Genomic DNA, 57,671 nt, shown 5'->3' with positions numbered 1-57,671 from the left:
TTAATAGTATCACATTTGGCAATTCTATAGCTAGTTAATCACAAATTTTGCTGTACTGCCATCATCACCACGTGTGACCTCTAAGTGGGCAGGTATCCGCGTCTTTAATTCAGGTACATGGGAGATCATGCCGATAAGGCGCCCCGATGATTGTAGTTGTACCAATGTTTCCATAGCGAGCTCCAATGTATCAGGGTCAAGTGTACCAAACCCTTCATCAATGAACATCGTATCCATATGAATACCTCCGGCATAACTTTGAATCACATCGGCAAGACCTAAGGCAAGTGCCATAGAGGCCAAGAATGTTTCTCCCCCTGACAAGGTATTCGCAGGTCTAGATTGTCCTGTGAAAGCGTCCATTACGGCCAAATCAAGGCCTTGCTTACCACGGCCGCCACCGGTATAGTCTGAACGCTCCAAAGAGTAACGGCTACGGCTCATCTTTTGAAGACGTAAATTAGCTGCATAAACAACCTCATCTAAAATGGCCCCCAATACATAGCGCTCAAAGGTGACATTTTTAAAACCTTGTTCCCCTCCATTAGCGAGATCATTTAATCGACTTAAGAAGGCTACCTTCTCTCGGGCCTCACCCATAGCCGATTCAATTTCCTCTAATGAAGCAAGTGTAGTTTCTATATGCTGTGTTTCTTTATCCCAAGCCGCTAAATGGCCCACCAATGTATCACGACGTTCTACCGCTGCATCATATACTTCATCCGAAACAGTATCGCTAGGTTTAACCACAGCCTCCGTAGTCTTTAGTGCCGCATCATATACAGCTTGTGCTGTACTAAAGGCCTCTTCCAAGTCATATAACTTAGATTTAAAATCCTCTAACGCATTAAAGTCACTCAATGCTTCTACAAAATCAATTTCACTTAACGATATAGATTGTAATGACTGTATATATTCCCCATGGAGAAAATCAAGATTCTTTTGTTCTTCTTTTACTTGAGAAGATAAGATTTCTAGTCGACCTCGTTTAGCACTTAGCTGCCCTCGAGCCTCCTCTAATTGTTTTGTAGTCACTGTTAACTGCGCATCATACTCTTTAATTTCTGATGCTAAGAATGTCACTTGCTTACGCCACAACTCTATATCCGTAGTAGGCAACGACTCTGATAAGGAATCTATTTTTGCTTGTACAGAACTGATACTAATCTCTAGTTCATGCAATGCTTTAAGCAATTCATTATGCGCAAGTTCTGATTTATCCAACGTATCCTTAGCGGTGCTTAACCTACGCTCCGCATCAGAAATAGTCTTGCCTAGCTGTTCAGATTCACCACGTAACGTTTTGAATCGTTCCATTTGAGATAACAGAACTTGTTGAAGCGATACAAAGTTTTCCTTAGAAAAACCATCTATAGAGGACTGAAGAATCGAAACTTGTGCGTCCATATGGTTAGATAATTCATGCATCCGCCCCACTAACGCATCCCTTTGACCAACTTCATTTGCTTGTTGTTGTAACGCTTTATCACGAATACCTCGAGCAGCTTCAACCTCATCCTTAGTAGGATATAATTCTGGCTTAGTTGCTAAATGAGGATGTTCTATAGATCCACATACTGGGCAAGGCTCATCTTCTTTCACGAAAGGAACCAGTTCATACGCGCGCCCTTCTTGCATTAAATGCTCTAGTCGCTCTAACTGTACCTTCGCCTCTTTCACTGTTTTATCAAGAGCTGCTAAGGTCTCATCCTTAATGTCGATTTCTTTTTGAACCTGACTAATTTCTTCTACCAACTCAGAATATCTGTGCACATGATTAAGCTGTTCTTGAATAACAGGAACCTGCTCCAGTAATGTACTATTCTCTTGTAAGCGTTTACGTAACCCCTCAACATCTACTTCTATCTGTTTGATGAGCTGGCGTTGTATCTCTAGGTCCGCTTCACTTTTTTTACTATCCAATTGTTTTACATTACCACGTAGTGTAAACATCTTTTTTTTCAACAATTCTAACTCATCAAACTTTTCAGACTGTTGTTGGAGTTGAGCCAAAGTAGTCCTCTTAGATTGTATCGTTTCAGCTTGAGATTCTAACGCTTCATGAACCTCTATACAGTTAGTCTCATGTTGAGTAGCAGTGTCCACACTTTTTTCTGCATCGGACAGTGCCCGTTCTAATGTTGTTAAACTAGACTGTTTATCAATGTATTGTTGATACAATGCATGGACTGGAGATAAGGAATTGAGGAATTGAACCTTTTCACGCAATTGTGTGCGCTCAAGTTCTTTAGCTTTTACCAAGTCCAATTTAGATGTAGCCTCTACAAGAGATTGTTGCGCTTGATTATATAGGGCCCACTCCTTACGCAAGGCATTAAATTGTTCCACCTCATTAACAGCCCTATCTCGTTCTACTACAAGTACATTACGATGTGGTACTCGATTAGATAACAGTTCACGTACATGTTCGACAGTTAGCACTGGAGTCTCTTCATCATGAGGAATAGACTGTATCAACGCCGTTTGTTTCATCAAATTTTCTTCAATGCCAGCTTTTTCGTCATCATAAGCTGATTTAAGAGCATCTTGTAGTTTACGATATAACTCTGTTCGAAAGAGCGTATGTAATAATTCCTCCCGTTCATTTGTAGAGGCGACAAGGAGTTTTCTGAATTCCCCTTGTGGCAATAGAACCACTTGTAAAAATTGATCCTTACGAAAACCTATGATGCGTTGAATCGTATCGCGAATGGCAGCCGCAGAGGTAGCGATAACCTTCCACTCACCAGCTTTCATTTCATAGACAGTGGCACTAGCGTTCTGTTCGCGCATACCTGTACCGCGTTTTTTGGCTACCATCTGTTTTGGTAATCTTTCAACACGGTATTGAGCATCTCCGATAGCAAAGGAAAAATCTACACGCGTCATCCGCTCAGGTTCAGCAAAATCACTGCGAATAGCATCAGTTTTACGCGCTTCTCCGCTAGGCTCACCATATAAAGCGTACACCATAGCATCTAAAATGGATGTTTTCCCTGCTCCTGTGGGACCGGAGATAAGGAACATAGAATGATTCTCTAATTCGCTAAAGTCCAAGGTAACCAAATCTCGATATGGACCAAAGGCTTCTATAGTTAAAGATATAGGCTTCATCTAGTCCTCCTTTAAAATTCGATCCCATACAGAGTTGATATATTGTTGCTCACGCTCTGTTAAGGGGTTCTTCCACACGGTTTCAGCAAACTGATTAAATAATTGACGTTCATTTAGCTCTTTGAATACGACGTCGCCCATGTCCGCCACAGGTGTTGCTATGCGACCGGCTAATTCAATGGTCATACATCTATAGTAGACCTGACGCAACTTAGCCATGCCATCCATGATAGGCATCGTATCTAACAGACGAGCCTGTACATAATCATCCTTATGTTTCGTTTGGAGAGCTGTATTATTTAAAAGGTCCTCAAAATAACCTTCCAAGATGACTACATCTCGCTTTGCCTCTACAGGGATTGTACTAATATCTACCTTCCCCTTTGTATCCATATCAATAATAGTAAAAGATTTCTTCTGCCCATGTTCATCAAAGGAATACTTCAATGGCGATCCGCTATAGCGAATATGGTCTGCCCCCATCCGTTGCGGTCCATGTAAATGTCCAAGAGCTGTATAGTGAAAGTTTTTAAAAACGTGAGGGCTCACCTGTTCACTACCACCTACAGACAATGTTCGTTCCGAACCACCTACTTCGCCGCCCATTACAAAGGCGTGACTGATGGCAATGCTACGCATCTGTTTTGGCACTTGTTTATATAGATAATCACTCCAAGCCTGATACATTTGGTCATAATTATGTAAATTAAGTGCGACCGCTTCTTGATCCTTATCATCTACATAGGAAAATAAAGTATCATCAATCATATCCGTATCAACTGGTTTTGATTCACTGGAGTTCAGTCCCAAAGCGTCACCTATACGACGAGGTTCGCTAAACGGCATAGGACAAATGGCCACCCTACCATCAAAGCCTTCAAATTCAAAGGGTTGTAATGCATGATGAGGGGAGCCCCAAATATGAATGCCCGATTCACTTAGCATAGACCGTCCCACTTCAAGGCGTTCCGCTCCATCGTGGTTTCCACTCACTACAAATAGAGGAACCTTATAATCCATAGCGAGACGAGTAATGATAGAGTCCCATAATTCAATAGCTTCAATGGGTGGTACCGCCCGATCAAATACATCCCCTGCCAGCAAAATACCATCGATTTTTTCTTCTTTCAAAATAGTAAAGAACTGATGCTCCAACACATGAGCTTGGTCATCTGTTAAGTACTGACCATAAAAAATACGCCCTAAATGCCAATCAGCAGTATGTAAAAAACGCATTTCATCCCCCTTTCCAGTTCTCCCTATACCTTATATATTTAGTTTATACCAATTATTATATAACTCAATTTATTTTGCTTGATTATTGATTATCTACGATAGAGCGCAACATAGCAATTTCTTTTGCATAGCCATCTAATTCATTTGGCGTTTCCAAATAGAACGGCAAATTCGTCAGTTTAGGATGTGTCACAATACGAGCAATTGCATCGATACCGATATGACCTTCCCCAATTTTTTCATGACGGTCTTTGTGTGCTCCCATAGGATTTTTTGAATCATTCAAGTGAATCGCTTTCAAACGGTCGAGACCAACAATACGATCGAACTCGTCGATGACACCATCTAAATTATTAACGATGTCATAACCACCTTCGTGAATATGGCAAGTATCTACACAAACACCCATGTACTCTTTTAATTTTACACCGTCAATAATACGAGCAATTTCTTCAAAACGAGAGCCAATTTCCGTGCCCTTACCAGCCATAACCTCTAAAAGAACCGTTGTTTTCATGCCTGGGAATAAGATTTCATTCAAGCACTCCACGATGTATTCGATGCCTTGGTCAACACCTTGCTTTACATGACTGCCGGGATGAAAGTTATACATCTGGCCGGGTAAATATTCCATGCGTTCTAAGTCTTCTGTCATGGCTTGTTTTGCAAAAGCGCGCAAATCCTCCTTAGCTGCACACGGATTATACGTGTAAGGCGCGTGAGCTAACAAGGTACCAAAGTTATGTTCTTTCATATACGCACTAAGGCTATTCATGTCCTCCACATCGAGAGCACGCATGCTACCACCGCGCGGATTGCGCGTAAAGTATTGGAATGTATTGCCCCCAATTTTAGTGGCTTCCTTTCCCATATGTAAATACCCTTTTGATATAGATAAATGAGCTCCTATTGTAAACATTATATATCCTTTCAACTCTATATGACTCAAAAACCCCCTGCATGAGTATACGCAGGGGGCATCTGTTAGTGACTTTCTTTTTTTGCACATTCTGGGCATACGCCTTCGAATGTAATTTGTTGTCCTGTAATTTGATAAGCACTAGCTTTTCCAGCAATATCAGCAATAGCATGTAGATCGACATTCATCATATCTTCTACCTTGTTACAACGAACACAGCGAATATGAGCATGAGCTGTTGTATCCCAATCATAATGTGCGCGTTCATCGCCCACTTCCAATACCTTAACAAGGCCAATTTTTTCAAAAATCTCCATTGTTTTGTATACAGTTGCTAAACTCATGCTTGGATGTGTAGGACGCAAGCTATGATAAATCATCTCTGCTGTTGGGTGATTGTGATGACCACGCAAAGCATCATAAATTGCAATTCGTTGAGGGGTTACCTTAAACCCTTCGCTTCGCAAAATTTGTGCGATATCCATAATAATCTACCTTTCTCCACTTGGAAACATATCGGTACTCTATGGTCCATTTTCAAACAATAATTATTATTTATTGTACCATTCCAGTAGATTTTAAGCAATAAAAAACGTGGATTTATACAATCCACGTTTCTCATAACTCAGATTTACTATTAATCTGTATTAAACCAAATTCACACTATAATTAGTCTTTAAAATATGGTTTAAATCCTTCACCTTGATGACGTGGTTTACGATTCGCTTTAGGACGTTCACTACGACGGTCATCACGGCGACGGCTATCACGACGCTCACCTCTACGTTCATCGCGATTGCGACGAGGACGATCATCACGACGACGATCTCCGTCGCGGCGGCGTTCCCCATCTCTGCGACGGTCTCCATCACGGCGACGACGATCACCACGACCACCTTCACGGCGACGACGTACGCGTAAAGGTTTTTCTTCTGTAATATTTACAGGTGTTGTATCTGGCTCTTTTGTTAACAATTTAAGTGCTGCTGCAATCAATGTAACGGAATCAGTATCATTCAACAACTCTTCTGCATTCACCTTAAATGGTGCCAACTCTTCTGTATTACCAGCCATTTCAATTAAGCTTTCAACAGCAAGGCGTTGTTGACCTTCTAGAACTTCGCCCAAAGATGGAGCACGACGTTTCGCAATTTTACGTTTTGTTAAACGTTCAATAGCATGAAGGTGTTCAATTTCACGAGGGATAACAAATGTATAGGCTTCGCCTGCCTTACCTGCACGACCTGTACGACCCACACGGTGCGTATAGCTTTCAGGATCTTGTGGCAAATCATAGTTATATACATGAGATACGCCGGAAATATCAAGGCCACGAGCAGCCACATCAGTAGCTACAAGAATGTCAATTGTACCTTCTCGGAATTGACGAATTACACTATCACGTTTTTGTTGTGATAAATCACCATGGATACCTTCCGCCATATAGCCACGTTTTTTAAGAGCTTCTGTTACTTCATCAACACGACGTTTCGTACGTGTAAAGATGATAGCCAACTCTGGCGCTTGTAAGTCGAACAAACGGCACAACACGTCAAATTTTTGACGGTCTTGTACCTCGATATAGTATTGTTCGATAAGATCCATCGTTACTTGCGTAGGTTTCATACGAATCAACGTTGGCTCTGTAAGGTATGTTTCTGCTAACTCGCGAATCGCCTTAGGCATTGTTGCAGAGAATAGCAATGTTTGGTGATCTTCTGGGATAGCCCCTAAAATTTTGTTGATGTCATCTACAAAGCCCATGTTTAACATTTCATCAGCTTCGTCAAGAACGACAATCTTAACGTCTTCAAATTTAATAGAACCGCGGTCCATATGGTCCATCAATCGGCCTGGTGTGGCAACAATGATTTGCGGATTCTTTTTCAATGCACGGAATTGACGGTTAATATCTTGGCCACCATAGATAGGTAATGCCGTAATATCCGTATACTGAGCCATTTTATTAAGCTCTTCTGCTACTTGAATAGCTAATTCTCGTGTAGGGGACAAAATCACTACTTGAACGTGACGATTACTGCCGTCTACGCGTTCCAATACAGGTAGGCCAAAGGCCGCTGTCTTACCAGTACCTGTTTGAGCTTGACCGATCATGTCTTTACCGCTCATGGCAACTGGGATAGCTTCCTGTTGAATTGGCGTAGGCTCTTCAAAGCCCATATCGTTTAACGCACGTAGAACAGGTTCGCTAATCATTAATTGTTCAAATTTTTCTAACATCTAAATGTGTTTCCTCCTATCGCGCACGAATTATGCGCGTTAGAATAGTATATCATATTTCGAGAGTGAGCGCTATAAGAGTAATTACGAATCTAAACTAAATAGGCTTTCTGCTCCCCCTTAACTGTTCTATTAGAACAATTCCACCTGAAACACACAAGAAAACAATATATGATAAATGAATAGGAGTATACAAGCATTCAACAAGAACAACCCATATAATTAATAATAATTTAGCAATCCATTTTGTTGTTATTCTATTCGCTATCATAAATATAGATAAGTTGATAATTATTTTAATGATTATCGCAGCGATTATAACGATTGACGTAAATTCTTCTCTATAATCTGTCAATTCATATAAAGGATATAATAAATAACTCAAAAGAGCGCTAAGTATTATTAAGAACCAAATATTAAGTCCCTTTAAAAGGTTAGATTTACTATAGTAAAATATGCCAACTAATAAAAAGAGCAAAATACTAAGTAATATCCCTATAATTAATAGATAATCTAGGTGAATCATGGTGTATACGGTCCTCTCAAAACAACACGATTTCGTATGGCTCCAATTATAACATATAGTATACTTTTACGGACAATAGACTTGTTACGTACAAAAGAGACACCTCATTTGAGATACCTCTTTATTATAGTTTATTAGAGAGTTATATGGTATTAATCAACTATATGAGTAAACATATAATTTAGGTATAATATAATTAAAATAATGTACTCCAAAATTCCGCTAATAAATTAAACAATGCCTGTAAAGTAATTATGATTTACTGGGCTTTCTAAAGTAGTATAAAAGGAATATACAATGAAACTATTTGCCCTAAAACGATTTATATTATTGCCGCTGATTATCGTCTCACTCATACTAACAACGGGTTGTCATCTCCTCTCACATTATAGTGAGGATGAGGTACAACAATATATAAATAAGAACTATCCTAATCTAACCTATCACCTAGAATCACGATGGGGCAATACATGGCAAGTCACCTTTGACAAATATCCACAAATGCCCATTGAAATATCTGAAGGCATACACACCTCTGCACCTGTAGTGCCACAAGTCGACCGAGTACTGATAACCAATATTCCATTAATAACCGCATTCCCATTAATGAAAAACTATCTAACAACAGAAGAATTATCCTATGCTACATACGATACATCTACTTTGTATATTGAAATGCCAATTCCTTATTCAGCCATAGAAAACCATGATGTAACAAATTTTTACAATCGAATGGATCAATTCTGCAAAGAATATGCTGCAACATATCCAGATTTCAAAGAAAAAATATATATTAGAGTCATCATAAAACCATCTGATGGTTCTGATGCACCGGAAGAGTACAGAAAAATATTCCGCTTATCCCAATATTAATAAAGAAATTATGTTAAGTATAATACTATTGTAATGAATACGCCTTTATAATCGAAGGAGATCCATTGAAATGAAAATACAGCATAAAGCCTTTACAACTATGGTGTTTCTCGCTATACTACTCACCACATCTGGATGCCACCTATTCACACACTATTCTACTGAGGAAGTAAAAGAATATATATCTCAAAACTACCCTCATATGCCTTACACCATAGAAAAACACATTAACCACACCTGGACCGCAACCTTCGACGCCTATCCAAATCTACCTATTTTAATACAGGAAGAAAATGTAAATTACGATGGTGGCGGCCTCCCTATTACAGATAAATTCATTTATACAAATATTCCGTTGGTAACCATATACCCTTTATTTCAAAAATATCTCACCGATGAAGAATTAAACTATGTATCTTATAGGAGATACCTTTTCGGAGAAGATGCTTGGAGTTTCAGCCTCACTATTCCATATGATGCGGTCCACAATCATGATATTCAAAACCTCTTTCTTCGCATCAATCAACTTTGTGCGGAATGTAAAAATATGTATCCTCAGTTCAACACAACAATGCATATTCGTGTAGAGGTAAAATCAGCTGATGGTTCACCTACCCTGCCAGAACATTTAAAAATATTTAACGTCAACAAAATTAAATAGTGCTTTAAAAGGTTTTCATAAAACGATGGCTTCTCTTTCATTTAATATACATATGTCTGATTATAATAATCAGTATATATATTCATTTTAATTTGGAGAGAGAGGAAATTATGAACGGAATCAATTGGACACATCTATTAACACTCACCTTGTCCCCAGAAAAAGGTAGCAATGAACTCAAAAACACGGGCAACCTTAGTGAAGCCCTACCAATGGGTATTATTACATATGTAGCAATGGCAATATTAACCTATATCTTAGCTTGCATTACAACAAGTATTGTAGGCTATAAATTCTTTACCATTTTTTCATTCACTACCTTATTGGGTCTTATATTTAAAGGACTTTTGAAAGCTATCATTCCTGCTCTACTAGCAAGCTATATCTTTAATTTTTACTGTCAGCGTACATATCCTACAGTAAACGTAAACTTACCAGATACAATTAAACAATTCATGTATGGTGTAAGTGTATATGCTCTACTTGTGTTAGTTCAAAATATCGTGCTCATGCCGTTCATGATAGGTATCTATACTGCCACATTCCCATATGGTCTAGTAAGAACAGTTATATTCATCTTAAATGTTTTAGTATATGGGTGGACCGCATTTACTTTATTAAAACTATGTATTGCAGAATACAATATGTCTGCACGCGATACAGCAATAACCTTAGTAGTTAGTATCGTTCCACTCATCGTAATCAACTACATCATAAAAAATGTCTTCTAATGCTATGGAAACAAAATTATAATGAATAACTCGAAAGGGGCTGTAACAGAATCCGGTTTTACCGTATTCTAGTTGCAGCCTCTTTAAAATATAAGAAACACAAAAAATTGGGGTTATAGGACAAAATGTATTGGTAAAAAACACAAACCTTGATCTTACTGCCCCCAATAAGGTTATAACTTCTTGTGAATGATACTCTAAGAATGTACTAAAATGATGATATAAAAAAGTATAATTTTGATTTCATCACTGACAATATAATTAAGGTGGTAATCATATGTAATACACATATGATATTAACCGTGTATTTACCATAACATCATTATTGGAACAACAATAAAACACCTATGATTAATAAGTTTTATAATCTTATATAGGCTTTAGTTTTGAAGATACACCCCATATTGTATTACGAGCTGAAAGACATGTATAAATAAGGATGTAATATAATCTTTATCTATGTTAGAGTAATTAATAGTTAAATATGTCTAAATACACAATAGAGGCATGTTTATCCATTTCTAATAAACACACCTCTATTCGATTAGATAAATAACTATTAATATAACTCAGCCAAGAAAATAATAGCAAACACCCACAATACAACGCCATATGTCATATTTGTTTTTACTTTATCAAGACTTACCTTTCCATTCTGTAACAATTTTCCCGTCATACTATAAGGGATCATCGGCCCTGGAACCAATACTGTAATGTAAAACTCTAGGCTTTGAGCTGTATATTCTACACCATTTAATAGATACTTAACATCATATCCATAAATAACTGTGAAATTAGGAAGTTCTTTAATAATTCTAGGCTTAACTGACAAAATCTCTACAGAAATACCTTTTCGACGACACCAGAAACGATATGTAATAAAATATGTCCCCCAAATCATAAGAACGATTGCCACGCAAAACTGCCATGGATTAACAAACATTATTTCTCTTCCCTTCTAAAGTTGATTTTGATATCCTACGAATTTAACCATGGTTTGATTTACAGATATATGTGCACCAGCTTCAATACCAATAACATGTAAAGTATAACCACCTACAGCAGCACTCAGCCATTGTTCTAGCGAAGAGTCATAATCTGCTATTAGCTTATCTTTTCTATGAGCAGTTCATTGGTCATTGTAGCTTTATCACCAGAACCATTGAATATCTTTGCAATTAAATGTCCTCCTTGAGCTTCACCTATCATTAATTCTTATAATCCTCCTAAAGAAATCATATCCACCATTTATATAATCACCTATTGATAATTCCTTATCTTTAAAGTATGGCGAAACTGGAAAATAACCCCAAACAACACCTAATCCCCCACATATATTACGGCCACCATCTCCACCTTTATAGGAAAATCCCTCAGCATCATATACAATTTCTCTGCAGTATGGATCATCACCGATAATCAATCCAAAAAAGTTTTCCTTTTCTAATGTATACTCTCCATCATTATCCATCCATTCCATATGTTTTAAATTCATAGAGAAATCTATATTATTCCCCCAAGGAAAAATGGTTCTACACCCCTTGCCAGATAAATACTCCCATTCTCTTTGTGTAGGAAGAGAGTATCCATTATCTTTTATGTTTTGTAACAGTTTCTTAAATGTGGTGACTTCATAATATTTGCCACACCAATTGCTATCATCTGTTTTATATAAGCAAACTGTGTTATGAACCATAACTTCAGAAAGGCCTTTTATCTCCGCTTTTTTAATCATATTTTGCCACTCTTTATTTTGTATAAGTTCCTCATCGGAAATAGGTATCCAACAGGTTTCACTATACGTTTTTTGTACTAAAAGCGGATGTATTATAAATTCACCCTCTTGGGTAAAATTATGCGTAAGATAATTTTCTATGTTAGATATTATTGCCTCATCTGCCAGTGCTTCGCTAATCTTAGTTAAAATATCCTCTTCACTATAAATTTCATCTTCGTAACCATCTAAAAATACGTAGGCAAGATCCATTAAGCTTTCTTTATCAAAAATATCTTGCAACTTTTTATTGTCAAAATTAAGACCGAGCCTAACGGTATCCCCAGGAACAAATACAAAATCTATGCCATCATATGAACGATATATTGCCGTATAGGTGGATTTACCAAATGCATCAAATTCATCAAAACATAGTAACTCTAAATTATATATTTTTCCGATTTGACTTAATAATTCTTCCTTATCCTTAATAGATAATAAATCATATTGGGGATTATACAGTTTTTTGATGAGAATATGATTCATTGTCTCTCCAGTTTCTTCTACAGTACCTCTTATATGACCTTAATTATAACATATGGTATACATCCATATATAAAAGACTGTCCTCAAGCTATGCCAAAAAAGGCACCTCTTCGAGGTGCCTTCTTATCAAATATAAGTAAAAGGAAAAGCTATTAAATTATTAATCTAAATCATAAAACCCAGATGGTTTATCACTTAAGTTTACAATGATGTTTTTCATTTGAGTGTAGTGCTCAAGGATAACTTTGTGAGTTTCACGGCCGATACCAGATTGTTTGTAACCACCGAATGGTGCGCCTGCTGGGATGGAGTTATATGTATTAACCCACATACGACCTGTTTCGATGGCTCGAGCTACTCGGATAGCTCGGTTAAGGTTTTGTGTAAATACGCCACCGCCAAGGCCGTATAAGCTATCATTAGCTTGTTCGATTACTTCGTCTTCACTATGGAATTTGATGACAACAGCTACTGGACCAAAGATTTCTTCGCGAGCTACGCGCATATCGTTGGTAGCATCTACGATGAGTGTCGGTCTTACGAAACAGCCTTTACCAAGTTCGCCATCGGTAATGCGTTCGCCACCGGCCACAACACGAGCGCCCTCTTCTTTAGCAAGTTCTACGTAGCTAAGCACTTTCTTAACTTGTGCTTCGTAAATTAAGGATCCCAATTGTGTAGATTCATCCCAAGGAAGTCCTACTTTCACCTTATCAAACAATGCGGACAGTTCAGCTACAAATTTATCATAAATTGTGTCTTGTACAAAAATACGAGAACCAGCGCAACATACTTGGCCTTGGTTAAATAAGATGCCAAGCAATGCCCCATCAAGAGCTTGTTTCCAGTTCGCATCGTCAAAGAAAATATTTGCTGATTTGCCACCCAATTCCAATGTAGCAGGAATCAATCGTTCAGATGCCGCTTTATATACATCGAGGCCAACTTCTGTAGAGCCTGTGAAAGCCAATTTGCTAAATCCTGGATGATCAAGGATATATTGACCAGATTTAGAACCTTTACCAGTTACGATGTTTACAACACCTGGAGGTAAAATGTCTTTCAAAATGCTACCTAGTTCTAACAAACTAAGAGATGTATGGCTAGAAGGTTTGATAACAACGGTACAACCTGCTGCAAGAGCTGGTGCCAATTTCCATGCGGCCATTAGGAATGGGAAGTTCCAAGGTACTACTTGACCAACCACGCCAATTGGTTCTCGAATAATAAGGCTCAATGTATTTTCATCAAACACCTGTGCTGAACCTTCTTCCGCGCGAAGCACACCGGCGAAGTAACGGAAATGATCCGCACCATACGGTATATCTACATTTAATGTTTCACGGATAGGTTTACCATTGTCGTAGGTTTCTACTTGCGCCAAATGTTCTTTATGAGCATCGATGGCATCTGCAATCTTTAATAAATAATCGGCCCGATCGACTTGGGATACATTTTTCCATGTTTTAAAAGCCTCAGTTGCAGCTGCTACAGCACGATCAACATCATCCTTTGTCGCCTCTGCACAAATGGCAAGTTGCTCGCCATTAGCAGGGTTATATACATTAAATTCAGCACCATCAGATGCAGGTACCCATTCATTATTGATTAATAGACCATATCTTTCGTTAATATGTAAACTCATAGTACTTCCTCCTTTAATGGATAATGACTATTAATTGTCTTCTATGGGTTCATCATACACCTAATATCTAAATACTTCAATCTGTTTTATTGTTTTCGATATAGCGATTTTATTGTATTCTCAATAGCCTTATTCTATACCAAAATCGATATGTATATAACTTTTTTCGATAAGTCTAACTATAAAAAAGGAGTCCTCTATTACCTAAAGGACGCCTTTTAATCATGTTCAATTTTGACATGTATAATTTTTTGCGAATTACCCTAACTAGATTAGGCCTTTTTCTTGTCTTTGTTTCTCAATGACTTGACGGATAATCCGATACGATTTCGTTTTACATCAACAGAGATGATCTCGGCTTCAATAATATCGCCTACAGCAAGTACATCAGAAGGATGTTGTTTCGCCGTGCATAGTTCGCTACGATGTAATAAACCATTCGTTTTTAAACCAAAATCAATAAAGGCACCAAAGTCTACTACATTATGCACCGTACCTTTAACAACTGTACCAACTTTAATATCCTCAAGACTTACTACATGTTTACGTGTCAGAGGTGCTGGTAAATCCTCACGAGGATCACGACCTGGCTTAGCAAGAGCTGCAATGATATCTCGCACAGTAGGAATACCTGCATCAAGCTTATGTGCCATCTTATCTACATCAACCAATGGTAATTTGACCTGTAATGCTTCAAGTTGGGATTTATCTTGTAAATCCTTTAATGTAAAGCCTAGCTCGCCAATGATACGTTCCGCTAATTCATAAGACTCAGGGTGAACAGATGTATTATCCAATGGATTCTTAGCACCATTTAATCGCAAAAAACCGGCACACTGAGTAAATGCTGCGGGACCTAAGCGTGGCACCTTTAATAGTTGCTTACGACTAGTAAATCCACCATTTTCTTGACGGAATGCTACAATATTTTTTGCTACCGTACCAGAAATGCCTGCAATATGTTGCAAAATCGCCGGAGATGCCGTATTAAGCTCTACCCCAACATGGTTTACAACAGATTCAACTACTTGGTCTAATGTATGAGTTAATTGCTTTTGATTTACATCATGTTGATATTGACCTACACCGATAGACTTAGGATCAATTTTAACAGATTCTGCCAATGGATCTTGTACACGACGAGCAATAGATACGGCGCCGCGAATCGTTACGTCTAAATCTGGCAATTCATCAATGGCCAATTTTGATGCAGAATATACAGATGCACCTGCTTCATTAGTAATGATGTAGTGGCAATCTAATTTTTCCTCTTCAATCATCTTAGATGCAAATTGTTCTGTTTCATACGAGGCAGTACCGTTACCAATGGACAATAAGGTAACATTGAATTTTCGAATCTTTTCCGCTAATTTCTTTTGTGCTTCTTGTTTTAGCTTTTCGCTATTCGTTAAATAGTAAGCACCATAATCGAGTACATTGCCTTGCGCATCGATAATAGCCATCTTACAACCTGTACGATACCCTGGGTCAAGGCCCATAATAACATGACCTGCCAATGGCGGTTGTAACAATAAATTTTTAAGATTTACACCAAACACCTTAATCGCTTGCTCATCTGCAGATTCGGTTAATTCATTGCGAATATCCCGTTCAAGAGCAGGGAACATCAAGCGTTTATACGCATCTGCTACGGCGCTAGCTTTCACATCACTAAAAATAGATTGTTCATTTTTAGTAATACCACGCACCATGTATTGAATATAGGACTCATCGGGTACGGTTAGGGCCAATTTAAGAGCCCCTAATTTTTCGCCTCGATTAACCGCTAAGATACGATGGGACGGCATCTGACGAACTGGTTCAGCATACTCATTATATTGAAGGAATTGGTCCTTGTGTTCATTATCTTCCACGAGTTCCGCTTGGATAAAACCTTCCTTCCACATACGCTTACGAAGAGTAGCACGGAAATCGGCACTATCGCTGACAATTTCTGCAACGATGTCCGACGCACCTTGAATGGCGTCCTCCGGTGTAGGCACTTCTTCAGAAATATATTCTCTTGCGATATCTAGAGGATTACCGGATGTGACCGTATCATTCAAAATCATATCTGCTAAAGGCTCTAGTCCTCGTTCACGGGCAATCATGGCCCGTGTCCGTTTCTTAGGTCGATATGGTAAATACAAATCCTCTAATTCTTGTAATTTTACGGCTTTCATCAAAGATGCCATCAATTCATCGGTCATCTTTTCTTGTTCCGTAATGGCATTGATGATTTCTTGACGCCGTGCTTCTAAATTGCGCAAATATTTAATGCGTTCCTCGATAGTTCGCAGTTGTTCATCTTGTAATTCACCTGTTACTTCTTTTCTGTAACGAGCGATAAACGGCACCGTATTACCTTCATCTAAGAGCGTAACCGCTGATTCTACTTGACCAGGCTTAACACCCAATTCCTTTGCAATAATGGCAAACATTGATTCCATTAGTTATGTCCTTTTCTTTCATATGTTACAAATTGATGAGGATATGTATTTTTATCATCTACCGTCCCCTCTACAACGGAGGTAATTGTGAAAGCTGATGCATCAAATTCAGGGAAATGAGCATCCCCTTCAAATTCATGGTCAACCTCCGTAATATGCATTACATCTACATACGGTAAAAAGGCTTCGTAGATTTGTGCACCACCGATAACATAGGCTACATCTATCTCTTTAGCAGCCTTTACAACAGCCTCTGGGGAGGAAAATACACGTACCCCTTCCGGTGCATTAAAACCTTTATTTTTCGTAATCACCCAATGTTCTCGATTAGGCAATAAAAAGGGCAAGCTTTCAAAGGTCTTACGGCCCATAATAATAACGTGGCCCGTCGTTTTTTCCTTAAAGAATTTCAAATCATTGGGTAAATGCCAAATCAAAGAATTATCCTTGCCGATAACGCGATGATGTGCCACCGCTACGATAAGTGCTAACATAGTATCCCCCTATACGGCTACGGTCATAGCCAATTTGCCTAAATGTTCATACCCGTCTAACACAATATCATCCGGTGTAAAATCATAAAAGTCAGTAATCTCTGAATTTACACGAATTTTTGGAGCTGGCAACGCTTGATCTCGACGAGACAATTGCTCGCGCAATGCATCCACATGATTTTCGTAAATATGTGCATTATTAATAATATGAGTAAACTTACCAGGCTTCAAACCAGTTACTTGAGCAATCATACATAAGAGCGCAGCATATTGAGCCGTATTAAATGGAACACCAAGCCCCATATCACCACTGCGTTGGATGAGCATGCAGTTTAAATAACCATTGCCCACATCCCACAATGTTTCATACGCACAAGGTTGCAAAGCCATATCAGGCAAATCCTCAATATTCCATAATGTAACAATCATGCGGCGACTATCTGGATCCTCTTTTATAGTTTTGATGAGATTATCCAATTGTTTGTATTTAGCGATTTGGTATCCATAGGCCTTGCCAATAGTCCCATCTTCGCGCATCCATTCATCCCATACATGGACATTCATATCTTGTAATTTACGCACATCATTGGACTGCATTTGCCAAATCCATAACAATTCTTTCACAGCTGTTTTGAAAGCCACAAATTTTGTAGTTAAAATTGGAAATTCCTCTTGTAAATCAAACTGCATAATTTGTTGTGGCAATTTATATGTGGCTATGCCTGTTCTATTTTGACCATATATGCCATGATCTAATATATTTTCAATAATATTGAGATATTGTGTATCTGCTAAGCTCATAGTTCCCCCTAATCATATTAGAAATCACTCAATATAGCGTTATAGAAACGCCAATTTGTTACCCCTTATATTGTGAAATGGCCTCTAAAAATGAAAGTCCATATTTCTTTAATTTTGCTTCCCCTACGCCCTTTATATTGCCAAACTCACCTAATGTTTTAGGCCGTATATTGGCTAAATCGATAAGCACCGTGTCAGGGAATATGATATACGGCGGCACGCTAAGTTGCGATGCCAATTGTTTGCGATGTTGACGTAAATGTTCAAATAGCCCACCAGAACCAGAACGGGGTACTTCGGAGCGAGAGATAGAGGCTGATTTTTTCGTTTTACGAGATGGCACGATAACCTCTTGCCTAATTTCTTCTACCTCTTTATGTCCTGCTAGAACCTCTTCTGCACCGGCGGTAACGGATAAGACCGGATATTTCCCCATAGAACTCCGCAAGTATCCAGAGGCCACAAATTGTTGTATGAGGCCCTTAATCTCCTTATCCCCTACATCCGATAAATACCCAAATACAGATAAGGCATCAAGACCTGCCCTCGTAATGCGATCAGTCCGTTCTCCGCGCACGATGGACGAAATCATAGAGGCACCATACCGCTCCTCGGTGGCGATAATGGCACGGAATATGGCCTTTGCCTCTTTCGTGACATTAACACGTTCCCCTTTTGTATTACAGGAACTACAGTTACTGCATTCGAGCCACGGAACGATTTCACCAAAATAGGCGAGCATATATTTTCTTAGGCAAGTACTACAAAAACAGTAATCAATCATGGACTGCAGTTTTCTAAGTTCTACCTGCTCACGCTGTGGTTCTAAATGACCTTGTTCAATCAAATACTTATGAACGCGCACATCTTGCCCACTATAGAGCAGAATACATTCTGCCGGTGCGCCGTCGCGTCCAGCACGGCCCGCCTCTTGATAATAGGACTCCATATTACGCGGCATTTGGTAATGCAACACATACCGCACATTACTCTTATCGATGCCCATGCCAAATGCGTTGGTAGCTACCATAACTTGTAATTGGTCGAAGGCGTATTTATTTTGCATATCTTTGCGCATCTCATCGGATAATCCGGCATGGTAATATCCAGTTTGGATTCCGGCACGCGTCAAATTATCGTAGACTCGTTCTACATCCTTGCGCGTAGAGCAATAGATGATACCATTTTCATGACTATGACGCCGCACATAATCGACTACATAATCCATGCGCTTTGGTGTGCGCACGACGGAAAACGATAAATTCGGCCTATCAAATCCTGTAACATACACATTCGCATGATCGAGACCTAATAATTTTTTAATATCATTTTCTACTGCCTTCGTAGCCGTCGCTGTGAAAGCCCCCACTACGGGACGCTTAGGCAAACTAGCTAACCAATCACCTATCAATCGATAGGAAGGTCTAAAATCATGGCCCCATTGCGAAATACAATGCGCTTCATCAACAATGACTTGAGAGATAGGCATAGAGCGTAACACATTGCAGAAAAAATTGGAACCTAATCGCTCTGGTGCAATATATAATAATTTAATATTCCCACTACGTACATCGTACATGGTCTTATTAAATTCTGTTTGCGTTAATGTACTATTGATTAAGGCAGCCGGTATATTTTGATCTACCAAGCCATCAACTTGGTCTTTCATCAAAGATATTAAGGGCGAGAATACGACGGTAAGCCCCGATTTACAAAGAGCTGGAATTTGAAAGCATATCGATTTACCTGCCCCAGTAGGCATGATGGCCACTACATCCTCGTTCTTTAATAAAGACTCTACAGGAGACTCTTGAGCGGGCCGAAAGGATGTATACCCAAAGTAGGTTTGCAGTAGTTGTAACGCTCTATCACGAGAATTAATAGCCTCCATCGGTATACCTCCTTTCCTATGTGTACAAAATTAACAATGTTATATGCCATATCAAAATGAAATATCGTGTCTATTTATTGTATCATTTTTTGAGGTATTTTTTGAATTATTTTCATATAATACTGTTTAGTAATTTTAACAATATCATCAATATTTACCAATAAATTATATGATTTACATATCCTATAGAATGGCAATTTATGATACAATAATTAGTATATATTTTAACGTGGTGAACAACCCTAAGGAGGTTTTATATAGGCATGACACACAACAACATAATGATCATAATCGCCTTTGCCTTGTATTTAGGACTGATGATGTACATCGGTGTCTACTACTATCGCAAATCGAACAGTATTGGGGACTATATACTAGGCGGTAGACAGCTGGGACCGTGGATTACGGCACTCAGTGCAGAAGCATCAGACATGAGTGGTTGGATGCTCATGGGTGTACCAGGTCTTGCCTATACTACAGGTATTTCCGGTGTATGGATTGCCGTAGGGCTTACCTTGGGCACCTGGGCCAACTGGCGGTTCGTATCCCGTAGATTGCGTAACCATACGGAGGTAGCTAGCGACAGCTTAACATTGCCGGATTATTTGAAAAATCGTTTCCACGATCAATCCCATTCGGTAGCTGTTATTTCCGCATTGTTCATCTTAATTTTCTTCCTCATCTACACATCGTCTGGATTTGTAGCAGGGGGTAAATTATTTAATACCATCTTCGGTTTGGACTATACGGTATCCCTCTTTATTACGGCGGGCATTGTAGTATTCTACACATTCCTCGGTGGTTTCCTCGCCGTATCGTGGACGGATTGTATTCAAGGTGCGTTGATGTTCTTCGCCATCTTAGCTGTACCTATTACGGCGGCTATGTACTTAGGTGGTCCTATTGATACGATGCAACTCATTCAAAGCGAATTTCCTCAAGGCTTAAACCTTTGGGGTGATACAAGTGATATGTTTGCCCTTGTTATCGGCATCATCTCATCCCTTGGTTGGGGGCTTGGCTACTTCGGTCAGCCACATATCCTAGTTCGCTTCATGGCGATTTCCGATGCAAAGGAACTAAAAAAATCTACCAATATTGCTATGGTTTGGGTTATCCTTTCCTTATTAGCTGCTATTTTCGTAGGCCTCATCGGTCACGTATATATGCTACCAGAAAAATTGGTTGGTACAGATGCAGAAACGATATTCCTCGTTATGACGGAACGTTTATTTACGCCATTTATGGCTGGCCTTATCTGGTCTGCTGTACTTGCAGCTATCATGAGTACTGCATCTGCTCAACTATTAGTAACAGCCTCTGCTATTGCTAATGATTTTTACGCTAATATCATTCACAAAACAGCAACCGACAAAGAACTCGTACTTGTAAGCCGTATTGTTGTATTATTGGTAGCGGCTATATCCATTTTCTTAGCATTAAATCCAGATAGCCTCATCCTTACGATGGTTGCTTACGCATGGGCTGGCTTTGGTGCCTCTTTTGGTCCTGCTATCATCTTCTCCCTATTCTGGAAACGCATGACGCGCCGTGGTTGTATTGCGGGTATCGTCGTAGGTGGTCTTACAGTTCTAATTTGGAAACAATTTGCCTTCTTTGGACTTTATGAAATCGTACCAGGATTTATCTTCTCATCTATTGCGATTTACCTTGTCAGCATTTTCGATAAATTACCACCACGTCCAGTATTAAAAGATTATAAAGAAGCAGAAAAATTGCATATTCTCTAAGAACGCATAAAAGGAGCTATTGATTTCTCAATAGCTCCTTTTTCGTAATAAAGGGCTGTTATACTTAGAGCCCTTCTTCTTATACATATTGTGATAATCCATCACGAATGGCTTCACGCACATCGAACACTAATGATGCTGGCGATAATACTTTCACACTTTGCATATATTGTAGTGCCCAATATTTGAAAGCCTCCCGATTAACATGAACACGACACTCCACCTTTTGAGGCGTCTCGTTTAAAAATGTTACATTTCCATCAAACCAATCGAGAATTTGGTTAACGATACTGCGTTTTGCTTCAAATACTACCGTTACTGATTCACCACCAAACATATAGATATGTTCCTTCATGTATCTATCTACATCAAAGGTATTTTGATTGTGATAGCCTTGGATTTCCCGCAATGGCTTACGGCGAATATCCAATAACTTAATGTTACCAATTCGATCTACACGTAGTGTAGACATATCATCATGGTTATCGTGGTTACCTACCAAGTAGTAGAGTCCTCGACTAGATACTAATTGGTAGGGATTAAAAATATAATTTCGCTCATTACCTGCATAATCAAGATTAGGATATAATTTATTATCTGTACTAGGCTGATAATAGACTAACGAAATTTTTCTCCCTTCCGTCACCGCTTTTTCAATGAGATCAATATTTAGGAATAGATCCTGACTTCTCACAAGAGAATCAGGAGTACTCTTAATTTGTTTTCCATGGGATTTAAAATAACGACCTCCCAAGGCAGATACCTTATCAATCAAGTCTTTACGCTGATTTACACTAATATGACGTGATGCTAATAGACCATCGATTAACAAATGTAACTCAGCCTCTTCAAAGGGATGAATCATATAAAAATTGGTACGACGAATCGAACCATCTGTACCTAGTGCAGATTCTTCACATTCAATATTAAAATTACCAGATTCATATAAATCATTTAGATGACGCCCTAAGGTTTTACGATCTACCGTCAATTCATATTTCTTTGCTAAGATGCTACGAATTTCCTCTTGAGATAATGTATGATTTGCATCTGTTTCATCTCGTAGGATTTCTAGTATATATACTAGTACTGCCTTTTTAGATGCCATGGAAAAACTCCTTTTACAATATACTTATACTAACTAACAACAAAATATGGCCTACTATGACCATATTATTACATGTACACAAAATCACTCATATAAAGTATATCATAAAAGTCATGTTTACTTCATGTATTTTTCATGCATTTCTTCATCTTTCCTATATCTTTTATGCAACTTAACATAACAAAATGTAATATTTATAAAATAAAAAGAAAATATTGAACATAAAAATAAAGGCCAATTCTATATATCGAGAATTAGCCTTTATCTATCCTCCATCGCACATTATTATCATATGCTACACAGGAAATACCTTTATTTAATTTTATTTTCTAAATAGCCTAATGTTTCCATGCGTTTCGTCAATTCAGCATAGAACGCTTCAGCCATAGCTGTTTGATTTTTTGCCTGACCAGCTTGTGCGCCGCCAAAGATATTCTTTTTAATCGCATTAACAATAGTAGATTTTGCCTTTGGTTTATTAAGGATTTCCATAAACATCAAATCTTCATCGGACAGATTTTCCACGGCTTCATTTTCAGAGGTAGCCCCATACATGATGTCTGTACCAGATTCAACTAAAGCTTTCACAAACTTTGTAAATCTAGCAGGTACAAAGGATTGTCCCTCCATATAGTAAGCTTTAGGATGTGGGTGTTTCAAGAAACGTAGACCACCGCGTACAATATGTTCTGCCATCGCTACATATAACGCATTAACAGCTGTTTCTAAGCTTGCATCATCGCCCTTAGCAGCATCATTAGCAGCTTTCACAATGGCTAAAGCCTCGATCATATTAAACTGGCCGCCATCCTTAATAATGGACTGGAATGTATCGCGTACGATATCATTTTCAAACATGGACAATGCTTCTTCATTGAAGAGAATTGTATAGGTAAAGTTGTTAATAATGGTTCGCATAGGTACAGAATTTACAAGTTCCGGATTTCCCATGTCGTAGGTTACAGATTCTGCATGCTTAGCCTTACATATAATAGATTTTCTAAAGGTCGTATCTAGTATAAAATCTAAATATTGCTCTTGAGCTACATGGTCATTAAGTGCGAGTTTATCTAGTGTATCCGCAATATCAGCATCAAAGCTACGTACCATAGATAAAGTTAAATCAGCATCGCATAAGTATGCCAAATTATGCGCTCCTAAATGGTCATTAAATTGATAGAAATATACAGGGTCATTGTTTGGCTCTAAATGATCGTGACCAACATAGTATTCATCTTTTTGCATAACAGAACGAAGAGCACCTAAGAATTTGCTATTTCGTTCCTTTAGATTGTCATATTTTAAAATTTGACTACCTACAATACTGCCAATCGTTTTGCCATGCAGCACCTTTTCCTTGTGATTAAACTGTGTTTTATCACGGTTGCTGAACATCATTAACTGACGTACTTCGTCCATCGTATGCCAACCTGGATAGGTATTATAAGAAATGTAGGCAATGCCATCCTCTGCTAAATGTTCATCGATAAGGCGCAACAATGCATCTTTAACACCGTCATCGACCCAAGAATATACACCATGAGCAATAATATAATCAAAGGTACCTATTTCACTACCAATAGATGCGATGTCTGATTGAATAAGGGATACATTGGTTAAACCTGCATTGGCAATCACTTCGTTGCCTTTTTCGACTTGTTCTTGTGAAAGCTCAATACCTACAAATGTTGCATCGGGATTAAATAATGCTTGGGAAATAATATTGCCACCATAGGTTGCTCCCAACTCTAATACTCTTGCAGTTTTAGGGTTAGGTGCTGAAACCCCCACAAGAGCTGCATAGGCTTCAAGAGTAGCTGGTGTGGTATATGGGAATGGCATGGATTTATAGCCTAATTCACTATAAATGGTTTGTTGTACGTCATTTGTATTCGTAGTCATAATATCCTCTATCATTAAAAACATATATTGTATAAACAATACATGAATAATACACATATATACTATCTATTATACCAAAATCATGTGTACTATACACCTATTCATAAGGATGATAGATGCAAAAGAGGCATCCTCAATGAGGATGCCTCTTGTATATGCAGTTTAGAGAAATTAATTATTTAACTTCTTCGAAACCTTTTTGTAAGCGAACATAGCTTAAGCGACGTTCTTTAGCGTCTTCTTCACATTTAGCGAATAATTCTTCTGCAGCGTCAGGAGCAGCTTTCGCCAAGGAAGCATAACGAACTTCACCTTTAAGGAAGTTTTGGAATTCGTCGTAGTTGCCTTCTTTGGAATCCAAGGAGAATGGGTTTTTACCTTCAGCTTTAAGTTGAGGGTTGTATCTGTAAAGATCCCAGTAACCACAAGCAACTGCTTTGCGTTGTTCTTCTTGAGCTTTACCCATACCAGCTTTGATACCATGGTTGATACATGGGCTGTAAGCGATGATCAAGGAAGGACCTGGATAAGCTTCAGCTTCTGTAACAGCTTTCATCAATTGGTTTTTATCTGCACCCATAGCTACTTGTGCTACGTATACATAACCATAAGACATAGCCATCATGCCAAGGTCTTTCTTCTTAGTACGTTTACCAGATGCTGCGAATTGAGCTACAGCAGCTTCATGAGTAGATTTGGAGGATTGACCACCAGTGTTGGAGTATACTTCAGTATCGAATACCCAGATGTTGATGTCTTCGCCAGAAGCTAATACATGGTCAACACCGCCGAAACCGATATCGTATGCCCAACCGTCACCACCGAAGATCCAGTGAGAACGTTTGATTAAGAATTGTTTTTTATCAAGAATTTCTTTCAATTCTGGAGTTGTAGCACCTTCAGCTTCGATTGCTGCTACCAAACGTGCGGAACGTTGACGAGTAGCTGCGCCAAGGTTAGCGAATTCAATCCATTGTTCCAATGCTTCTTTCAATTCGCCAGATGCTGTTTCAACAGCTTTCTTAGCTACTTCAAGCAATTGTTCACGGATTTTCTTAACGCCGATGTACATACCATAGCCGTATTCAGCATTATCTTCGAACAAGGAGTTTGCCCAGGAAGGACCTTGACCTTGTTGGTTAGTTGTGTATGGAGAAGCTGGCATGGAAGCACCCCAAATAGAGGAACAACCAGTAGCATTCGCAATCATCATACGATCGCCGAACAATTGAGTTAACAATTTAGCGTATGGAGTTTCACCACAACCTGCACAAGCACCGGAGAATTCGAACAATGGTTGTTCAAATTGGGAACCTTTAACAGTTTCCTTCTTCATAGGGTTTTCTTTTACAGGAAGGTTAACAGCGTAGTTCCAAGCTTCAGCTTGTTCGATTTCGGAATCGATAGAAGTCATTACTATAGCTTTGCCCTTAGGAGCTGGACAGATATCAACGCAGTTACCGCAACCCAAGCAATCTAATGGGGATACTGCGATACGGAATTGAAGGTCTTTAGCGCCCAATGCAGGGATTGTATCGAAATGTTCTGGAGCTGCAGCCACTTCTTCTTCAGTTGCCAAGATTGGACGAATTGTAGCATGTGGACATACGAAGGAACATTGGTTACATTGGATACAGTTTTCTGGCATCCATTTTGGAACGAACAATGCAGGACCGCGTTTTTCGAATTTAGCAGTACCAGCAGGTAATGTACCATCTTCGTAACCAGCGAATGTGGATACAGGAAGATCATAACCAGCTTGTGCATTGATTGGTTGTGCAATGTTTTGAACGAAAGATGGGCAGGATTCACAGCCTGGTTTAGCTTTGTGACCACCTTCATCAACAGCGTTTTTCCAGTCAGCTGGAACGTCTACTTTTACAAGAGCACCAACGCCTTGGTCGATAGCAGCGTTGTTCATGTCAACGATGTTTTGACCTTTTTTACCATAGGAAGTAACTACGGATTCTTTCAAGTATTTGATAGCGTCATCTACAGGGATGATTTCAGTCAATTTGAAGAATGCAGCTTGAGTTACCATGTTGATACGACCGCCTAAGCCGATTTCAGCAGCGATTTTCGCAGCATTGATGATGTAGAAGTTCAATTCTTTTTCTGCGATTTGACGACGTAATTTAGCAGGTAAATGTTCGTTCAATTCTTCTGGGGACCAAGTACAGTTCAATAAGAATGTACCGCCTTTTTTGATACCGCGAAGCAAGTCGTATTCATGTACGTAGGATTGACGGTGACATGCTACGAATTGAGGTTCAGTAATCAAGTAAGGTAAGTTGATTGGGTTAGTACCAAAACGAAGGTGAGACATTGTTACGCCACCAGATTTTTTGGAGTCGTAATCGAAGTATGCTTGTGCATACAAGTCAGTGTGGTCACCGATGATTTTGATAGCGGATTTGTTCGCACCTACAGTACCGTCAGAACCGAAGCCCCAGAATTTACATTCAGTCAAACCAGGAGTTTCAACTTCTACGCCTTCAGCACGATCTAAGGACAAGAATGTAACATCATCATTGATACCCAATGTGAAGAATTTCTTACCATTTTCAGCATTCAAGTTATCGAATACAGCAACGATATCTGCAGGGATAACGTCTTTGGAGCTCAAACCATAACGGCCAGCGATAACTTTGATGTTACGACCACCGTCAACTACAGCAGCTTGAACGTCTAAGAACAATGGTTCAGCCAAAGCGCCTGGTTCTTTTGTACGGTCAAGAACAGCGATGCGTTCTACAGTTTGAGGAAGAGCTTTCAACAAACGATCTGTTGCGAATGGACGGAACAAGTGAACGTTGATGAAACCAACTTTGCGACCCAATTTATTTAAGTAATTTACAGTGGATTCTACTACTTGTGCGGAGGAACCCATAGTAACGATTACGTCAGTTGCATCAGGAGCACCTACGTAGTTGAACAATTGGTAGTTAGTACCAGCCAATTTGTTGATTTCGTTCATGTAGTGTTCTACAACGTCAGGAACGTTCAAGTAGAATTTGTTGGATGCTTCACGATGTTGGAAGTAAACGTCAGGGTTTTCTGCAGTACCACGAGTTACAGGAGCATCTGGGTTCAAAGCGTTCTTACGGAATGCTTGAACTGCTTCCATATCTACTAATGGTTTTAATTCTTCATAGTCCCAGATTTGAATTTTTTGAATTTCATGGGATGTACGGAAACCGTCAAAGAAGTTGATGAACGGTACACGAGTTTTAATAGCTGTCAAGTGAGCTACTGCAGACAAGTCCATTACTTCTTGTACGGAGGATTCTGCAAGCATAGCACAGCCAGCTGCACGAGCAGCCATTACGTCTTGGTGGTCACCGAAGATAGCCAATGCATGTGCAGCTAATGCACGAGCAGCTACTTGGAATACGCCTGGAAGTAATTCACCTGCTACTTTGTATAAGTTAGGAAGCATCAATAACAAACCTTGGGAAGATGTGAAAGTTGTTGTTAATGCACCAGCTTGCAAGGAACCGTGAACAGCAGCAGCAGCGCCTGCTTCAGATTGCATTTCTACAACTTGAACAGTGTTACCGAAGATGTTTTTACGACCAGATGCAGCCCATTCGTCAATGTGTTCTGGCATTGGAGAAGATGGAGTGATTGGGTAAATCGCAGCAACTTCTGTAAAACCATAAGAAACGTGAGCAGCCGCTTGGTTGCCGTCCATAGTTTTAAATTTACGACTCATGTGATTATTGCCTCCTTAAGCATTTAGCAAAAATAGAACACTTGCTTAATCTATCATTATGTTTAGGAATAACAACCATTACAAACTTGCGTACATGAAAAAATAATGCAATAATATATATGTTATATATATTTATGGCATTATGTAGTACAAACTATTTTGTAGTGGGCACAACCATAATTCCTAATATCATAACTTGATATAGCCCTATAGACTCATTATAACGTGGCGGGCTATATCAACGCAATACATACAGCGCTTGGCGCCTTGCCAATATCGCTATCCATACTTTACTTAAAGTAATAGCTAATTGCGTTTTAGTAATAATTATTCTCATTTACAAAAATCAATTTTTAAATTAGGTTTGTAATATCTTTTATATATTAGGGGGTTAGTTATGGATTTCCACCATTTAAAATACTTCGTAGAAGTGGCTGATCAAAAGAGTTTTAGTAAAGCAGCAAGAAACTTACACATCTCACAATCCGCGATTAGCCGTACAATCAAAGCCTTAGAAGACGAACTTGGTGTTGTTCTCTTCATGCGTAATGCTAAATCCGTAGAACTCACTGATGGAGGTACCATCTTTTTAACACACGCTAAACGCGTAGTATTTATGTTTGAACATTTAAAAACAGATTTTGAAAACGAGTTTCGTTTGGAGCAAGGTTCCATCCGAATTGGTATCCCACCTATTACCGATGCACCAATCTTTGCGCAACTATTAGGTGAGTTTAAAAAGGTATACCCACAAATCGATTTAGAATTATATGAACAAGGTTCTAAGAAGGTTGAAATCAGTGTACAAGAAGGTTTGATTGATATCGGTATCATCTGTACAAAGCCAAATCCTAAGGAATTTGAATCCTTCTATCTCACATCTGACCCATTATCCGTTATCGTTCCTAAAACTAGCCCACTTGCCAAGGAACCAGAAATTCGATTGGATATGCTTTCAGAAGAATCCTTTGTACTTCACAAGGACGATTTCAATTTACATGATGAAATCATTAAAGCTTGTAAACACACAGGTTTCCAACCTCATATCGTATTCGAAACAAGCCAACGTGACCTCATGTTACAAACAGTAAGTGCCGATTTAGCCATCGCCCTATTACCATCTCGCCTCTGCCCTGAGGTAGGCGAGAACACAGAAGTAGGATCTAAGGTAGTTGTACGTCCTCTCGTTCCAGAAATCATCCATACCTTATATGTAATCTGGAAAAAAGGTCATTACCTCTCCCACGCTTCTCGCTTGTGGTTAGACTTTGTAAACTCCAAATTGCCATTACCTGGTCTACAATTGGAGGCTCATAAATAATGAACAAACCATCTGGGCTCGCAACTAAATTGCGGGCCCTTTTGAAAGCTAAAGAAACGCCCATGTGGGCCGTTATTATAGTTCTCATCATCGTCATCATCATTCAGCAAGTTCAAATATCCGAACTACAATGGCGCGTCGACGAAGATCATGATGGTTCCACCATAGATAGTGTGGCCGGACGTCTATATATTTTAGAAGGCATGGCTAATAAACATAGTGATCAAATTGAAGAACTACAAAAATATATCCGGCAATTACAAAATGATGGCGCTAGATATGATTGGGAACTAAAACAACTGGAATGGTTGCATCCAGAACTAAAGGTTATTTCTCCTGATGGAGATCCTAATCCGTTAAAATCTACAGATCTTAACCTAGACATGAATCCTGGTAATGTACCAGATGTAAAAAAATAAATAAAAGCCAGATACAATACATACTAAAAAGTATTTACATTGTATCTGGCTTTTTATTATATCTGCCTTAATCCGTTTGAACCACAGTAATAGCTTTTATCTTTTTATCAAGGGGAATGTGCCTATATAAACTGAAATTCTTATTATAGGATTTTTCCCATTCACTCACAACAGAGTAGTGCCTATGATGGAAATTACCTTTATCATCTATATAAAGAAAGAGATCTTTTTGAGCCATAACACCAAAGCCCATGGCATCCAAAGTGTACCCCTTATGAACACCATCATTTGTATTTAAATAATCTCGTAACTCTGCTTCACGAGATGTATCAACCCATCCTAATTCCAACACTCTACTAACTAACGTATCTTCAGCAGCCTTATAAGCTTTATTTGCAGCTATAAGTCCCTTATCTGGAAAACCTTGAACATCCTCTTGATATCCAAAGGCTGTCACAACTATAAGTTTTCCCGTTCCATACTGATTCTCATAAGAAATAATCGGATCTGCTACTGTAATAACTTTCTCTACAAAAGGATTCCATAATATTGAATCAATATAATGCTCTTGAGTTTTATACTCTACAATATATTTAGTCTCACCTACATCATTACCGGTCGGTTTTATTTTAACAATACCCTCATCATGAGTAAGGATACTAAAATCTACGTAATATGCTGATACATAATAACCGCCTAATATAGGCTTCAATTGACTCTGTAATTTATCTATCGTCTTATGTTGTTCTAAATCGCCAATATATTTAGCGCGTTCTAAATTCTTAACAGCTGTCTCCCATGAATCATAAGGACCTGAAACTTTAACAATGTCACGGTTGTACACTGCAATTTTCTCAAAGGCAGCTCTACCTTCACCCGTCGGATCATGTAATGATATCGCACTTACAGATACACCTAGTGTAAAAGTTGTTAATACGCTTGCTAATAATAACGTTTTATACATAGTAGCCTCTCTTTTTACTGTAGATTACATTACTCTTATTATACATAAAACAATATATTTACTAAAAGAAAAAGAGCTATATATTTATTCAATATCCGTCATAGAAAAGAATAAAAAATATAACTCTTTTTAAATTTGTATTTAATTTTTAACTTAATCTTCCTTGTGTTCCATAGATTTAGGTAATGTCAAAATCAATAGACCTGCTAGGAACATACAAGCGCCCATTACATAGTAACCGTAAGTAAAGCTACCTGTATGACCGTTGATAAAGCCAAGCATATATGGGCCGACCCAACCGCCCATATTACCGGATGAATTGATAAGGCCCATCGCACCTGCTGCAGCTGCGCCAGATAAGAATGTAGTTGGCATCGTCCACCATACGCCCATACCACCATACACGCCTACAGCCGTTAAACAGATGAATAACAAGCTAATTTCAGGTGATGGACTATGTGGTGTGGCAATAAAACCTATGGTACCAACAAATAATGTGGTCGCCACATGCCAACGTTTTTCATTGCGTTTCTCTGAGGAATAGCCACAGAAAACTTGTACTAATAAGGCAGCACTCATCGGAATGGCAATAGACCAAGCTACAACACTTGGTGGCCATCCGGATAAGCTTTTAAGCACTTGTGGCATCCAGAAACTGAACCCCCAGAACCCAATAACCCACAAGAAATAAATTAATGCTAATCGCAATACCTTTGGATCTTTCAAGGCTTGCCAAATAGTGTATTTCTTTACGGATTGTTTTTCAGCTTCTTCCTTAGCAAGCTCTTCTTTAATGTATTCTTTCTCTGCATCAGTTACCCAAGCAGCCTCTTCTGGTTTTTCTTTCATCCAGAATGCAAAAATGAAAGCAAAGATAACGGCTGGTAATGCTTCTACAATAAACAACGTACGCCATCCATGTAATCCAAAAAATGTCGTATCGAGCAATACGCCTGCTAATGGACCGCCGATAATGTTAGAGAATAATAGAGATGTAAGCATTAAGGAAATTGCCTTTGCCCGTTCTCTCGGTAAAAACCAATTAGGTATCAATAAAGAATAGATAACCGGATATAATGACGCTTCACATAAACCTAACAAGAATCGATATAAGAAGAACTCCCACTCCGTAGTCATTGTCGTCATGAGGACACATACAATGCCCCAACTAAACATGATACGCGCTACCCAATGCATCGCATTAAATCTCGATGCTAACAGAGATGCAGGGACTTCAAATAAAACATAGCCAATAAAGAATATACCTGCGCCCATACCGAATATTTCTGGTGTTAACCATGGTAAATTCTCTTTCATGGTCAAGCCTGCATAGGCGATATTTACACGGTCTAAAAAGGCAATAATAGAAACAATAAATAATGGTAGGATGACATGCAACATACGCCGCCTTGTAAAATCCTTGAAATCGATGGCCCCACTTTGAGGCTCTGGTACAGATGATGAGTTCATATGAATCCTTTCTACTTACTATATGATACGTACCATAATATATTAAAAAAACAAATGTCCTCTGTCAATGATATTATATAGAATATAGGAATAACAAATTAGAATATGTAACATACAAAAAGCACCTTATATCTGTTATGTAAAATCTCAATAAAGATTTCTAACAGTATATAAGGTGCTTTCACATACACTATTCAGATATTAGCGTCTATTACCAAAGATACGCAACAAGGATAAGAACAAGTTAATGAAATCGAGATACAAGCTAAGTGCACCAGCAATTTCAATACGATCTAAAATCGTTTCATCTTCAGATAGTGCCAATTGAGTAACGCTGTTTTTAATCATGTTCATATCAACAGCCGTAAAAATGGAAAATACCACGACCCCAATGTAGCCAAGAATCAAGCTAATTGTACTATAACTAATGGAACTAAGATATGGAATCGAAAAATACGATGCTGCCATAAATACAAGACTTACGATAATCATACCAAATATAGCAGCCACTAAGTACGGTGTTAATCCGGCTAAATTCTTCTTAGTTGTAAGGCCTACAATAGAAAAGGCAACGAAGAACGCCAATGCTCCAATCAATGCTGGTACAGTAGCTTCCATGATGCCATATGCTAACGAAACAAGTGATAAGGTAACGCCATTCAATGCACTATAGATGAAGAACATCGCATATAGGGACATAACATTGGCCTTATACGTGCGCATGCTAAACAAGAATACCACCGCTACTTCTGCAATCAATAAAATATTAAAATTGCTAGCTGCAAAGCGCGCCCATGACGGATTCATTAGCGTCGCAATACCAATACCCAATGTGGTCAATAAACCAACAACCATCCATAAAATAGAGCCCTTTAACCGTTGAGATACAATACTTTCTACCAATGCTACATCATTAGCATTTGGCGTTTGTGTCATATATGGATTCATAAGAACCTCCTTGCTATTTGTAGTTTATATAGTTTGTTATCTATCTATATATTATACTAAAAATTCTTATTCAACGCCATAAAAACACATTGTATAAAACCAAATCATAAAGAATTTGAGTCCTTCTACCTCACTAGTGACCCACTTTCTGTTATCGCTCCTAAAAAAACACTTTATAGTATGAATATATCTCTATCACAAGATAAGAAAATACTATAAAGTACTTTCATATTAATTAGTAGTAACAGGATCATAATCAGACGGCACCGGAGCAACGATACTCACAAAGACAATATCTTCCGTTCCAGTATTTTTTGCACCATGACATTCACCCTTTTTAGATACTATAACTTGTCCCTTTGTAAAAGGCACCTCGGTATCCGGCGTTGGATAAAACACCCCTGTCCCTTGCAATATAACCCATATATCATCAGAATTATGATGATAATGCTTTGGTAAGGTTTGACCAGGTTTAATAACCCAAACTGAACCACCTGTGGAATCAGTTTGATAAAATGGCGTCTTAACAGCTTTCTCCAAACTCTCAACTTTCACAAGTTCCATATCAAAAATACGTTGATTACTCATAATGTTCACACCTTTCATCGATTAACAACTAACGAGTGCCCGATGCATATTCGCCCATATTTACATCAAGCACTGCTCTCACCGGTTGAACTAGGGAATCCTCATACGGCAATGTCCATTGCACTTTTGAATCCAATTCCCCATTCTCTAGGCCGCTAATAGTATCACCATCACCAACAGGATTATCATTTTCTAAAATAAAATACAACATATTATATGCATGAATAACTACATCATCAGGATTCATGCCATGAAAGTGATACTGCACATCAGGCAAGATAAAGCTAAATATAACATACCATTCATTTATAGTATATCAAATGATTACTAGTACTACAATTATTATATAATCCATATTTCATAACAACTTAAAAGATATAACTGTTATAAATATAGCCCGATGATGGTATTCGAACCATGTTCAGCCGTAAGCTGGACGCGCAAGAATATCATCATCGGGCCCCCACAAACGTAATCCGTAGAATACCGCACCCGCTACAATCATGTAGGCGTACAACTACCGATATACTAGAGTTCGTGGTGCGGAACCGCGATAAACACTTGCTCTGTACCGCTGAAGGCGTCACCATCCCCTAGGTAAAAAATAAAACTAACGACAAAAGACCCTCTCCGTGGTCCGTAGAGGAACTTCAGGCATGTGTGAGTCCTAGGACCATGGAGAGGGTCTTTGTATTATTTAATCAGCGTGGGATGGTGATACCACCAGCGGAACCGCACAGTATCTAACCGTGCTCCACATCACCAACTCAATTATAGAGGTTTACGAACCACGTCGATGATAGAGCCATCGCGATATTCTACGATTGCGATGATGTCTTCGTCTTTGTCAGATACAGGGATATCTTGTGGTTTACCTACTAAGTCGAATGCTAATTGTTGTAATTCTTCAATTGTGAAGATAGGCAAGTTGCTATCTTTGAAACGTTCAATCAAATCAGTACGAGCTGGGTTGATTGCGATACCGTATTCAGTAACGAGTACGTCAACAGAGGAGCCTGGTGTAATTACAGTTGCTACTTTGTCGCGGATCATTGGCAAGCGGCCACGGATCAATGGGCAAGTAATAACTGTGCATTTAGCACCTGCTGCTGTATCGGAGTGACCGCCGGAAGCGCCCATTAATACACCGTTGGAGTCTGTCATTACGTTTACGTTGAAATCAAGGTCGATTTCAGTAGCACCAAGGAATACTACGTCGAGGTAGTTTGTAGTGCAGTCTGTCCATGGGTTAGCATACATGGAAGCAGACATTTCGATATGTGCAGGGTTTTTATCCAAGGATGCAGCTGCAGTAGTATCGAATGTTTGAGTATCATAGATAGCTTTGATCAAGCCTTCTTCAAGCATACCAGTCAAGATACCAGTAGCACCACCAATAGCAAAGCCACCAGCTTCACCGCGTTTGCGAAGTTTTTCAGCAATGAATTTAGCCACAGTCAATGGAGCACCACCAGCGCCCAATTGGAATACGAAGCCTTCTTTAATGATGCCAGCTTGGTCAAGGAATTCACCAGCTAGTTCAGCGATTTTAATTTGAATAGGGTTCTTAGTGAAGCCAATTGCACCAGAAGCAATACCTTCTGGGTCGCCTATGCTTTCAACAGGAACAACATAATCTACATCTGTTTGAGGGATGGCATAGTTATGTACATAGTCAACCAAGTTATCAGTGATGATAACAGTTGTATCTGCATAGTGAGAGTCAACCTTAGCATAGCCAAGTGCACCACATGCGGATTTACCCATACGACCTGTTGCATTGCCGCGAGGGTCAGCTGTAGGAGCAGCCATGAAAGCTACATCGATATGAACTTCGCCAGATTCGATAGCACGAGCACGGCCACCATGAGGACGAATGACTACAGGGCGTTTTAACACGCCAGGGTTTTGTGTTAAGAATTTACCAAGACGATCGCGAAGACCAGATGTTTCGAGCGCTGTAACAGTACCGTCTTGAATCATTTCTACCAAGAAGTCATGGCATGGAGACAAGGAAGAAGAAGCGATTGTAATATCTTTAATGCCTTTCGCTTGAACGCGTTCCATAACCATTTTCATAACATAGTCACCATTGCGCAAATGATGATGGAAGGACAATGTCATGCCATCTTTTACGCCAGCTTTTTCGATTGCTTCATCGATGGAAGCAAGAACTTTATTAGTACCAACACGACTCATATGAACAGGTTTACCTGCGCGTTTAGCCTTAGGTTCAATTGCGAATTCACCTTGATATACTTCGCGACCTTCTAGTGCTGGGATATTTGTTGGGATATCGCGACCTACTTTATTTAACATCGTATTCTGCTCCTTCCTCTAATTCAACTTTAATGCCTGCTGCACGTGCTTTATCAACTACGCGTTGTGCACGAACTACGATAGGACCATCGATCATTTTACCATCTACGGAGATTACGCCTTTATTGTTGCGCAATGCATCAGCATAGCTGTTCAATACCTTAACGGAATGAGCGATTTCTTTTTCGTCAGGAGTGAATACTTCATGGATAATTTTGATTTGGCTTGGGTGGATGCAAGATTTACCGTCATAACCCAACGCTTTAATGAATTCAACTTCTTCGCGGAAACCTTGAGGGTCTTTTACGTCAGAGAATACAGTATCGATTACGCGGATACCTGCTTCGCGTGCTGCATGAAGGATTGTTTGACGAGCGAACAACAATTCAACAGCTGGTTTATGTTTACCTGTGCGAAGGTCAGCACGGTAGTCTTCAGCGCCAAGAGCGATAGCTACTACGCGAGGGCCATGGCAGATTTCGCGAACATTGTATAAGCCACGAACAGATTCGATAGCTACGATAATGTTGATTGTACCTTCTGGCCAGCCATTAGCTTTTTCCACTTCTTCAATTTTCTTCGCTACGATTTCAACTTCAGATACGTCTTCAGTTTTAGGTAAACGAATCATATCAGGTTTTGCTGGAACGATAACATCAAGGTCATCATAACCATAAGGTGTTTGTGTAGGATGGTTGATACGAACTACAGTTTCAGCGCGGAATTTACGGGATTTCAATGCTTCTGCAGTCAAAAGACGAGCTGTGTCTTTTTCTGTAATAGGCACGGAATCTTCGATATCGATCATGATGGAGTCAGAGCCGTGGATATCAGCACTGTTAATCATTTTTGGTGTATTACCAGGAACGAACATCATGGAACGGGATAAGCGTTTTTTAGCCGCTTCTGTAAGCGGATTAGTTTTTACTTCTGGAAATGTTTTATCGTTAGCCATTATGCTTTGCTCCCCCTTTCTAATGCGCCCAACACGCGAGCTTTAATTGTATAATCCCAAGCGTTTTTATCTTGTACAGTTACTTTTACGCCATCAAAACCAGCCTCTTTCACTGTGTTCAAGATAACAGATTTAATTTGGTCGCCATATTGACGCATAACTTTGGAAGTCAATTCGATTTCGATGCCGCTAGCAATCGGTTCTACCGTAACTAATGCATCATTTTTTTCGTCGAAGCCTGCTTGCGCAGCTTTCACTAATTGTGCCATGTTACATCCTTTCACTAAAAAATATATCAAATGGCAAAGACCAGACCGTCGCGAAGTCTGGCCTAAGCCGTAAAAACAATGATGATTATAAAATTATATGGTGATTAAATCATACCGATGAAAGTCCACCAAGGAATACCTACTACAAAGAGTAAGATCCAGCTTAAGATTGCTAGGATACCACCAGCAGTCCACCATTCTTTCAAGTTATTATAACCTGCAGAGTAGATGATAGGACCAGGGGATGCACCGTAGTGAGTTACGAGGCCACCAAATGCATTTGTAGCAAGCAATACTAGACCAAACATAACAGGGTTAACACCGGCTGCCATACCTACCGTTAAGAATACAGGAAGCATGGATGCGATATATGCAGTACTAGAAGCGAATAAGTAACGAATTACAACGCTAATAGCGGAAAGAATCAATACTACTACAAGTGGAGACACATCAAGTGCCAAGTTAGTTTGCATGAATGTTGCAAGCCAAGCAAAGAATTTAGCTTTTGTTAAAGCTGTGGATAAACCAAGGATAGCACCAAACCAGATGAATGTATTCCAAACAGCTTTTGTTTGAACCATATCTTCCCAAGTGATGATACCAGATAAGAACACAACAGTCATTGCAACGAGTGCAACTGCTGTAGCACTTAAATCAATACCAATGGAAGGCAATGCCCATCCGATAAGAGCAAGAATAAATACAACAGCCAAGATTTTTTCAGACATTTTCATAGGTCCCAATTTTTCAAGGCCATCAGCAGCCAATTTCTTGTTGTCAATTTTTACTGCTTCAGGACGGTCAATCCAGTAGCCTACAAGTGGTACAAAGATCAACATGATAAGACCAGGTAATGCCAAGGCTAATGCCCATTCCCCCCAAGTCATGCTAAGGCCAGTAATTTTTGTTACGAAGTCTAAAGCTAACACATTAGGAGCCATAGCTGTTAAGAACATAAAGGACGTAATCTTTGTTACGAAGTAACCATTCATCAAGATAAAGGAACCGCCGCGTTTTGCAGTATCACCAGGGTAAGAACCGATAGATTCTGCAATGGATAAGTTAATAGGATATACGATACCAGCTGCACGTGCTGTATTAGAAGGTGTTGCTGGAGACAAGATTAAGTCAAGAAGCGCTGTTACATAGCCTAAACGCAATACTGTGGAACCGAATGCACGGATTAAGTGGTACGCTACACGGTGACCAAGACCAGTTTTACCAAAGGCAACGCTCAAGGAGAAGGCTGCAATGATCATCCACAATGCTGTGGAGCCATAACCTACCAAAATATCTTTTGCATTGTCCATGAATAATGCAGAAGCAGATAATACGGATAATAAAATAATTTGAATTGGATACGGTTTTAAAATCAAACCTAAGATACCTGCGATGTAGAAACCAAATAGGCGCCACGCTTCCGCAGAAAGCCCTGCTGGTGGAGTTGTAAACCAGAGGATAATTGGGATCAGCACGATAACGGCTAATTTTACAAGTCTTTCCATGTTTTTTCCTTTCTTATAAACATAGGCATATACTGTTCATCCTAACACTACCCAAGTAATTCGTAATACGCGACTATTACTTTATGAATTCTTGTATTTAGTATGATTTCATTATACGTTGATAATCATTTTCTGAAAAATAGATTACCTTTATAGGGGTCATAAAAATTTTTATAACTGTCATTCATACTTTTTATGCATTTTTCTCATAGATTTTTAGGTGTAAATGAAAAAAATGCATGCATACACCTCTAACAAGATGTATACATGCACTTACATGTTATGATTGATATTCTCTAAAAATACTATCGTCTACGACAGTGTGTTTTTTATAGTAATCTCGTACGTACTCGATAAATGTTTTGACAGCAATTAAATTGGCCGACTCTTTTGTGTATACCATATTGGTATCACGCGTAATATACGTTCCATCCTTACTACGCAATGGGCTAACATAAATATCTTTGTCTTTACAAGATCCAAGCCCCATATAGGTTAGGATAGACCATCCGAGTCCAGCCCGCACAAAATGACGACATGTACTCATGGAATTGACATCCATCGCCACAATGGGAGGTGCCTCGAAATGCTCAGCACACCATTTTTCAATGATATTGGCTACCGATGCATCGGTTTGGTATCGAATAAAGGGCACCTTCTCTAACGATTCTGGTGGAACTAACTCTTTGTATACCAAGCAATACGGTTCTTCCAATAGCAATTCTGAATTGCCGGATACTTCATAGCCACCACGTGCAAACGCCACCATACAATCACCGGTATTAAACATCTTTACAACTTGATGGCTGAAAGCTGTCTTAACTTGAATATGTACATCTGGATACTGTTCGCGGAACGATTTCAACAAAGCTGGTAATTCATAATCTGCAAAATTAATGGACGATGCAATCTTCAATGTACCTTGAATCTTACCAGTAGACGATGTCAATGCGTGTTCCAAGGCCTCTCTATCATGCAGCATGCGTTTGCAATAGTCATAATAGATTTCACCTTGCGGCGTCAATGCAATGCCTTCTGTCGTACGAAGCAACAAGGAGTACCCTACGCTATCCTCTAAATGACGCAGTCGATAGCTCAAAGCGGGTTGCGAAACAAATAGCTTTTCAGCCGCTTTTGTTATATTACCTTCATCCACAACGGTTACAAAGGTACGCCATTCTTTATCATCCATAGTCGTACTCCTTTTTTATGACCAACCTATTTATATTATATATTGCTTATCGTGCATTCGCAATGCCTGCAAAGACCTTGCCTCGTTCGCCATCGATGGTGACCTCTGCGCCTTCAAGCAATACGTCATGAGCATCTTTGGCGCCTAAGATGACAGGAATACCATACGTAATGCCTGCAATGGCACTATCTGATGTGTAACCATCTTCTACGGCTACAATACCGCCAGCTCGTTTAGCAATGTTCATCAACTCTGGTTCCATAGTCCCTACTACGAGGATATCACCAGATTGGAAGCTTTCATAATCATTCTTATGATTAGCTGCAATAAATACGCGACCCGTAGCGGATTTACGTAGGATACCATTACCAGATAACAACACCTTGCCTGCAATATGAACGCGAATCATATTCGTAGTACCTGTAGAACCAGAAGGTACGCCAGCGGTAACGACAACTAAATCACCAGAGTTGATGGCATTCGCCCCGAGAGCACCGGTAATCGCCTGTTTTACCATTTCATCAGAGTTGATATTTTCACAGCCCTTGATGGCTTCAACGCCCCAGCACAATTGCATGCGACGAATCGTTTCATCATGCGGTGTAATGGCGATAATTTTGCAATCTGGACGATGACGAGCCACACTAATCGCAGTATGACCAGATTCGGTACATGTCAAAATAGCTGCTGCCCCAAGATCACTCGCAACTCGCACACTAGCCAAACATACAGCCTCAGTGGTTGTCACATCATCGCTTTCCTGCGTTCTACTCTTATGATCATAAATAGCAGACTGCTCCGTTACCTCTGCAATGCGCGTCATGGTCGTAACAGCTTCCACTGGATATGCGCCATTAGCAGTCTCACCAGACAACATAATCGCATCGGTGCCATCTAAGATGGCATTGGCCACATCACTCGCTTCGGCGCGCGTAGGACGAGGGTTTTGAATCATAGATTCCAACATTTGCGTAGCCGTAATAACAGGTTTACCAAGACGATTACATTTTTCAATCATCATCTTTTGCAATACCGGTACTTCTTCGGCTGGAATTTCTACGCCCAAATCACCACGAGCAATCATAAGACCATCCGCTACATCGAGAATTTCATCAATATTATTGACTCCTTCAGCATTTTCAATTTTGGCGATAATCTTAATATCCTTTTGTTCAGATTCCAAGATGCGACGAATGGCTACCACATCCTTAGCGCGTTGCATAAAGGATGCGGCCACAAAGTCCACACCTTGTTGGCACCCAAAACGCAAATCTAATTCGTCTTGCTCGGATACAGGTGGCAAGCTAAGCGCTACGCCTGGCACGGCCACCCGTTTGCGATTGCCAATTTCACCGCTGTTTTGAACGGTCGTAATAATGTTGTTACCTTCAATAGCATCGATGGTCAATCTAACGAGGCCATCAGCTAAGAGAACCGTATCGCCAACGTGCACATCGCCTACTAAACCTTTATGGTTTACAGTACTAATGTCTTGCGTGCCTTCTACATCATCCGTAGTCAATATAAATTGTTGCCCCGCTTCGAGGAACACCTTGCCCTCTTTAAATAGACCAAGACGAACCTCTGGACCTTTTGTATCGAGCAACAATGCGATTGGTTTATTGACAATCATCGCCGCATCACGCACCATTTGCATGCGCTCTGCTTGCTCTTCATGCGAACCATGAGAGAAGTTAAAACGAGCCACATTCATACCAGCGCGCATCATATCTTCTAAGATACCGAACTTATCCGTGCCCGGACCTACGGTACATACGATTTTTGTACGTTTCATATATCCTCCTAAATTGAATATATACTATTGCACCTCTACGGAACCTTCACCTAAAACGGATTCGATACGTGCGATGATCTCATCTGTTGGTGCAAAGCATAATTGAGGTGATAAATTAATTCGTTTTCGTTGTTTATGTAAATATAATGCTGTCGGTACTTGCCCTTCTGCTTGTGAAAGTATTTCCTTCAACGCATTACTATTCTCTGGCGTATCATAGGCACCTCGAATATGGATAGCGATTTGTCGTGCATTGTTGTAATTTACCTTTAATGGTGCAATGCAATCAGCAATAATCTGCACACCCTTTTCATCCGCATCAACACGGCCTCGCACCTTAACAACCATATCGACAGCCAAAAATTGTTGGCTCTGAGCAAATACCTTCGGAAATGCCACCACTTGAGCGGAACCAGAATAATCTTCAATGCGAAGAATACTCATGACATCGCCCCGTTTTGTAGGTCTATCCCCTCTTTCAGCAATGAGACCGCCAAAGGTAATCGTTTGGCCATCAAAACGCTCTGGATTTTCAAGGAGTTGCCCCAGTTCAAAAAGGCCTTTTAATTCCTTGTTATAGCCTTGCAATGGATGGCCCGTAATATAGAATCCTGTGTAGTCCTTTTCATCCTTCAATTTATCATCTTCCGATAAATCAGGTAAATTCGGTACCGGAATCATATCGACGTCATCCGTGCTTTCACCAAAGAGACTCATAGTCCCCATGGCAGCATCCTTTTGCTGCTTAGCCCCTACAGCCTGTGCACTTTCATACATATGCAACAACTGATTGCGGTTTTCCTCAAATCCGTCCATAGCACCACAGCGAATTAGGCTTTCCAGCAAGCGTTTATTCACAACCTTACTATCTACGCGACGACAAAAATCGGTAATGCTCGTATAGAGACCATTGGCCTCACGCTCTGTAATGAGTCGATCAATAGCATTATCCCCTACATTCTTGATTCCCCCAAGGCCAAAGCGAATGGCATCACCTTGTACAGCAAAGCTACGCAAGGAATGGTTTACATCGGGACCGAGGACCTGCACATTATGTTTTTTACAGGCATTAATGTAATAGGTGAGCTTATCCATATTTTGCATAAAACTCGTCATGGTAGCGGCCATAAATTCTGGAAAATAATGCGCCTTAAGATACGCTGTTTGGTACGCAATATACGCATAGGCCGCACTATGGGATTTATTAAAGCCATAGCCGGCAAAGTAAACGAGCAAGTCAAATACTTCATTTGCAATGGACTCTTCGATGCCATTATTGATAGAACCTTGTATAAAGGATTCACGTTGCGCCTTGAGGACGGATTCCTTTTTCTTACCCATCGCACGGCGCATCAAGTCCGCTTGACCAAGGGAGAATCCCCCCATAGCAGACGCAATTTGCATAACCTGTTCTTGGTAGAGAATAACTCCGAACGTATCTTTCAAAATAGGTTCCAAAATCGGATGTAAATAGGTCACCTCTTTTTTACCATGGCGACGGTCGATAAAATCCGCCACCATGCCAGATCCCAAAGGGCCTGGGCGATAAAGTGCAACGAGAGGGATTAAATCCTCAAAATGCTCAGGTTTCAAATCCATAACAAGCTTAGTAATCCCATCGGACTCAAGTTGAAATACACCGGATGTATCGCCTTTGGTAAGGAGCTCACAAGCCGCTTTATCATCTAATGGGATAGCATCTAAATCGAGATCAATACCTCGGTTTGCCTTAATGAGCTTAAGGGCATCCCCCATAACGGTCAATGTACGGAGGCCCAAAAAGTCCATCTTCAACAGGCCTAGTTCTTCGATATTATCCTTATCATATTGAGTGACAAAGCCCTCTTCATTAGAGTTTTGTACAGGCACATGGTCATCTAGAGGGTCCGCAGAAATTACGACACCCGCCGCATGGGTAGATGAGTTACGCGCAATGCCCTCTAGCTTTTGGCCAAAATCAAATAACTCTTTTACATTAGGGTCTGTATCATATAAGGCTTTTAAATCTTTACCCTTTAAAGCCTTTTCTAAGGTGATGCCCAATTCATTAGGAATCATCTTCGCAATACGATTGACCTCAGCTAATGGTAAATCGAGCACACGACCTACGTCACGAATAACGGCGCGGGCCGCTTCTGTACCAAAGGTGATGATTTGGGATACGCGAGCTTGCCCATATTTTCGCGTTACATAGTCGATGGCTTCGCCCCGCTTTTCATAGCAGAAGTCGATATCGATATCAGGCATGCTTACCCGTTCTGGATTAAGGAATCGTTCAAAGAGCAAATCGTATTGTAATGGGTCAAGGCCTGTGATACCTAATAAATAAGCTACAACAGAACCAGCTGCAGAACCACGACCTGGGCCTACAAGGATATCGTGTTCTCGCGCGTAACGCACATAGTCCCATACGATGAGGAAATAGTCTTCAAAGCCCATCGTCCCAATAACATCGAGTTCGTAGTCGAGACGTTTTTTAAGCTCATCAGATGTATCGCCATATAAGCGAGGTATTTCCCGTTCACAAACCTTACGCAAATAAGTTTTAGACGTTTCGCCCTCAGGCACATCAAAGTGCGGCAAATGGTGTTCATCAAAATTAAATTCTACATTACATCGGTCTGCAATCTTTACTGTATTTTCTAACGCCCCAGGGATGTGTCCAAAGAGCTCCGCCATCTCGTCCCCAGATTTTAAATAGAACTCATCATTAGGGAATTTCAAACGATCTACTTCGGCGCGACGTCGGCCCGTTTGAATACAGACGCGGATATCCTGAGCATCAGCGTCGTCTTTCATAACATAGTGGAAATCATTGGACGCCACGATGCCTAGGCCATATTCATCGGCTAATTGGCATAGCACTTGCTGAGCTCGTAACTCTTCAGGTAAACCGTGATTTTGAATTTCTAAAAAGAAATTATCTTTACCGAAGGTTTCAATATACCACTCAACAGCACGGCGAGCCCCCTCCATATTATCTTGCAGAATATATTGAGGTACTTCCCCTTGAATACACGCACTAAGGGCAATAATGCCCTTGCTGTATTGACGCAACAAATCATGGTCAGCACGGGGCTTATAATTAAAACCTTCCGTAGAGGCCTTCGATACAATTTTAACAAGATTTCGATAGCCTTCCATCGTTTCGGCTAGTAAAATAAGATGTTTTAATCGCTCACGGCTACGCCCTTCTGGTTTATCAAGGCGGCTACCTTCTGTGACATACACTTCACACCCAATAATCGGTTTAATGCCTTGTGCCACACATTCTTTATAAAAATAGATGGCTGCATACATATTGCCATGGTCCGTAATGGCAAGGGCTGGTTGTTCCAATCCCTTCGCGCGGCGCACCATATCCGGCAAACGACTGATGCCGTCCAATAAACTAAATTCCGTATGACTATGTAAATGTACAAATGGCTTCATGGTACACCTCCTTACGGTCTATGTGCAAAATAGATATTTAACGATTTCTTACGGGCTTTCCAATCTGGTAAAAATTGGGCTACTAAATTGTGAAAGTTCTTGGAATGATCCAAGTATTTAAAATGGGCAAACTCATGGACCATAACGTACTCAATATAGGCCTGAGGCCCTTCTAATAAACGCATATTCATCTTAATGAGCTGCTTTGATGGCGTACAAGAACCCCAACGACTCTTCATGTGCTGTTGCTTTACCGTTGGCATGGGCACATCAATATGTTGTTGGTGAAAGCGTTGATATACGACCTTCGCCCAATGAGTAAACACCTTTTCCCCTAGCTGGCGCCAAAAGGTTTGCATTAATTTATGCTTGTCTTCATAGGTGTAATCAGATTTAACGAACATCACCATGCGACTAGAACCATCAAACTTAATATGCGGTTTGCCAGATGTTTCTAGCACCTCTAGCGAAATAGGCATGCCCAAAATAGATATGGTTTCACCCGTTACATATTGTAATGCCTCTATCCGTTGTGCCGTTAATGCTTCTAATTTAAAACGAGCCCGCTCAATAAAGGGTATATTTTCGATAACAAATGCATCAATTCGATGATCTGGTACATAAGCATTCGCCGAAACATGGACACTACCATCCTTGTGCACACGCATATTTATATTCTTTACACGCTTGATTGTTAACTCATATTCAATTGTGTCACCATTGTAGGTAATAGACCGAGTTGTTGAAGTATTCATACCTTTTATTTTATCATAAAACACTCATAAATTCGTTAAAATATAGAGATTCTAATAGAATAACTTTGATTTTAAACAATACTGATTTTTATTACTTTGTAATATAAAAACGACACCTATATCCCCTTTATGGAGATATAGGTGTCATTATAATAAAGAGCAATCCAAATTCACTCTAGATAATTCTCTAACCCCATTTTATATTCTGGTTTTAATCGCATACTATCTCGTGCAGTGACTAACCTAACAATTAATTCTTCTATAACTTCCTTATCATCTTTACTAAATTGACTATAATGATTTAAAACAATAATTTTATCTTTTAACATCTTATCTTTATTCTGTTCTTTCGTTAATTCAGCTTCTTCATAGATTTTAAAACTACTCGTATTTAACTCACTATTTTCACTGCTAAAATTATATAACAATAACTTATCCGAATAATATTTCCATACTGTACCAGTTTCTAAATCTATCTTTGTAATGCTTCCAAAATCAACATTATAGAATATATTATTAGAAATTTTATACGTATCAATTTTCGATAATTTAGATCCTGTAGCTAAATTATAAATTCCACGGGTTTCGTAAGAGAAAAAGAATGGAAATCTAATGATATTTCCCTCCTCTATAGGAATTCTTTTCCTAAAATCAGCATAAAATTTGCTTTTCCAAACTTCCTGTTCCGAATCAGAAAAACGACTAAATTCTGGATATACATTAGTAATGTCATTTATTCTGATTTCATTAGGTGGCTCTTTATGTAATATAAATACATGATCGTTATTTAATTCATTATATACACCAATACCATTTGTAGTTATATAATATATTTTCCCTCGTACTTCATCAAAACCAAGAACATTAGAAGCAATTATATTAGTTGGCTCTTTGTAATATATTATTCCCCCCCTAAGATCCAAATAGTGGATAAATGGGTGCATAAAGTTTGTAGCAAAGAAAAGCCAACCACCAAAAATAATACCTACTACTACTAAACAAGAGAGAACTATTCTCTCAAGCCATTTTTTTGAGTTTTTTCCTGTCCGCATGAAAGCTCATCCAATCAATACCATTTTAAATTATTGACTTTTAATTTGAATCACATATTCTTCATTTCTCCCTCTATATTTATTATAGATTGTAACATGTCTTCCACCTTCGGTTAAGAGTTCATTAATTTTATTTATCACAGTATTAATACACCTAACTCCATACCTCATTAAATTGTATATTTTATAAAAACAATATCACTTCCCAAGATAAAAAAGCTATTATACTCAAACAAATACCTAAAAATATTTAAATAGGTTCTATTGCTATATGCACTTAATCATAAACTTTTACAAAGCCATCTACCCATTGACGTTCGTTTAATACAACCTTCCCAATACCAAAATTGTCTAACCCATGAACAATAAATATATCCCAAGTACTATATTTTTCTTTTGCTAATACAGCATATTCATAGTTACTAAATACACCTAAAGTTCCACCCACTGTATATATTGCATCAACATCATACCCATACCACAATATAAAAACTTCATTATTTTTGATAAGATCATCTACACTATAATTTCTTGGTACTCCATCATTTAAAACAAATTCCTCAATATAAAAGTTTTCATCGCAAAACGCTCTAAATCCCGGAAGTTGTTTAGCTAACATTATTGCATTTTCTGCTAAATCTTTAGTCGAAAAATCCCCTAAACTAAAGTACTCTGTATATGGTAATGTATCATCTTTTTTATATTTAGCTACGGCTTCATATATAGTTGTATTCATATTATCTAACCTTTCTATATATTCAATTCACGAAAAACCTAGCCTCATAAGTTTCTCCATTAATATAATTAGAACTTATTTTTATCGAATAGTAATATTTTATTATTTAGCTTAATTGTAGAATGAAATTGAACAAATAAAAATCCATAGTGAACCTTGTGTTATGATTTAGGTGTCTAATCAAAATATAACCGAGGTAATCACTATGGACTATAATAATCATAACACGACATTACGTACAAACAAACACTTAAACTTCGAAGAGCGATTTTATTTAGAAAAGAGAATCGTTCTAGGAGATAGTATTACGGCAATTTCACGTGCACTTGGCCGTTCTAGAACAACTATATATACAGAATTAAAACGTGGTACTGTAATTCAAATTCGACAAGGTAAATCTCAACTTGTATATTTAGCTGATTCTGGACAAGCAACATATGAAAGACAACGTGTGGGCTCTTCTAATACCATGAAAGTTGGTGCTATAGAATCTTTTATAAATTGGATTGAAAGCAAGGTTCTAGATGATCATTGGTCCTTTGATGCTACTGTTGGATATGCTGAACATAAGGATTTGTTTATGCGTAATGAAATGGTTTGTGCTAAAACTTTATATAACTATCTTCACAAAGGCATATTAGGTATAAAAGCAATTGACTTACCATTGGTAGTGCGGCATTCTCAACGAAAATCTATTTCTAGAAAACATAAGCGAGAACTTGGTAAATCCATAGAACTTCGCGATTCTAATATTGAAACGCGCGAGGAATTCGGACATTGGGAATTAGATACCGTCCGTGGAACAAAAGATAAGACAGACCATGTTTTAATTTCTTTACTTGAGCGTAAAAGCAGATTGTATGTGGCTTTACGGTGTCCCTCAGCACGTGCTACTGATGTAAAAGAAACACTGCATGCATGGTTAAATACGTTTAAAGATGTTAATCTAGCTTGCTTATGCAAAACAATAACTGCAGATAACGGTTTAGAGTTTTCAGAGATATCTAATTTAGAAAATGAAATCTTGTCTATTTATTTTGCTCGACATTATTCTGCTTGGAAGCGTGGATCGAACGAAAGCATAATGGTTTACTTTGTAGATGTATACCGAAAGGAATGCCAATAAAAGCCGTTTCAGAGGAAACTATTCGACGAACACTTAAATGGTATAATACTTTGCCACGCAAGCTTCTAAATTATAGAACCCCCTTGGAGGTCTTTCTTGAAGAAGTTAATAAGATTGTAGATTTGGATACTGTTCAATTTCATATTGCAATTTAAGATATTCTTTTTTACATTATGTAAAAATTCAGTATAATCAGTAGTAGGCATATAAGCTCACATCCTTTTTTAGGACTTTGACACTTTTATTGTAAAGCATGTGAGCCTTGTATGCTTATTTTTTTGCAAAAAAATAATGTTGGTAGTGACACCGTTAATGATGTCACCCCAACATTTATTATAGAACCTCCATTTAGTATGAACTAATCTCTGATAGTCAAACATTATACGATTTCCGTTAATAACTAAATTATAGTTGACTGACTCCAATTTTATATTCCCATACGGAAAAGGACCATTAAAGATAAAATAGTAAAGATTTCATTCTCCCTGAGACTATATAAATTAACAGTTTAAAGATTTAATAAAATACGTTTAATTATTCAAGATCTATATAACTAAACTTAGACTGTATTAGATTCTCTTCATCCGCCTTTGTGGAAATTATAAAATCAACAGCAATCAAATCAATACACATTACAGGCATAACTATTTTAGCTTTAACACCATTTAGTACTGGACTTACCCTTTTCTTATTATGAGTCATAGTTCCATCTGTTTTAACAACACATGGTTCGACACTAATATCTTGAATATCATATTCATGATTACGATATTCATGAAATTTCATTGATTCATTCTTAATTAAAAGGTCACTTTTAATATTAACCTCTATACAGTTAATAAATCTAATTTCACAGGATTCTGACAATAATATGACTGTATTACCAAAATCTTTAATATCTAATGAATATGGCATTTCATCCCATAAATCTAATATATCAATTCTTTTTTGAAGTTCCATCATTTTTATCCTCTTTAATTCTTATATGTGCTTCAGGGTCACGACGTCCAACAGGTTTCCAGTTACTATCTAATGGTTTACCATTCTTATCATATATATGTAAATGATTATAAGGTGTATGCTTATCAGGTGGATCAACCCGCAACCGCATAATATTATTATTATCCTTTACATGTAATCTATTATTACGATTATTTACAGACCATCCTTTTGGTCCTAAATATTTAGAACTTAATCTATCAAAATCATTAATATCCATTTCTTCATATTTACGATTTTTAAAAGTTTTTTCTAATTCATCTACATTAATTGTATTCTCTGAAGAACCCGTTCCTGTATTACCTTTTTCCTTAACTTCACTTTTTGATTTCGGCAAGGAATTCTTTAATTGTGAGACTTTTTGAGCTATAATATTTCTCTTCTTATTTGCTTCATTAGCTAACCCCACAATTACTGGTCCAGATATAGATGGTCCACTATTATGTGGATCCTTTTTATTAGATGAATTATCCTCGTTTATATTAGGGACATCATCACTACTAGAATTCCCAATATTAGAATTATCATTGCTAACATTTGGTAAATCTAAATGATTATTTAAAGGGTTAATTCTCAAAGGAAATTGCTTTAGAATAATTTCACTTACAGGGGCACCCGTTTTTATAGATTCCCAGGCTCCAGTTCTTGGATTCTTAATAAACGAATCGGAACTATCATCTATAATGCTTTCATCTCCAATTGTATAAGGTAATTGTACTTGTTGTCCACTAATTAAACTCGTAATATGAATAAAAAAATCATTAAACTTATTTTTATCTCTTACCCAATTATCCGTACCATCTGGTCCAATCCAGCGACCGGAATATGCTGTACTTTGGGGAATACTAATTCCATCAAAAAATCTACGCCCTATAACATCCCATTTCCCACTGTCTTTATAGGTGTTACCATTAGAAGCATGGAAAACATTAATATACTGATATCCTATTCCAGGATTGTAATCTAATTGAACTTTATACTCAGTTCCTACATATGGTACAGTTATGCTCCAAGGCCCATTAAATCTCGATTCGGAAGCGTTTCTTCCTTCTCCAGAATCAATACTTTCACCACTAGATTCACCATAACTGGTATCAACACTTGAATTTGTGAGTTGATCAATTGATCTAGCCCATGGAAACTCCTGAGTATCAGCTTCACTAAGAGTAACTGGCTCAGCACGCCCTGTTTCTATAGGAGTCGTTAAAGCTTTATAAAACACACTTCCTACAACACTAAATCTAAGTCCCGCTAATAACTTCGCCGAATCAACTTCTATAGGATATGGACTTGTTAATTCTGCATTCCATTTAGTAGCATAAGCTGACACCGCAGCCCCAGCATTTAAAGAGCCACCACTAACTTTATTAACTACACCACCGGCCCCAGCACTCAACCATTGTGCTAATGCCGGATCATTATCCGCTATTTGCTTAATCTTTTCTATAAGCATTTCATTGGTCATTGTAGCTTTAAAACCACTACCTGATGCATTACCTGCCATACGTGCAGCCCACTCGCCAATTACACCATGAGCAAAAGCTTTAGCAATCTTGCCTTCTTTTGTGGTAGGTTGCCAGTTATGTAATTGCTCATAAGCATTCTTAGCAAATAAACGTGCCAACTCCTGACGTTCTTCAATTTTCTTTTTATCAAAAATCTTATCTAGTTGATGTAATGTATTTTCGGTATTGGTATTAATAGTCCTAGTATCAATTTCTTTACCATCTACTGTTAGTATACCATCAGAAATAGCAGATTGAGTAGTCGAGCTTGCTTTACCTTTAGATCCTACGCCTAAATTTGGAACTAGACCGATATTATTATAGATCTTATCATAGCCTTTTTTATCATTGGTCTTCATCTCTTCGAGTTTCTTTTTACTACCATAGTAGTTATAGCCGATCCCATTATTGCTATAGGTATACTCAGCTTCATTTTGGATGTCTTTCATCTCAAGAGATTTAGTAGTCAATGTATTCTTAGCTTTTGGAGCTTCACTTTTAATGACGGCACCTTCTAATGTAGTCCCATTCCCTACATGAATATCATAGCCATCTTCTCCAGCATAAATACCTGCCTGATGAGTCACGCTCTTCCATTTACTATCAATGCGTCCTACGCTAGCACTAATACTACCTGTTGGATTCTTGAAATTAGGTGTAGAGGAAACAGAGAAGCCCGCAGACTTACTGTGTTCTTTAAAGTTATCTACATCTTGTAAGCTTTGAATATGTAAATCACGACCTGTGTCTACTTCTACCTTCTTGCCAGATACGGTAGAACCAATAATATTTGTATCTCGTTTTGCTTTAAGTTGTGCTAATTCAGCTGCTTTAATCGTCGTTGGCACATAGCTTTCTTGGTGGGTATCGCCATTTTGACGAGCCATATTACCACTCGCATTAATATCGAGAAGGCCGCCACCAGTCAAACTAATACCAGCACCGACACTCCATCCAGAGCTTTTATAAGTATTCTTAACATCTACAGTATTTTTACCCGCTGCAAGGTTGATATCACGAGCACTATCTAATACTAGTTTTTTTGCTTGTACTGTTTCACCAGTTAAACCAATACCACTTTGCTGAGCATCACGAGCCTTGATTTGTACTTCACTAACACTAACAAGAGTACCACCTTGATATGTATTTGTATCTACTACTTGTCCTTGCTTCCTTGACGTGCTACCAATGCTCACAGACAAATTAATAGCATCGTCAATATTTTTTTGACCACGTCGGGAATGATTTTTTGTGTCTTTTAATACTTTACCATCATTATCACGAAGTTTGACGCCCTTAACCGCTTTATCTACCGCCGCATATCCATCTTGCAATTGTTGACGTGCTTCATTGAGTTCAAGTGCGGCTAACCGTTTATCGTCTCGTCCACCCGCTTGTTTTATAGTACGTGTTGCATTAGTAAGCGTATCAACCACTGCACCACCTAATGATACGGTAAGCCCCGTCTTCTTATAGCGTTCATCATGAGACATATGGTTGTGATCTATATTTCCATCTAATGTAACGGCAGAACCTTCTAACACAGCACCATCTTTTGCAACAATATCTGCGCTTGTAAGATGAACGGTATCATTCGCTTTGACAGTAACAGTACCTTTCGTGCTGGCAATTGTATTTCGTACAGTAGATTCTTCATGGTTAGCTTCATCTATATTGTGTTTCTCTTTACCTATAGTAAAGCCTATTCCTGTACTACCAAGCAAACCAGATTTCTTATGACGATATACACTAGTACCATCTGTAATGGCTTTATCTGCACCAAGTTCTACCTTTCCACCAGCTGTAACATCTACTGTATGTTCGCCTATAATTTGAGCAGATTGACCTGTTACATCTTGAGCACTTGTAATCTGTATATCTTTACCACTTACAGTAGAGCCTGTTACAACTGTAGTAGTTGCATCATCCACCGCATTGGTACTTTCACGTTTAACCAAGCTTTTCTTTTTATCTACATACACATGATTAACTATACTATTTGCCTTCGCTGTATTTAGTTCAACCGTATTACCAGATACTTGAACAGTATCTGCCGCTAATAGTTGACTACCTTCCAGTTGTACAGCATCAGAGGCTACAACAGAAACATTCTTACCTTCAATGCTACTACCAACCGATGATTGTGCGTTAACAAGATCATGAGACTCCGTCGTTTGAGAGTGTCCACCACCAGATTTACCCTTATCAAAACGATGTTCTTCCAGTTCATGTGTAGCATTCATGGCTTTCATCGTTACATTATGGCCGGCCGTCACTTGAGTGTTCACATCAGAGGTAATAACACCTGCCGCCATAGATACATCTCGGCCTGCAACTACTGTTGTTTCACCAGCACCACCAATACGACCTTGATCTACACCGGTTATCGTTTCACGTCGATTATTTCGACTATTCCACTCAATTTTGCTATTAGCTGCCTCATACTGTACGCCTGTATTAATTACATCACGTCCAGCACTAACCTTTGTAGAACCAGCCGCATTAGTTTGTGTAATGGTACCGCCTTCATTAATGACGTCTTTCTTAGCATATACAGAGACTGTATCGTTGCCTATAATAGTACCTTGTGTATTACGAACTTCATCATTCGCTATAACCGTAGTAGTATTACCTTTGATAAGACCATTGTCATTGTGAATAGTATTACCAGTAAGAGTCACATCTTTATCCGCCACAATACTACCACTATTTTTCATAGTATCAACAGAAAGGTTAATGGATTGGGCCTGTAAGTTAGCTGCACCTTCTACCCGTTTTGTATTTGGGGCTAAATATAGAGTCGGTACTAGTACAGTTTCTGTTTTACCATTTGGCAATACAACAGCCTTACTAACTAAGAGCACTACATCCTCTTTAAGATTCTTTTGCTCAGCCTCGGTTAAGCCTCGACCTAATGCAATAGATTGAGATTTTGTTACACTAATCCCTGCATCCATCAATTGGCGATATTGTTCTTCTGCGGAAAGACCTGATTGCAGTCTACTTTTACCAGTTTGACGCATAATCTCTTGCATAACGAGTTGCTGCTCATAGTAGCCATCACCCAATCGTTTTTGTACATTCATAGGATCTAATTTAAGGCGAGATAATACATAATCAGAAGATAAGAAATTACGCCGGTTCGTAAAGTTTGGATCTGTTTCAATCACATATGTAGTATTAGGATTCGTTGATAATTGACTCATGCTATGTAACAGAGATGTATCCACCGCAGCATCACTTGTACTATTCTCCACATGACTACCATATACGGCAACAGGGACATCTGTAGGATTGACTATCGTATTCTTATAGTTAGCCGTCCGTATATTAGTCGTATCCCATCCACGTCTCTTCCGGCGACTATACGATGTGGCTGTACCATCTTCAGTAATATATTCATTACCCTTAGGGTTACTTTGCTCATAGTGACCTACTGTACCAGTGATATCCCCGGCAGCACTAATTTGGCTAGCTTCATTCGTCATATGATCGACATCCATATGTAAATCCCCACCGGAAATAATCCGCCCAGGGTTAGATGTATCTACCACATCTTTTTCACGAGTACGATCATATTCATATTTAGTCCAGCTATCTTTAGGATCGCCATACACTGAAAGTTGAAGATTTTCAGAAGAGTGCACTACTACTTTATCTTTTGGAATTTCATCATCATGCCCATAGATTCGTTCTTCCGATAATTGGTATCGCTTAATGCTACCGGATGGTGCTACTTCGTTTTTGACATGCTCTTTTTCACCTACCGCTACACGTTTAAGGGTAATCCCACCATTTTTATTATCTACAGATTTAGCATATAATGCACCACCTTGACCAAATTCAATGGTAGATGCTGTATTTACAATACGATCTATCTTACCAGACACAGTTCCTGTAGAATCCATCGTTTTACCAAGTTGTAGTTTTCCTTCGGCTTTAATCACACTACCATCAGTATTGACAATCGAATTGGTTGCTATAGATAAATCTTTTTGGGCAATCATAACAGGCGCATCTTTAGTCTCTGTGTTACCCTTTTGAATAACAGAATCAGTGGTAATCTTGGCAGTATCCACATACAATTTACCACGATTCATCTGCTCAAAACTTTTTGTAGTAATATCTGCTTCTGTAGCAGCTATAGTACCTGTATTTTGCAATTTGCCAGTACTATCCACGGTTAACTTATTTTGTGCAGATAATACACCTTGATTATTCACACCAAAACCATCATTGGTGCCAACTAAATACATACTATTGGCATACATACCACCAATAGCAGCTACATCAAGGCCAACTTGACTAGATTCACCAGTTTTGTGAACATTCGTAACTTTACCAGAAGAATCTACGGAAACAGTATTCTTCCCCGTCACAACTTGAGCATCTTTCGCCCAAACTTTACCATTCAGCTGAACAGCCTCTGCTAACAAATCTGTGCGTGCTGTTTTCGATGCATTAAGGCCTTTTTCACCTACTGTGATACTACCTTGTTGTACTTGATAGCCTGTAATGCTACCGTTATTGATAATTGGATTCCCCGTTGTTAATGTAGCACTATTAGCATTGATAAAGGTGCCATTATTGACAGAAATGCCATTCGGGTTGGCAATAATAACATGGGCCTTATTGCCGGCCACTTCAAGAGCCCCATTCATAGATGTTGCCCCCGTACCCGTTACTTCATTTAAAATTGTATTCGCTGTAGGTCCGACTAGATTCGGATTTCCCATAATGTAACCTGCCAGCTCCGTATTCACAGGACGATTGGCATTATTTAAAATAAGCCCTTTATGATCTACATTAAATGCATCATATTGGTTATGGGATAGACCTTTATCATTAGGCGTATTGATATTGACTACAGTCATACCATTACGAGCCTCTTCTGTTTTTGGCCCTAATGCACCTTGAGCAGGTACCACGGGATTGGCTAACGCCATTGGAATCCATGGCGCAGAATTTGTGGCAAGCAATGCAGCAAAGATGGCCATTGCCGTATGTTTTCTAATATTCATATTATGTATCTCTCCTAAGTATATAAAACAATATGTATTATGTATCTATATAACTCTCTATGTACAACACTTAAAATTGATAACTTCCTCTAAACGCCCAAACACGGGTATCTGTATTAAAGCCTTCTGGTTTCTTAATTGGCGTCCCTAGTGATACATCATAATTAACAGCGTCACCAACAGTGCCTCGTACACCAACAACACCACCAATCAATGTATTACCTAGTTGAGTTTCTGTAGATGGTCCCCATACATGACCAATATCTATTCCTATATAAGGTGTAATCTGTTGTTTTCTAAATGGTAATGACCATTCACTTTGTACATAGTACCCAGAATCACCTCGTAGTGTTTCTTCCCCACTAAATCCACGTACTGAATACCGTCCCCCAATACTAAACTGATCCGTAGTAAATAAGCGCTGATTCGTAAATTGACTTCTAAAGCGCATCGAGAATATACCTTGCTTATGACCGATTCGTACTCCCGTTTGAATCTGCCCTTCAACACCAGCCATTTTGTATAGTGTAGTAGGATTATCTGCCAAGCCTTCCCAACTTCGTACCTTAGCACCCAATCCTTTAATACCTTGACGATAAAATACATACATATCACTTACTGTATTGCCTCTATATTGGCGATGAGATAACCCTAATTCTACCGATGTGGTATGTTGTTCTTGAACACCAATTTCTACATCATCCAGATAATTATGACGAGACTTATGATTAACCTTAGCAATAACTGATGTTTTCGAACGACTAGTTCTATTTAGAACCTGCTCTACTGATACCTCTGTACCTTGTGTGGTACCAGCCGAGCGAAATGCGTTTGGCATAAATACCAATTGATTATAGCTATACTTATATGTAGATAATCTATACGTACGATTGCCATCAGGAATCGTATAATTAACTGCATATTGCTTTGACCCATGGCCATCATCATGACGACTTATATCTTTAGTGAAATTAGCTGTTAA

General features: G+C 38.8%; 40 protein-coding genes. 7 read left to right on the top strand and 33 right to left on the bottom strand.

Going from position 1 to position 57,671, the window contains the following annotated elements; translation table 11 throughout:
* Positions 1–30: 30 nt before the first annotated feature.
* From HMPREF1477_RS08720 to HMPREF1477_RS08700, 5 genes are all read right to left on the bottom strand, one after another.
* A complete protein-coding gene (locus HMPREF1477_RS08720; RefSeq protein WP_016476564.1) occupies positions 31–3,114 on the bottom strand; it encodes an AAA family ATPase in 3,084 nt (1,027 codons plus the stop codon).
* Complete coding sequence (locus HMPREF1477_RS08715; RefSeq protein WP_016476563.1) at positions 3,115–4,350, bottom strand: exonuclease SbcCD subunit D; 1,236 nt, start codon at positions 4,348–4,350, stop codon at positions 3,115–3,117.
* Positions 4,351–4,432: 82 nt separating this feature from the next.
* Positions 4,433–5,269: a deoxyribonuclease IV gene (locus tag HMPREF1477_RS08710; protein ID WP_016476562.1), complete on the bottom strand. Its 837-nt coding sequence runs from the start codon at positions 5,267–5,269 to the stop codon at positions 4,433–4,435.
* Between the two features lie 65 nt (positions 5,270–5,334).
* Complete coding sequence (locus HMPREF1477_RS08705) at positions 5,335–5,754, bottom strand: Fur family transcriptional regulator (protein WP_005379327.1); 420 nt, start codon at positions 5,752–5,754, stop codon at positions 5,335–5,337.
* A gap of 184 nt (positions 5,755–5,938) precedes the next feature.
* On the bottom strand, positions 5,939–7,510 hold the full coding sequence (locus tag HMPREF1477_RS08700; protein WP_016476561.1) for a DEAD/DEAH box helicase: 1,572 nt from the start codon (positions 7,508–7,510) through the stop codon (positions 5,939–5,941).
* Between the two features lie 823 nt (positions 7,511–8,333).
* On the opposite strand from HMPREF1477_RS08700, the gene HMPREF1477_RS08690 reads away from it, so the two are divergent.
* The 3 genes from HMPREF1477_RS08690 (at position 8,334) to HMPREF1477_RS08680 (ending at position 10,301) form a co-directional block, all read left to right on the top strand.
* Positions 8,334–8,909 (top strand): hypothetical protein, encoded by a 576-nt coding sequence (locus HMPREF1477_RS08690; protein ID WP_016476559.1) that lies wholly within the window; start codon positions 8,334–8,336, stop codon positions 8,907–8,909.
* 70 nt (positions 8,910–8,979) lie between these two features.
* A complete protein-coding gene (locus HMPREF1477_RS08685) occupies positions 8,980–9,570 on the top strand; it encodes a hypothetical protein (RefSeq protein WP_016476558.1) in 591 nt (196 codons plus the stop codon).
* A gap of 110 nt (positions 9,571–9,680) precedes the next feature.
* On the top strand, positions 9,681–10,301 hold the full coding sequence (locus tag HMPREF1477_RS08680; protein WP_016476557.1) for a hypothetical protein: 621 nt from the start codon (positions 9,681–9,683) through the stop codon (positions 10,299–10,301).
* 559 nt (positions 10,302–10,860) lie between these two features.
* Here the strand turns inward: HMPREF1477_RS08680 and HMPREF1477_RS08675 are convergent.
* The 7 genes from HMPREF1477_RS08675 to recQ all read right to left on the bottom strand — a co-directional run bounded on the left by HMPREF1477_RS08675 (position 10,861) and on the right by recQ (position 19,842).
* Positions 10,861–11,244, bottom strand: a complete 384-nt coding sequence (locus tag HMPREF1477_RS08675; protein ID WP_016476556.1) for a hypothetical protein — start codon at positions 11,242–11,244, stop codon at positions 10,861–10,863.
* Positions 11,245–11,499: 255 nt separating this feature from the next.
* Positions 11,500–12,561: a hypothetical protein gene (locus tag HMPREF1477_RS08670; RefSeq protein WP_016476554.1), complete on the bottom strand. Its 1,062-nt coding sequence runs from the start codon at positions 12,559–12,561 to the stop codon at positions 11,500–11,502.
* A gap of 160 nt (positions 12,562–12,721) precedes the next feature.
* On the bottom strand, positions 12,722–14,206 hold the full coding sequence (locus HMPREF1477_RS08665; protein WP_016476553.1) for an aldehyde dehydrogenase family protein: 1,485 nt from the start codon (positions 14,204–14,206) through the stop codon (positions 12,722–12,724).
* Positions 14,207–14,478: 272 nt separating this feature from the next.
* Positions 14,479–16,656, bottom strand: coding sequence for a Tex family protein (locus HMPREF1477_RS08660; protein WP_016476552.1), 2,178 nt, complete (start codon positions 16,654–16,656; stop codon positions 14,479–14,481).
* Complete coding sequence (locus tag HMPREF1477_RS08655) at positions 16,656–17,150, bottom strand: dihydrofolate reductase (protein ID WP_016476551.1); 495 nt, start codon at positions 17,148–17,150, stop codon at positions 16,656–16,658. The genes HMPREF1477_RS08660 and HMPREF1477_RS08655 overlap by 1 nt, the downstream gene beginning before the upstream one ends.
* Positions 17,151–17,159: 9 nt before the next feature.
* Positions 17,160–17,951 carry a thymidylate synthase gene (locus HMPREF1477_RS08650; protein WP_016476550.1) on the bottom strand — a complete coding sequence of 264 codons (792 nt, stop codon included), beginning with the start codon at positions 17,949–17,951 and terminating at the stop codon, positions 17,160–17,162.
* A 58-nt stretch (positions 17,952–18,009) separates the two neighbouring features.
* Positions 18,010–19,842 (bottom strand): DNA helicase RecQ, encoded by a 1,833-nt coding sequence (gene recQ, locus HMPREF1477_RS08645; protein WP_016476549.1) that lies wholly within the window; start codon positions 19,840–19,842, stop codon positions 18,010–18,012.
* 263 nt (positions 19,843–20,105) lie between these two features.
* Here recQ and putP point away from each other — a divergent pair, with 263 nt between their 5' ends.
* Positions 20,106–21,593 (top strand): sodium/proline symporter PutP, encoded by a 1,488-nt coding sequence (putP, locus tag HMPREF1477_RS08640; protein ID WP_016476548.1) that lies wholly within the window; start codon positions 20,106–20,108, stop codon positions 21,591–21,593.
* Positions 21,594–21,672: 79 nt separating this feature from the next.
* On the opposite strand, the gene HMPREF1477_RS08635 is transcribed toward putP, so the two are convergent.
* From HMPREF1477_RS08635 to nifJ, 3 genes are all read right to left on the bottom strand, one after another.
* On the bottom strand, positions 21,673–22,701 hold the full coding sequence (locus tag HMPREF1477_RS08635) for a YafY family protein (RefSeq protein WP_005378417.1): 1,029 nt from the start codon (positions 22,699–22,701) through the stop codon (positions 21,673–21,675).
* Between the two features lie 312 nt (positions 22,702–23,013).
* Positions 23,014–24,603, bottom strand: coding sequence for a methyltransferase regulatory domain-containing protein (locus tag HMPREF1477_RS08630; RefSeq protein ID WP_016476547.1), 1,590 nt, complete (start codon positions 24,601–24,603; stop codon positions 23,014–23,016).
* 175 nt (positions 24,604–24,778) lie between these two features.
* Positions 24,779–28,318, bottom strand: a complete 3,540-nt coding sequence (gene nifJ, locus HMPREF1477_RS08625) for a pyruvate:ferredoxin (flavodoxin) oxidoreductase (protein WP_016476546.1) — start codon at positions 28,316–28,318, stop codon at positions 24,779–24,781.
* 397 nt (positions 28,319–28,715) lie between these two features.
* On the opposite strand from nifJ, the gene HMPREF1477_RS08620 reads away from it, so the two are divergent.
* Both HMPREF1477_RS08620 and HMPREF1477_RS08615 read left to right on the top strand, forming a co-directional pair.
* Positions 28,716–29,639 carry a LysR family transcriptional regulator gene (locus tag HMPREF1477_RS08620; RefSeq protein WP_005378410.1) on the top strand — a complete coding sequence of 308 codons (924 nt, stop codon included), beginning with the start codon at positions 28,716–28,718 and terminating at the stop codon, positions 29,637–29,639.
* Complete coding sequence (locus HMPREF1477_RS08615; protein WP_016476545.1) at positions 29,639–30,058, top strand: hypothetical protein; 420 nt, start codon at positions 29,639–29,641, stop codon at positions 30,056–30,058. Before HMPREF1477_RS08620 ends, HMPREF1477_RS08615 begins: the two co-directional genes overlap by 1 nt.
* Positions 30,059–30,125: 67 nt before the next feature.
* Here HMPREF1477_RS08615 and HMPREF1477_RS08610 read toward each other — a convergent pair whose 3' ends face one another.
* The 15 genes from HMPREF1477_RS08610 to HMPREF1477_RS08540 form a co-directional block, all read right to left on the bottom strand.
* Positions 30,126–31,022, bottom strand: coding sequence for a hypothetical protein (locus HMPREF1477_RS08610; RefSeq protein ID WP_016476544.1), 897 nt, complete (start codon positions 31,020–31,022; stop codon positions 30,126–30,128).
* A 153-nt stretch (positions 31,023–31,175) separates the two neighbouring features.
* On the bottom strand, positions 31,176–32,492 hold the full coding sequence (locus tag HMPREF1477_RS08605; protein WP_009660750.1) for an MFS transporter: 1,317 nt from the start codon (positions 32,490–32,492) through the stop codon (positions 31,176–31,178).
* A gap of 201 nt (positions 32,493–32,693) precedes the next feature.
* Positions 32,694–33,440, bottom strand: coding sequence for a Bax inhibitor-1/YccA family protein (locus HMPREF1477_RS08600; protein WP_005378409.1), 747 nt, complete (start codon positions 33,438–33,440; stop codon positions 32,694–32,696).
* A gap of 231 nt (positions 33,441–33,671) precedes the next feature.
* Positions 33,672–34,028 carry a cupin domain-containing protein gene (locus HMPREF1477_RS08595; RefSeq protein ID WP_016476543.1) on the bottom strand — a complete coding sequence of 119 codons (357 nt, stop codon included), beginning with the start codon at positions 34,026–34,028 and terminating at the stop codon, positions 33,672–33,674.
* Positions 34,029–34,056: 28 nt separating this feature from the next.
* Positions 34,057–34,305, bottom strand: coding sequence for a DUF4261 domain-containing protein (locus HMPREF1477_RS08590; RefSeq protein WP_016476542.1), 249 nt, complete (start codon positions 34,303–34,305; stop codon positions 34,057–34,059).
* A gap of 494 nt (positions 34,306–34,799) precedes the next feature.
* Positions 34,800–36,347, bottom strand: coding sequence for a citrate lyase subunit alpha (citF, locus tag HMPREF1477_RS08585; protein ID WP_005378372.1), 1,548 nt, complete (start codon positions 36,345–36,347; stop codon positions 34,800–34,802).
* Positions 36,337–37,302 carry a CoA ester lyase gene (locus HMPREF1477_RS08580; protein WP_005382238.1) on the bottom strand — a complete coding sequence of 322 codons (966 nt, stop codon included), beginning with the start codon at positions 37,300–37,302 and terminating at the stop codon, positions 36,337–36,339. The genes citF and HMPREF1477_RS08580 overlap by 11 nt, the downstream gene beginning before the upstream one ends.
* Positions 37,302–37,571 carry a citrate lyase acyl carrier protein gene (citD, locus tag HMPREF1477_RS08575; RefSeq protein WP_005379312.1) on the bottom strand — a complete coding sequence of 90 codons (270 nt, stop codon included), beginning with the start codon at positions 37,569–37,571 and terminating at the stop codon, positions 37,302–37,304. Before citD ends, HMPREF1477_RS08580 begins: the two co-directional genes overlap by 1 nt.
* Before the next feature lie 104 nt (positions 37,572–37,675).
* Positions 37,676–39,076 (bottom strand): DASS family sodium-coupled anion symporter, encoded by a 1,401-nt coding sequence (locus HMPREF1477_RS08570; RefSeq protein WP_016476541.1) that lies wholly within the window; start codon positions 39,074–39,076, stop codon positions 37,676–37,678.
* Positions 39,077–39,356: 280 nt separating this feature from the next.
* The gene (locus tag HMPREF1477_RS08565) at positions 39,357–40,268 is read right to left on the bottom strand and encodes a LysR family transcriptional regulator (protein ID WP_016476540.1); all 912 of its coding nucleotides are present in this window, start codon (positions 40,266–40,268) and stop codon (positions 39,357–39,359) included.
* Between the two features lie 46 nt (positions 40,269–40,314).
* The gene (gene pyk, locus HMPREF1477_RS08560) at positions 40,315–42,063 is read right to left on the bottom strand and encodes a pyruvate kinase (RefSeq protein ID WP_016476539.1); all 1,749 of its coding nucleotides are present in this window, start codon (positions 42,061–42,063) and stop codon (positions 40,315–40,317) included.
* A gap of 24 nt (positions 42,064–42,087) precedes the next feature.
* Complete coding sequence (locus HMPREF1477_RS08555; protein ID WP_016476538.1) at positions 42,088–45,495, bottom strand: DNA polymerase III subunit alpha; 3,408 nt, start codon at positions 45,493–45,495, stop codon at positions 42,088–42,090.
* Positions 45,496–45,506: 11 nt separating this feature from the next.
* Complete coding sequence (locus HMPREF1477_RS08550; protein ID WP_038148150.1) at positions 45,507–46,274, bottom strand: SprT family zinc-dependent metalloprotease; 768 nt, start codon at positions 46,272–46,274, stop codon at positions 45,507–45,509.
* Positions 46,275–46,420: 146 nt separating this feature from the next.
* Positions 46,421–47,302 (bottom strand): hypothetical protein, encoded by an 882-nt coding sequence (locus tag HMPREF1477_RS08545; protein ID WP_016476536.1) that lies wholly within the window; start codon positions 47,300–47,302, stop codon positions 46,421–46,423.
* A gap of 277 nt (positions 47,303–47,579) precedes the next feature.
* The gene (locus HMPREF1477_RS08540) at positions 47,580–48,038 is read right to left on the bottom strand and encodes a hypothetical protein (protein ID WP_016476535.1); all 459 of its coding nucleotides are present in this window, start codon (positions 48,036–48,038) and stop codon (positions 47,580–47,582) included.
* A 205-nt stretch (positions 48,039–48,243) separates the two neighbouring features.
* On the opposite strand from HMPREF1477_RS08540, the gene HMPREF1477_RS08535 reads away from it, so the two are divergent.
* On the top strand, positions 48,244–49,164 hold the full coding sequence (locus HMPREF1477_RS08535; protein ID WP_016476534.1) for an IS30 family transposase: 921 nt from the start codon (positions 48,244–48,246) through the stop codon (positions 49,162–49,164).
* Positions 49,165–49,698: 534 nt separating this feature from the next.
* On the opposite strand, the gene HMPREF1477_RS08530 is transcribed toward HMPREF1477_RS08535, so the two are convergent.
* The 3 genes from HMPREF1477_RS08530 to HMPREF1477_RS08520 all read right to left on the bottom strand — a co-directional run.
* Positions 49,699–50,127: a hypothetical protein gene (locus tag HMPREF1477_RS08530; RefSeq protein WP_038124868.1), complete on the bottom strand. Its 429-nt coding sequence runs from the start codon at positions 50,125–50,127 to the stop codon at positions 49,699–49,701.
* Positions 50,102–56,689: a hemagglutinin repeat-containing protein gene (locus HMPREF1477_RS08525; RefSeq protein WP_016476531.1), complete on the bottom strand. Its 6,588-nt coding sequence runs from the start codon at positions 56,687–56,689 to the stop codon at positions 50,102–50,104. The genes HMPREF1477_RS08530 and HMPREF1477_RS08525 overlap by 26 nt, the downstream gene beginning before the upstream one ends.
* Positions 56,690–56,759: 70 nt before the next feature.
* Positions 56,760–57,671: ShlB/FhaC/HecB family hemolysin secretion/activation protein (locus HMPREF1477_RS08520; protein WP_016476530.1), on the bottom strand; the 912-nt coding region annotated here is incomplete at its 5' end.

The sequence above is a fragment of the Veillonella sp. HPA0037 genome (genome assembly GCF_000411535.1).
In the GTDB taxonomy this organism is placed as follows: Bacteria; Bacillota; Negativicutes; order Veillonellales; family Veillonellaceae; genus Veillonella; species Veillonella atypica.
Note: the sequence above shows the minus strand (reverse complement) of the source record. Positions and strands in the feature narration are given on the sequence as shown.

Excerpts from the sequence above, each read along its gene's own strand:
- HMPREF1477_RS08720 (WP_016476564.1), bottom strand. The coding sequence starts at position 3,114 with ATGAAGCCTATATCTTTAACTATAGAAGCCTTTGGTCCATATCGAGAT.
- HMPREF1477_RS08715 (WP_016476563.1), bottom strand. The coding sequence starts at position 4,350 with ATGCGTTTTTTACATACTGCTGATTGGCATTTAGGGCGTATTTTTTAT.
- HMPREF1477_RS08710 (WP_016476562.1), bottom strand. The coding sequence starts at position 5,269 with ATGTTTACAATAGGAGCTCATTTATCTATATCAAAAGGGTATTTACAT.
- HMPREF1477_RS08705 (WP_005379327.1), bottom strand. The coding sequence starts at position 5,754 with ATGGATATCGCACAAATTTTGCGAAGCGAAGGGTTTAAGGTAACCCCT.
- HMPREF1477_RS08700 (WP_016476561.1), bottom strand. The coding sequence starts at position 7,510 with ATGTTAGAAAAATTTGAACAATTAATGATTAGCGAACCTGTTCTACGT.
- HMPREF1477_RS08690 (WP_016476559.1), top strand. The coding sequence starts at position 8,334 with ATGAAACTATTTGCCCTAAAACGATTTATATTATTGCCGCTGATTATC.
- HMPREF1477_RS08685 (WP_016476558.1), top strand. The coding sequence starts at position 8,980 with ATGAAAATACAGCATAAAGCCTTTACAACTATGGTGTTTCTCGCTATA.
- HMPREF1477_RS08680 (WP_016476557.1), top strand. The coding sequence starts at position 9,681 with ATGAACGGAATCAATTGGACACATCTATTAACACTCACCTTGTCCCCA.
- HMPREF1477_RS08675 (WP_016476556.1), bottom strand. The coding sequence starts at position 11,244 with ATGTTTGTTAATCCATGGCAGTTTTGCGTGGCAATCGTTCTTATGATT.
- HMPREF1477_RS08670 (WP_016476554.1), bottom strand. The coding sequence starts at position 12,561 with ATGAATCATATTCTCATCAAAAAACTGTATAATCCCCAATATGATTTA.
- HMPREF1477_RS08665 (WP_016476553.1), bottom strand. The coding sequence starts at position 14,206 with ATGAGTTTACATATTAACGAAAGATATGGTCTATTAATCAATAATGAA.
- HMPREF1477_RS08660 (WP_016476552.1), bottom strand. The coding sequence starts at position 16,656 with ATGGAATCAATGTTTGCCATTATTGCAAAGGAATTGGGTGTTAAGCCT.
- HMPREF1477_RS08655 (WP_016476551.1), bottom strand. The coding sequence starts at position 17,150 with ATGTTAGCACTTATCGTAGCGGTGGCACATCATCGCGTTATCGGCAAG.
- HMPREF1477_RS08650 (WP_016476550.1), bottom strand. The coding sequence starts at position 17,951 with ATGAGCTTAGCAGATACACAATATCTCAATATTATTGAAAATATATTA.
- recQ (WP_016476549.1), bottom strand. The coding sequence starts at position 19,842 with ATGGAGGCTATTAATTCTCGTGATAGAGCGTTACAACTACTGCAAACC.
- putP (WP_016476548.1), top strand. The coding sequence starts at position 20,106 with ATGACACACAACAACATAATGATCATAATCGCCTTTGCCTTGTATTTA.
- HMPREF1477_RS08635 (WP_005378417.1), bottom strand. The coding sequence starts at position 22,701 with ATGGCATCTAAAAAGGCAGTACTAGTATATATACTAGAAATCCTACGA.
- HMPREF1477_RS08630 (WP_016476547.1), bottom strand. The coding sequence starts at position 24,603 with ATGACTACGAATACAAATGACGTACAACAAACCATTTATAGTGAATTA.
- nifJ (WP_016476546.1), bottom strand. The coding sequence starts at position 28,318 with ATGAGTCGTAAATTTAAAACTATGGACGGCAACCAAGCGGCTGCTCAC.
- HMPREF1477_RS08620 (WP_005378410.1), top strand. The coding sequence starts at position 28,716 with ATGGATTTCCACCATTTAAAATACTTCGTAGAAGTGGCTGATCAAAAG.
- HMPREF1477_RS08615 (WP_016476545.1), top strand. The coding sequence starts at position 29,639 with ATGAACAAACCATCTGGGCTCGCAACTAAATTGCGGGCCCTTTTGAAA.
- HMPREF1477_RS08610 (WP_016476544.1), bottom strand. The coding sequence starts at position 31,022 with ATGTATAAAACGTTATTATTAGCAAGCGTATTAACAACTTTTACACTA.
- HMPREF1477_RS08605 (WP_009660750.1), bottom strand. The coding sequence starts at position 32,492 with ATGAACTCATCATCTGTACCAGAGCCTCAAAGTGGGGCCATCGATTTC.
- HMPREF1477_RS08600 (WP_005378409.1), bottom strand. The coding sequence starts at position 33,440 with ATGAATCCATATATGACACAAACGCCAAATGCTAATGATGTAGCATTG.
- HMPREF1477_RS08595 (WP_016476543.1), bottom strand. The coding sequence starts at position 34,028 with ATGAGTAATCAACGTATTTTTGATATGGAACTTGTGAAAGTTGAGAGT.
- citF (WP_005378372.1), bottom strand. The coding sequence starts at position 36,347 with ATGTTAAATAAAGTAGGTCGCGATATCCCAACAAATATCCCAGCACTA.
- HMPREF1477_RS08580 (WP_005382238.1), bottom strand. The coding sequence starts at position 37,302 with ATGGCTAACGATAAAACATTTCCAGAAGTAAAAACTAATCCGCTTACA.
- citD (WP_005379312.1), bottom strand. The coding sequence starts at position 37,571 with ATGGCACAATTAGTGAAAGCTGCGCAAGCAGGCTTCGACGAAAAAAAT.
- HMPREF1477_RS08570 (WP_016476541.1), bottom strand. The coding sequence starts at position 39,076 with ATGGAAAGACTTGTAAAATTAGCCGTTATCGTGCTGATCCCAATTATC.
- HMPREF1477_RS08565 (WP_016476540.1), bottom strand. The coding sequence starts at position 40,268 with ATGGATGATAAAGAATGGCGTACCTTTGTAACCGTTGTGGATGAAGGT.
- pyk (WP_016476539.1), bottom strand. The coding sequence starts at position 42,063 with ATGAAACGTACAAAAATCGTATGTACCGTAGGTCCGGGCACGGATAAG.
- HMPREF1477_RS08555 (WP_016476538.1), bottom strand. The coding sequence starts at position 45,495 with ATGAAGCCATTTGTACATTTACATAGTCATACGGAATTTAGTTTATTG.
- HMPREF1477_RS08545 (WP_016476536.1), bottom strand. The coding sequence starts at position 47,302 with ATGCGGACAGGAAAAAACTCAAAAAAATGGCTTGAGAGAATAGTTCTC.
- HMPREF1477_RS08540 (WP_016476535.1), bottom strand. The coding sequence starts at position 48,038 with ATGAATACAACTATATATGAAGCCGTAGCTAAATATAAAAAAGATGAT.
- HMPREF1477_RS08535 (WP_016476534.1), top strand. The coding sequence starts at position 48,244 with ATGGACTATAATAATCATAACACGACATTACGTACAAACAAACACTTA.
- HMPREF1477_RS08530 (WP_038124868.1), bottom strand. The coding sequence starts at position 50,127 with ATGATGGAACTTCAAAAAAGAATTGATATATTAGATTTATGGGATGAA.
- HMPREF1477_RS08525 (WP_016476531.1), bottom strand. The coding sequence starts at position 56,689 with ATGAATATTAGAAAACATACGGCAATGGCCATCTTTGCTGCATTGCTT.